Annotated in this window: 46 protein-coding genes and 2 tRNA genes (2 of these 48 only partly in view); 19 read left to right on the top strand and 29 right to left on the bottom strand. The window is 55.9% G+C overall.

Going from position 1 to position 57,671, the window contains the following annotated elements; all coding sequences use genetic code 11:
* Positions 1 to 76, bottom strand: partial view of a hypothetical protein gene (locus UF64_RS16550; protein WP_235285120.1) — the start only. 1,430 nt of this gene lie to the left of the window's left edge; only the first 76 of its 1,506 coding nucleotides appear in the window; it begins with the start codon at positions 74 to 76; the stop codon falls past the left edge of the window.
* Between the two features lie 270 nt (positions 77 to 346).
* Here UF64_RS16550 and UF64_RS16555 point away from each other — a divergent pair, with 270 nt between their 5' ends.
* Positions 347 to 1,066, top strand: coding sequence for a Bax inhibitor-1/YccA family protein (locus UF64_RS16555; protein ID WP_044829724.1), 720 nt, complete (start codon positions 347 to 349; stop codon positions 1,064 to 1,066).
* Between the two features lie 101 nt (positions 1,067 to 1,167).
* Here UF64_RS16555 and UF64_RS16560 read toward each other — a convergent pair whose 3' ends face one another.
* The 5 genes from UF64_RS16560 to UF64_RS16580 form a co-directional block, all read right to left on the bottom strand.
* Positions 1,168 to 2,787 carry a hypothetical protein gene (locus UF64_RS16560; RefSeq protein ID WP_152630722.1) on the bottom strand — a complete coding sequence of 540 codons (1,620 nt, stop codon included), beginning with the start codon at positions 2,785 to 2,787 and terminating at the stop codon, positions 1,168 to 1,170.
* 191 nt (positions 2,788 to 2,978) lie between these two features.
* Entirely contained in the window at positions 2,979 to 3,980 is a 1,002-nt protein-coding gene (gene htpX, locus UF64_RS16565) for a zinc metalloprotease HtpX (RefSeq protein ID WP_044829726.1), read from the bottom strand.
* A 229-nt stretch (positions 3,981 to 4,209) separates the two neighbouring features.
* Positions 4,210 to 7,389 carry an efflux RND transporter permease subunit gene (locus UF64_RS16570; RefSeq protein WP_044829727.1) on the bottom strand — a complete coding sequence of 1,060 codons (3,180 nt, stop codon included), beginning with the start codon at positions 7,387 to 7,389 and terminating at the stop codon, positions 4,210 to 4,212.
* A gap of 38 nt (positions 7,390 to 7,427) precedes the next feature.
* On the bottom strand, positions 7,428 to 8,600 hold the full coding sequence (locus tag UF64_RS16575; protein WP_044829728.1) for an efflux RND transporter periplasmic adaptor subunit: 1,173 nt from the start codon (positions 8,598 to 8,600) through the stop codon (positions 7,428 to 7,430).
* A gap of 138 nt (positions 8,601 to 8,738) precedes the next feature.
* On the bottom strand, positions 8,739 to 9,377 hold the full coding sequence (locus tag UF64_RS16580) for a TetR/AcrR family transcriptional regulator (RefSeq protein ID WP_044829931.1): 639 nt from the start codon (positions 9,375 to 9,377) through the stop codon (positions 8,739 to 8,741).
* 506 nt (positions 9,378 to 9,883) lie between these two features.
* On the opposite strand from UF64_RS16580, the gene UF64_RS16590 reads away from it, so the two are divergent.
* Positions 9,884 to 10,531: a hypothetical protein gene (locus UF64_RS16590; protein ID WP_044829730.1), complete on the top strand. Its 648-nt coding sequence runs from the start codon at positions 9,884 to 9,886 to the stop codon at positions 10,529 to 10,531.
* Between the two features lie 82 nt (positions 10,532 to 10,613).
* On the opposite strand, the gene UF64_RS16595 is transcribed toward UF64_RS16590, so the two are convergent.
* Positions 10,614 to 15,449: an NAD-glutamate dehydrogenase gene (locus UF64_RS16595; protein WP_044829731.1), complete on the bottom strand. Its 4,836-nt coding sequence runs from the start codon at positions 15,447 to 15,449 to the stop codon at positions 10,614 to 10,616.
* Between the two features lie 371 nt (positions 15,450 to 15,820).
* On the opposite strand from UF64_RS16595, the gene fabI reads away from it, so the two are divergent.
* Positions 15,821 to 16,579, top strand: a complete 759-nt coding sequence (gene fabI, locus UF64_RS16600; RefSeq protein WP_044829732.1) for an enoyl-ACP reductase FabI — start codon at positions 15,821 to 15,823, stop codon at positions 16,577 to 16,579.
* A gap of 15 nt (positions 16,580 to 16,594) precedes the next feature.
* Here fabI and UF64_RS16605 read toward each other — a convergent pair whose 3' ends face one another.
* The 3 genes from UF64_RS16605 to UF64_RS16615 form a co-directional block, all read right to left on the bottom strand.
* Positions 16,595 to 17,236 carry a DUF488 family protein gene (locus tag UF64_RS16605; RefSeq protein WP_044829733.1) on the bottom strand — a complete coding sequence of 214 codons (642 nt, stop codon included), beginning with the start codon at positions 17,234 to 17,236 and terminating at the stop codon, positions 16,595 to 16,597.
* 110 nt (positions 17,237 to 17,346) lie between these two features.
* Positions 17,347 to 17,421: transfer RNA gene (locus UF64_RS16610), tRNA-Gly, on the bottom strand.
* Positions 17,422 to 17,458: 37 nt separating this feature from the next.
* Positions 17,459 to 17,533: transfer RNA gene (locus UF64_RS16615), tRNA-Gly, on the bottom strand.
* Between the two features lie 218 nt (positions 17,534 to 17,751).
* On the opposite strand from UF64_RS16615, the gene UF64_RS16620 reads away from it, so the two are divergent.
* From UF64_RS16620 to UF64_RS16640, 5 genes are all read left to right on the top strand, one after another.
* Positions 17,752 to 18,261 (top strand): prolyl-tRNA synthetase associated domain-containing protein, encoded by a 510-nt coding sequence (locus UF64_RS16620; protein WP_044829734.1) that lies wholly within the window; start codon positions 17,752 to 17,754, stop codon positions 18,259 to 18,261.
* Between the two features lie 143 nt (positions 18,262 to 18,404).
* Positions 18,405 to 19,331 (top strand): thioredoxin, encoded by a 927-nt coding sequence (trxA, locus tag UF64_RS16625; RefSeq protein ID WP_082049842.1) that lies wholly within the window; start codon positions 18,405 to 18,407, stop codon positions 19,329 to 19,331.
* Positions 19,328 to 20,017 (top strand): LON peptidase substrate-binding domain-containing protein, encoded by a 690-nt coding sequence (locus UF64_RS16630; RefSeq protein ID WP_044829735.1) that lies wholly within the window; start codon positions 19,328 to 19,330, stop codon positions 20,015 to 20,017. The genes trxA (UF64_RS16625) and UF64_RS16630 overlap by 4 nt, the downstream gene beginning before the upstream one ends.
* 46 nt (positions 20,018 to 20,063) lie before the next feature.
* The gene (locus UF64_RS16635; protein ID WP_044829736.1) at positions 20,064 to 20,252 is read left to right on the top strand and encodes a Trm112 family protein; all 189 of its coding nucleotides are present in this window, start codon (positions 20,064 to 20,066) and stop codon (positions 20,250 to 20,252) included.
* An 18-nt stretch (positions 20,253 to 20,270) separates the two neighbouring features.
* On the top strand, positions 20,271 to 20,648 hold the full coding sequence (locus UF64_RS16640; RefSeq protein WP_044829737.1) for a gamma-butyrobetaine hydroxylase-like domain-containing protein: 378 nt from the start codon (positions 20,271 to 20,273) through the stop codon (positions 20,646 to 20,648).
* A gap of 121 nt (positions 20,649 to 20,769) precedes the next feature.
* On the opposite strand, the gene UF64_RS16645 is transcribed toward UF64_RS16640, so the two are convergent.
* Positions 20,770 to 21,432, bottom strand: a complete 663-nt coding sequence (locus UF64_RS16645; protein ID WP_044829738.1) for an OmpW family protein — start codon at positions 21,430 to 21,432, stop codon at positions 20,770 to 20,772.
* A gap of 199 nt (positions 21,433 to 21,631) precedes the next feature.
* Positions 21,632 to 22,855 carry a 2-octaprenyl-6-methoxyphenyl hydroxylase gene (ubiH, locus tag UF64_RS16650; protein WP_044829739.1) on the bottom strand — a complete coding sequence of 408 codons (1,224 nt, stop codon included), beginning with the start codon at positions 22,853 to 22,855 and terminating at the stop codon, positions 21,632 to 21,634.
* 575 nt (positions 22,856 to 23,430) lie between these two features.
* Between ubiH and UF64_RS16655 the strand changes: the two genes are divergently transcribed.
* The 5 genes from UF64_RS16655 to UF64_RS16675 all read left to right on the top strand — a co-directional run bounded on the left by UF64_RS16655 (position 23,431) and on the right by UF64_RS16675 (position 31,231).
* Complete coding sequence (locus tag UF64_RS16655; protein ID WP_007088725.1) at positions 23,431 to 23,769, top strand: P-II family nitrogen regulator; 339 nt, start codon at positions 23,431 to 23,433, stop codon at positions 23,767 to 23,769.
* Positions 23,770 to 23,792: 23 nt separating this feature from the next.
* Positions 23,793 to 25,121 carry an ammonium transporter gene (amt, locus tag UF64_RS16660; protein ID WP_044829740.1) on the top strand — a complete coding sequence of 443 codons (1,329 nt, stop codon included), beginning with the start codon at positions 23,793 to 23,795 and terminating at the stop codon, positions 25,119 to 25,121.
* 266 nt (positions 25,122 to 25,387) lie between these two features.
* Positions 25,388 to 26,590 (top strand): aminotransferase class I/II-fold pyridoxal phosphate-dependent enzyme, encoded by a 1,203-nt coding sequence (locus tag UF64_RS16665; RefSeq protein WP_235285121.1) that lies wholly within the window; start codon positions 25,388 to 25,390, stop codon positions 26,588 to 26,590.
* Positions 26,591 to 26,644: 54 nt separating this feature from the next.
* Positions 26,645 to 29,095, top strand: coding sequence for a DNA translocase FtsK (locus UF64_RS16670; RefSeq protein ID WP_044829741.1), 2,451 nt, complete (start codon positions 26,645 to 26,647; stop codon positions 29,093 to 29,095).
* A gap of 450 nt (positions 29,096 to 29,545) precedes the next feature.
* Positions 29,546 to 31,231 (top strand): methyl-accepting chemotaxis protein, encoded by a 1,686-nt coding sequence (locus UF64_RS16675; protein ID WP_044829742.1) that lies wholly within the window; start codon positions 29,546 to 29,548, stop codon positions 31,229 to 31,231.
* Between the two features lie 74 nt (positions 31,232 to 31,305).
* On the opposite strand, the gene trxA (UF64_RS16680) is transcribed toward UF64_RS16675, so the two are convergent.
* The 6 genes from trxA (UF64_RS16680) to tsaE form a co-directional block, all read right to left on the bottom strand.
* Positions 31,306 to 31,626 carry a thioredoxin TrxA gene (trxA, locus tag UF64_RS16680; RefSeq protein ID WP_008888557.1) on the bottom strand — a complete coding sequence of 107 codons (321 nt, stop codon included), beginning with the start codon at positions 31,624 to 31,626 and terminating at the stop codon, positions 31,306 to 31,308.
* Between the two features lie 163 nt (positions 31,627 to 31,789).
* Positions 31,790 to 35,254 carry a double-strand break repair helicase AddA gene (gene addA, locus UF64_RS16685; RefSeq protein ID WP_044829743.1) on the bottom strand — a complete coding sequence of 1,155 codons (3,465 nt, stop codon included), beginning with the start codon at positions 35,252 to 35,254 and terminating at the stop codon, positions 31,790 to 31,792.
* Positions 35,251 to 38,403: a double-strand break repair protein AddB gene (addB, locus tag UF64_RS16690; RefSeq protein ID WP_052657680.1), complete on the bottom strand. Its 3,153-nt coding sequence runs from the start codon at positions 38,401 to 38,403 to the stop codon at positions 35,251 to 35,253. Before addB ends, addA begins: the two co-directional genes overlap by 4 nt.
* On the bottom strand, positions 38,403 to 39,164 hold the full coding sequence (locus UF64_RS16695) for a nucleotidyltransferase family protein (RefSeq protein WP_044829744.1): 762 nt from the start codon (positions 39,162 to 39,164) through the stop codon (positions 38,403 to 38,405). The genes addB and UF64_RS16695 overlap by 1 nt, the downstream gene beginning before the upstream one ends.
* Entirely contained in the window at positions 39,161 to 40,285 is a 1,125-nt protein-coding gene (locus UF64_RS16700; protein WP_044829745.1) for an aminoglycoside phosphotransferase family protein, read from the bottom strand. Before UF64_RS16700 ends, UF64_RS16695 begins: the two co-directional genes overlap by 4 nt.
* Positions 40,282 to 40,758 (bottom strand): tRNA (adenosine(37)-N6)-threonylcarbamoyltransferase complex ATPase subunit type 1 TsaE, encoded by a 477-nt coding sequence (gene tsaE, locus UF64_RS16705; RefSeq protein WP_044829746.1) that lies wholly within the window; start codon positions 40,756 to 40,758, stop codon positions 40,282 to 40,284. The genes UF64_RS16700 and tsaE overlap by 4 nt, the downstream gene beginning before the upstream one ends.
* Before the next feature lie 230 nt (positions 40,759 to 40,988).
* Here tsaE and UF64_RS16710 point away from each other — a divergent pair, with 230 nt between their 5' ends.
* Positions 40,989 to 42,011, top strand: coding sequence for an NAD(P)/FAD-dependent oxidoreductase (locus UF64_RS16710; RefSeq protein ID WP_044829747.1), 1,023 nt, complete (start codon positions 40,989 to 40,991; stop codon positions 42,009 to 42,011).
* A gap of 36 nt (positions 42,012 to 42,047) precedes the next feature.
* Positions 42,048 to 42,446, top strand: a complete 399-nt coding sequence (locus UF64_RS16715) for a GFA family protein (protein WP_044829748.1) — start codon at positions 42,048 to 42,050, stop codon at positions 42,444 to 42,446.
* Here UF64_RS16715 and UF64_RS16720 read toward each other — a convergent pair whose 3' ends face one another.
* From UF64_RS16720 to lepA, 3 genes are all read right to left on the bottom strand, one after another.
* Entirely contained in the window at positions 42,447 to 42,920 is a 474-nt protein-coding gene (locus UF64_RS16720; protein WP_044829749.1) for a GNAT family N-acetyltransferase, read from the bottom strand.
* 19 nt (positions 42,921 to 42,939) lie between these two features.
* The gene (locus tag UF64_RS16725) at positions 42,940 to 43,398 is read right to left on the bottom strand and encodes a heme-degrading domain-containing protein (RefSeq protein ID WP_044829750.1); all 459 of its coding nucleotides are present in this window, start codon (positions 43,396 to 43,398) and stop codon (positions 42,940 to 42,942) included.
* Between the two features lie 132 nt (positions 43,399 to 43,530).
* Positions 43,531 to 45,336 carry a translation elongation factor 4 gene (gene lepA / locus UF64_RS16730; RefSeq protein ID WP_044829751.1) on the bottom strand — a complete coding sequence of 602 codons (1,806 nt, stop codon included), beginning with the start codon at positions 45,334 to 45,336 and terminating at the stop codon, positions 43,531 to 43,533.
* Positions 45,337 to 45,881: 545 nt separating this feature from the next.
* Between lepA and UF64_RS19790 the strand changes: the two genes are divergently transcribed.
* Both UF64_RS19790 and UF64_RS16740 read left to right on the top strand, forming a co-directional pair.
* Positions 45,882 to 47,945, top strand: coding sequence for an ATP-binding protein (locus UF64_RS19790; RefSeq protein ID WP_052657681.1), 2,064 nt, complete (start codon positions 45,882 to 45,884; stop codon positions 47,943 to 47,945).
* Positions 47,946 to 48,066: 121 nt separating this feature from the next.
* Positions 48,067 to 48,540, top strand: coding sequence for a hypothetical protein (locus UF64_RS16740; RefSeq protein WP_044829752.1), 474 nt, complete (start codon positions 48,067 to 48,069; stop codon positions 48,538 to 48,540).
* A gap of 78 nt (positions 48,541 to 48,618) precedes the next feature.
* Here the strand turns inward: UF64_RS16740 and pheT are convergent, their stop codons facing one another.
* From pheT to rpmI, 4 genes are all read right to left on the bottom strand, one after another.
* Positions 48,619 to 51,027: a phenylalanine--tRNA ligase subunit beta gene (gene pheT / locus UF64_RS16745; protein WP_044829753.1), complete on the bottom strand. Its 2,409-nt coding sequence runs from the start codon at positions 51,025 to 51,027 to the stop codon at positions 48,619 to 48,621.
* 4 nt (positions 51,028 to 51,031) lie between these two features.
* Entirely contained in the window at positions 51,032 to 52,102 is a 1,071-nt protein-coding gene (pheS, locus tag UF64_RS16750; protein ID WP_044829754.1) for a phenylalanine--tRNA ligase subunit alpha, read from the bottom strand.
* 114 nt (positions 52,103 to 52,216) lie between these two features.
* Positions 52,217 to 52,573 (bottom strand): 50S ribosomal protein L20, encoded by a 357-nt coding sequence (gene rplT / locus UF64_RS16755; protein WP_008888574.1) that lies wholly within the window; start codon positions 52,571 to 52,573, stop codon positions 52,217 to 52,219.
* A 17-nt stretch (positions 52,574 to 52,590) separates the two neighbouring features.
* Positions 52,591 to 52,788: a 50S ribosomal protein L35 gene (rpmI, locus tag UF64_RS16760; protein WP_044829755.1), complete on the bottom strand. Its 198-nt coding sequence runs from the start codon at positions 52,786 to 52,788 to the stop codon at positions 52,591 to 52,593.
* A 253-nt stretch (positions 52,789 to 53,041) separates the two neighbouring features.
* On the opposite strand from rpmI, the gene UF64_RS16765 reads away from it, so the two are divergent.
* Entirely contained in the window at positions 53,042 to 53,899 is an 858-nt protein-coding gene (locus UF64_RS16765; RefSeq protein WP_044829756.1) for an AEC family transporter, read from the top strand.
* 162 nt (positions 53,900 to 54,061) lie between these two features.
* Here the strand turns inward: UF64_RS16765 and UF64_RS16770 are convergent, their stop codons facing one another.
* From UF64_RS16770 to UF64_RS16785, 4 genes are all read right to left on the bottom strand, one after another.
* Complete coding sequence (locus tag UF64_RS16770; RefSeq protein ID WP_044829757.1) at positions 54,062 to 54,466, bottom strand: response regulator; 405 nt, start codon at positions 54,464 to 54,466, stop codon at positions 54,062 to 54,064.
* A gap of 51 nt (positions 54,467 to 54,517) precedes the next feature.
* Entirely contained in the window at positions 54,518 to 55,033 is a 516-nt protein-coding gene (gene infC / locus UF64_RS16775; RefSeq protein ID WP_044829758.1) for a translation initiation factor IF-3, read from the bottom strand.
* A gap of 236 nt (positions 55,034 to 55,269) precedes the next feature.
* On the bottom strand, positions 55,270 to 56,304 hold the full coding sequence (locus tag UF64_RS16780) for a glycosyltransferase family 9 protein (protein ID WP_235285122.1): 1,035 nt from the start codon (positions 56,302 to 56,304) through the stop codon (positions 55,270 to 55,272).
* Positions 56,301 to 57,515: a glycosyltransferase family 4 protein gene (locus UF64_RS16785; protein ID WP_044829759.1), complete on the bottom strand. Its 1,215-nt coding sequence runs from the start codon at positions 57,513 to 57,515 to the stop codon at positions 56,301 to 56,303. Before UF64_RS16785 ends, UF64_RS16780 begins: the two co-directional genes overlap by 4 nt.
* Before the next feature lie 57 nt (positions 57,516 to 57,572).
* On the opposite strand from UF64_RS16785, the gene UF64_RS16790 reads away from it, so the two are divergent.
* Positions 57,573 to 57,671, top strand: the 5' end (the start) of a protein-coding gene (locus UF64_RS16790; RefSeq protein WP_044829760.1) for a carboxylesterase. It continues 711 nt past the right edge of the window; only the first 99 of its 810 coding nucleotides appear in the window; the start codon lies at positions 57,573 to 57,575; the stop codon falls past the right edge of the window.

Below are 57,671 nucleotides of genomic sequence, written 5' to 3' on the forward strand. Positions count from 1 at the left end.
CGCCCGTTGCCATTGCGCGCGCGAAACCCCGGAGCGGGTTTGGCAGCGACATATGGCTTGTGAAGGGGCGTGACATGGGCCGTGACATAGTGCGGGGCCTATATGCGTTGATGGAATGCTTTGCGAGTCCCTAAGACCGTCATTATAGACCGGTTTACAAAACCTGTCCTAACTGGCTGATTTCACGATAGCGTCATATCCGGGGTGAACAAGTTCACATCTGAGGACAGCGTAAGCGTGCGCAATCTGGCAAAACGTTGCTTTTCACAGAAATCCTGCCATATTTTGATCATCGCAGAGGTATATCAGTGCCTTCTGCTCATTATTGGATCAAAGAGGGATTTCAATGGCTTTTGAAACGCGTCAACGCGGCTATGACGTCTCGGTTGGCCGGTCGGCGGCCGAGATCGATGAAGGTCTCCGCGCCTATATGCTGCGTGTCTACAACTACATGGCATCTGCACTTGCCTTGACCGGTATCGTGGCAATGGCTGTGTCGACCAGCCCGACCCTGATGCAGGCTATTTTCGGCACTGGACTGCACTGGATTGTCATGCTGGCCCCGATCGGGCTTGTCTTCTTCCTGAGCGCACGCATCCACAAGATGAGCTTTGGTGCCGCACAGGCGACATTCTGGGTCTATGCAGGTCTGATGGGTCTGTCCCTGGCGTCGATCTTCCTGGTTTACACCGGTGAGTCGATTGCTCGTACGTTCTTCATCACCGCGGGTACCTTTGGTGCGATGAGCCTGTTTGGCTACACCACCAAGAAAGACCTGTCGGGCTGGGGCAGCTTCCTGTTCATGGGCCTGATCGGTATCATCATCGCGATGGTGGTGAACATCTTCCTTGCAAGCACGATGCTGCAGTTCGTCATTTCGGCGGCTGGTGTTCTGATCTTCACGGGCCTTACCGCCTATGACACCCAGAAAATCAAGGAAGAGTATCACGAGCACGACGATGCAACGACCGCAGGCAAAAAAGCCCTGTTTGGCGCGCTGCGTCTGTATCTCGACTTCGTGAACCTGTTCATCATGCTGCTGCACTTCTTCGGTAACCGCGAATAGAAGTAAGCCGGCATACGCAGTCAAAACCCCCGCAGCAGCCGCTGCGGGGGTTTCTTTTTGTCTGAATTCCTGATGGGTAACTGTGGCCGGGATCAGTGGGATCAGGAAGCGCCCGCCGCATCCTTTGCCACCTCGCCCCCGCCCGTTCCGCCGGTGGCATCCATGACCGCCTTGCGATGGCCAAGCTGAGACAGGAAGTTTTCCGAACGAGAATAGCCGCCTGATGCCGCGCGTGCTGCACCCTTCGCCCCGGCTTCGTTAAAGGCCTCGTAGGCTTGTGAATAGCTCATCCGCGCGTGGGTGAGCATTTCGATATCCTTGTGCAGGTTGCCATTGGTCAGATAGACGGTCGCGAGCGCAAACATGATCCGGCCCCAGATATAGGGCTGATCGCGCCTGGCGCAGACCTTGAGTGCGGCCTGAAAGACCGGGACAACCTGTGTATCGGGAATGGTGACATCGCGGATGGTCGCAGAAGACACAATCGCCTCGGCCAGGCCATAGGCAATTGTCGCATATAGCGGACCGTGCACACGGGCATTGATCATGCCAAGTGCGCGGCGGTAGTGACCGGCCCCCTTATCGACAATTTTGGCGTCTTCCTTGTCCTTGCCGGTGAACACCATGGCCTCGCCCAGTTTGCAGATCGATAGCGCCCGATCAACCGGTGAGCCCATGGAAAGTTCGATCCGGCGTTCCAGCATGCGCCAGATCGCAATCGACAATGCGCCGGGTCGGGCTTTGAGATTGGCGACAAGCGACCAGTTCACAAGTGCCCCGTAAAGCGCAAGTGCGGCGGTGGTACGCGGATTGACCTTGGAAAAATCACTGACCCGATCAAGCAGTTCGGTGGTCTGGGCTTCATGGTTGGCCTGATCCGCGGCCGCGCCAGAAAGCGTTTCGCCCTTAAGCCCGGTTGGTGCTTCGGTTTTGCCCGCAGCCGCCACTGGCTTGTCAGCGATATCGCTGATCATCTGGCGGATATAGGGTTCCATGACACGAAGCGCGCTGCCGCAGTAAGACCGATCCCCGGTTTCAGACAGGACAAACGCCCCGAAACCATAGGCCAGTGCCGCACCAGAGCCAGCCTGCGAGAAGACATCGCCGCCAAGGACACGGTCCTGCAAATCTTCCATGATCGCGGACAGTCGGGCGATCTGAAGCGCGCGCTGTTCGCCGCCGCGCGATTTCAGCACCAGCTGGGCATTCAGCAATACACGCAGGGCCTCGGACACGTCGGCATGGGTTGGCTGCCGGAAGCTGTAAACCTGCGGCAACATCAGGTCATAAAGCGAGGATGTCAGCGCATCACTGACCATATAGAGGTCAAGGTGGCCATTGCGGGTATCCTGACGCCCCCAGAAGGCGGTATCGGCATCCTTGCGGTGTGCAAGGTTAAGCACACCCAATTGTGCCTCGCGGATGGCCTGGAACGGGTCGGCGGCATCGGGGTTAGGAGAAAAGAACTGGTCGACACGGATCCCGGCACTTTCGGGAACAGATGACAGGGCTGCCATCACGATGTCGGTGATTTCGTCGCTGGTTTCGCCGCCGATCTGGGCGTTGGTCTTGTCCGGGCTGAAACGTGCAACGCCATATTGGCACAACACGCCACTGGCCGTCAGGCCATGCCCGACACCATCCCCCATGTCATCGACAGTTTCGGCACCCGTGATCAAGGATTTGAACACAAGGCCAACCATTGACCAGAAACCAGCCATTCTTGTCCTTATCCATCCCCTGCATATCGGAGCCTCGATCGCAGGAGTTCAAGACTTTTGTCAGAACATTTTCGTCCTGTATTTCGGGTTGGTCAATGCTGTGCATTGCCATTTTCATCATACCGAAGAATAGGACAAACGACCCCTAGTTGGGGGTCATAACCATCCGACAAAACAGGATTTTGGCTGGTTTACGACTCCCAGGGCCGTTTGCGCTGGCGCGCGCTGCTACGTTCGGGGGAGGCCGGTTTTATGGCTTTGCGCCCCCACGGTCCGCGTGCCGATGCGGGCTTGGACGAACGCGGAGCCGTGGCTGCCTGACGGCCCTGTGCCGGGGTTCGCGAAGCACCCGCCATCGCCTGCAGGCGGGCGATGCGGTTGGCCATATTGGGGTGGGTTGAAAACAGGTTATCAACGCCCTTCCCCGACAGCGGGTTGGCAATATACATGTGCGCCATCGCCGGGTTGCGTTCGGCGTCCATGTTCGGCACGGCATGTACGCCCTTATCAAGCTTATGAAGGGCCGAGGCCAACCACATCGGATGGCCACAGATTTCCGCGCCGATCTTGTCGGCTTCATATTCGCGGGTGCGTGAAATCGCCATCTGAACGATCATCGCCCCCATCGGCGCCAGAATGGCAATCAGGATCATGCCAAGCCCGCCGAGCGGATTATTATTGTCGCGGTTGCCACCAAACATGCCGGCAAACATCGCAAAGTTGGCCAATGCCGAAATGGCACCGGCGATGGTCGCGGTGATGGTCATGGTCAGGGTGTCACGGTTTTTGACATGCGCAAGTTCATGGGCCATCACACCCGCGATTTCATTGCGATCAAGAAGCTTGAGCAGCCCCGTGGTTGCCGCCACCGCCGCATTTTCCGGGTTGCGACCGGTGGCAAAGGCGTTGGGTTGCGCATTTTCGATCACGTAAACCTTGGGCATCGGCAGATCGGCATTGCGCGCAAGATCACGCACCATCGCCACCAGTTCGGGTGCTGTTTTGTCATCCACCTGCCGTGCACTGCGCATGCGCAGCAACATGGCATCGGAATTCCAATAGGCGAACACGTTCATGGCAGCTGCAAACAGCAGCGCAATGATCATGCCCTGTTGCCCGCCAATCATCATGCCAACCGCGCCAAACAGCGCGGTCAACCCGGCAAGCAGCAAACCTGTACGCACATAGTTCATGGTCGAAAACCCTTATCGACAAACATTCCGACCGAAAGATAAGGCGATGTCGCGCCATGGCAAGGGCCATCAGACCAGACTGAGATATGGCTCACATCAAAAAAGGAAAACGGGCAAAAAGGAAAACGGGGCTGGCATGAGCCAGCCCCGTCGAGGGAGATGAAAAAACAGCCGGACCGGCGGGGTCGGGGGAAAAAGACGGTCCGGCTATTTTGTGCAACGAGGTCGATTACTCCGCAGGCTGGTCAACGCCAGCCCCGTCGAGTTCACGAACATCGTTGCGCCGGCCAATCATGCGTACAAGGACATAAAAGACCGGGGTCAGGATCAGGCCAAATACCGTCACGCCCAGCATGCCCGAGAAGACGGCAATACCAATCGCGTGGCGCATCTCGGCACCGGCACCGCTGGACAGGACCAGCGGGACGACACCCATGATGAAGGCCAGGGAAGTCATCAGGATCGGGCGCAGACGCAGGCGGCTGGCCTCGATCGCGGCTTGAAGGGTACTGCGGCCCTGATGTTCAAGTTCGCGGGCGAACTCGACAATCAGGATGGCGTTCTTTGAGGCCAGCCCGGCCAGCACAAACAGGCTGATCTGGGTGAAGATGTTGTTGTCACCCCCGAACAGATAGACACCAAAGACAGCAGACAGGATGCTCATCGGGACGATCAGAATGACCGCCAATGGCATGGTCAGGCTTTCATATTGTGCCGCCAGCACCAGGAACACGAGCAGGATACAGATCGGGAAAACAAAGATCGCTGTATTGCCCGCAAGGATCTGCTGATAGGTCAGCTCCGTCCATTCATAGGACATACCAGGCGGCAATGTTTCATCAAGGATCTTGGTAATCGCTGCCTGTGCTTCGCCACTGGAATAACCCGGTGCCGCATTGCCATTGAGATCAGCCGAACGAAACGCGTTGTAACGCATCGCCGTATCCGGCCCGAATGTTTCGGAAACAGACAGCACAGAGCCAAGCGGCACCATGTCGCCATCTGCATTGCGTGTTTGCAGACGCAGGATGTCTTCCGGGCTTGAACGGTATGGCTTGTCCGCCTGTGCGATCACCTGATAGGTGCGGCCAAAGGCATTGAAGTCATTGACATACATCGAGCCGAGATAGACCTGCATGGTCTGGAAGATTTCATCGACCGGGATACCGAGCTGCTGGACCTTGGTGCGGTCAAGCGTTGCCTGAAGCTGGGGCACGTTGATGTTGTAGCTTGAAAACACACCGGTCAGTTCCGGGGCAGCCCATGCCTTGGCAAGGACCTGTTTCATAGCATCATCAAGCGCGCCGTAACCCTGATCAGAGCGATCCTGCACCTGCAGCTTGAACCCGCCGACCGTGCCAAGACCCTGCACCGGCGGTGCCGGGAAGATGGCAACAAAGGCCTCGTCAATTGCGCCAAATTTCTGCTGAAGCTTGCCAGCAATGGCCAGCCCCGACAGATCGTCGCTGGTACGCTCAGCAAAGTCGGTCAGCGTGACAAAGACGATGCCCGCACTTGAGCTATTCACGAACCCGTTGATCGAAAGCCCCGGGAAGGCCACCGCACTTTCAACACCGGGTTCATTGAGCGCAATGTCAGACATTTCGCGAATGACGTCTTCAGTGCGATCAAGTGTCGCGCCTTGGGGCAATTGCGCGAAGCTGACAAGATATTGCTTGTCCTGAAGCGGCACGAAGCCGGTCGGCAGGATCTGGAACCCCTGATAGGTCAGGGCCAGAAGGCCGACATAAAGCGCCATCATGATCGCCTTCACGCCAAGCAGACGCTTCACACCACCGGCATAAAGATCGGTACTGCGGTTAAAGAAGCGCTTGAAGCCCCGGAAGAACCAGCCAAAGACAAAGTCCATCCCGCGCGTCAGCCAGTCTTTTGGCGCATCGTGGCCACGCAAAAGGACCGCCGACAAAGCCGGGCTAAGCGTCAGTGAGTTGATCGTCGAAATGATCGTGGCAATCGCGATGGTCAGGGCAAATTGCTGATAAAACTGGCCGGTCAGGCCGGAAATAAAGGCAATCGGCACAAACACACCGGTGATCACAAGCGAGGTCGCGATGATCGGTCCGGTCACTTCGCGCATGGCGGCCACGGTGGCATCGCGCGGTGACAGGCCACGTTCGATGTTTCGTTCGACGTTTTCGACCACAACAATCGCGTCGTCAACCACGATGCCAATCGCCAGGATCAAGCCAAACAGCGACAGCACGTTGATCGAAAAGCCCATCAACAACATCAGGGCAAACGTCCCGATGATCGAAACCGGCACGGCAAGCAACGGAATGATCGAGGCACGCCACGTCTGGAGGAACACCGTCACGACAATCACCACAAGGGCGATGGCCTCAAGCAAGGTCTTGATCACCGATTTGATCGAACCGCGGACAAACACGGTCGGGTCATAGACAATCGAGTAATCGAGATCGTCCGGGAAGTTTTGTTTGAGTTCTTCCATGGTCGAACGGACGTTGCTTGAGATATCAAGCGCGTTCGAACCCGGTGATGCAAAGATCGGAATGGCGACAGCCGGTTTGTTATCAAGCAGGGAGCGCAGGGCATATTGCTGTGCTTCCATCTCGACCCGGGCGACATCGCCCAGACGCGTGATCGTGCCATCGGTTTCGCGTTTGATGATGATGTTCTGGAATTCCTCGGGGCTTTCCAGACGACCGCTGATATTGATCGGCAACTGGAACTGCACCCCGCTGTCATAGGGTGCACCACCAATGATGCCGGCTGCGACCTGAACGTTCTGGCTTTGGATGGCTGAGACCACCTCACCCGCTGTCAGGTTGCGCTCGGCGACCTTGTCCGGGTTGAGCCAGACGCGCATGGCATAATCGCCCGAACCAAACAGCCCCACCTGCCCGACACCGTTGATACGTGCCAGACGGTCACGGACATTCAGTGTTGCGTAATTGCGCAGATAAAGCATGTCATAGCGTTCATTGGGCGAACGCAAATGCACGACCATGGTCAGGTCCGGGGACCGCTTTGCCACCGTCACGCCAAGCTGGCGCACGATGTCGGGCAGACGCGGTTCGGCCTGCGACACACGGTTCTGGACTTTTTGCTGGGCCAGATCGGGGTCGGTTCCGATTTCAAAGGTCACGGTCAGTGACAGATTGCCATCGGTGGTGGCCAGCGAGTTGATGTAAAGCATCCCTTCGACCCCGTTGATCTGTTCTTCAAGCGGGGATGCGACGGTTTCGGAAATCTCGGCGGGGTTGGCGCCGGGAAACTTGGCTTCGACCACGATCGACGGCGGCACGACTTCCGGATATTCGGAAATCGGCAAACGCCACATGGCAATCAGGCCCGCCAGCAACATCAGGACGGACAGGACGCCGGCAAAGATCGGGCGATCCACGAAAAATCGGGACAGGTTCTGCATGATTTTCAGCCTTGCGTTAAAGCGCAGTCACGCATCGATTACGATGCGGCGGCCTGCAGAATTTCAGGTGCGACGGGCATGCCCGGCCGGACCTTCATGATGCCGTTGACAATCACCAGATCGCCTTCGTTCAAGCCCGAGGTCACAATGCGCATGCCATTGATTTCCGAGCCCAAAGTCACTTGGCGATAGGCAACCGTGTTGTCGGGTTCGACGACATAGACGAATTTGCGATCCTGATCGGTGCTGACGGCTTCGGGTGAGACCATGATGACGTTGCTTTTGGCCAGCGTACCAACCTGAAGGCTGGCAAACGTGCCGGGCAGAAGATTGCCATCAACATTGTCAAACAGCGCACGGGTGCGGATGGTGCCGGTGCGGGCATCAATCCGGTTATCGAAGCTGTGCACGTGGCCGGAAATCTGGCGCCCGTTCGATAACGTCATATTGACCGGTATGGTCTGTGCGGCGTCATCGATCTTGCCGTTCTCACCCAAGCTTGCGAAGAAGGTCTGCTCATCCAGGTCGAAATCGGCATAGATTTTCCCAGTCGAGACGATCGTGGTCAGGACAGGCGCACTGGCACCGGCATTGACCTGATTGCCCACCGTCAGTTCGACGCGGCTGACCCGGCCATTGATCGGTGCTTTGACATAGGCGTGATCAAGTTCGATCTCGGCCTGTTGCAGCTTGGCACGTGCGCGACTGACGTCACTTTGCGCGACCTGATGGGTGCTTAGGCGTTCGTCATAGACGCGTTTGGAAACCGTGCCGTTGGAAACGAGTTTTTCGGCCCGCTCCTTTTCCTTTTTGGCCAGCGACAGGCTTTGCTGTGCGGCGGCCAGTTCAGCGCGTGCTTCGTCAACTGCGGCCTGATAGCTGCGCGGATCAATCACGGCAAGAACATCACCCTGATTGACCAACTGACCATCTTCAAAGCGGATTTCGACAATCGCGCCGCTGACCTGCGGGCGCAGCTGGACTTCTTCGACTGCACTCAGGCGGCCGGAAAAGTTGCTCCAGAGGCGGACGGACTGACTTTTGATCCCCGATACGGTGACCGGGGTTGCCGGAGGGGCCGCTTGTTCGGTTTGAACCGCGACCTCATCCGCTGCGGAACCGGTGATATGCAGACCATATCCACCGGCGGCTGCGACCAGCGCCAGGGCGGCGACTGGCAGCAGAATTTTGCGTTTTGATTGAGACTGCATCGTACCATCTTCCAAATAGGTTACGCCGCGCACTTGCGGCCCGTTTGGAACAAAGATGGATACCGATCGGTATGTTTGCAAGGAAATTTAGAGAAAAAATTGCTTTACGTTCTCTAAATTCGGAATTTCAAAGGAAATTCAGGCAGCGGTTTCGCCCTCTACATCCCTGTATTTGCACTGTAAATTGAGGATGCGACAGATGCCGAGCCGGATGTCAGACCGAACGGTATCGATATCATTGAAAACCTGGGCATAGGTCAGCAGACCGTGCACATACTGGAAAATCAGGCGCGCCAGAGTCGTCACGTCACCGTCCTCGGCGAGCATGCCTTCGCCTTTCAGACCGCGCACCATGGAGGCAAGGTATTTGATATGCTCTTCGGCCAGCTCACGCGAGCAGTTCTGGATGGCGGCGTCTTCCGGCCCCACCTGGCCACCGGCGGTAAAGATCGGACACACGCAGGCTTCGTTTTCGCCTGGTGCCGCGCGACGTTCCTGCTTACTCGTCAGCAGTTCGATATAGCCGTTCAATTGCTCAAGCGGGGGGACTTCAGGCGAAAAGATCGCGCGGAGCTCGCCCTTGCCCTTTTCCCAATGATGTCGGGCAGCGGCGGCAAACAGCTCTGCCTTGCTGTCAAAGTGATGGTAGAACGCGCCCTTTGTCACCCCGGCATGCTTGCAGACATCACTGACGCCAACGTCGTGGTAGCTGCGCGTTGACAGCAGTTCCATGGCAGTTTCAAGCAGCTTGATCCGGGTTTCTTCTGCGTTCCTCATAACCTTGACCTGTCCTTTTTGTATAAGCCAGATATACATACCGGTTGGTATTTTTCAAGAAATACCCGGCTAATATTGCAAATAAGTCATATGAATGTGGTAGCATAATGACAGGATTCCCGCGGATTTCTGTGACTTAGCACAAGCCGTGCGAAATCCTCATATCAGCCAATAAAGCGGTATGTTGGATCCAATTTTTCCGAAATGCCGCCCAGCCCAAGAGGATCCCGACTCCTGACATCGCGATAACCTGCCCAGCAGGGACGCACTGGGCAATTTTGGACCGATCATTCCACAAAGGTATAAGCACGCTGCCCGAAGGTGTGGGAAGTTTGTGCCGGTTAAATCGCTGATATGGCCGTGTTTTCTGCATCATTACGGCTGAGACACCCCAACCCATCGCCCAATCTCGGCTGGTATCAAGGGCAATCACGCCTGCACGCCAGAATGGCCCTGCAATTGCTTGGATTATTGACCCGAGGGATGGGAGCAGCAGGAGAAACATCATGGTTAATATTGAAGGACAATATTCGCTGGTCGGTGGTCGGATGATTACGCCACCGCGCCCGATTGATGCCCGAACGGGCGAATACAGTGATGCCTATTCCGTCGATGAATGGAAAGCGCTTTGGCAGGAACGCCAGGCCGCGTTCAGCGAAACCCAGAAAACCGCCGAGAATAACCTTAAGAACTGGCTTGATGAACATGCCGATGCCGAGGTCACGCGCGCCTATTATCTGGATGGGCAGCTGACTGCCGTGTTTGGCCGCGATAACGCCAACATTTCAAACAACATGAATTACGCCTTTGAATATCGTTCGGCCAAGAATGACGGTGAAAAGCTGGGCCTGACTGGTGATGAGCTTGATGCGTTTGTCGAAAACCGCGTCGAAAATGACCTGCGCCGCAAATACGGTAACCGCCTGACCGTGACCGAGGGTCAAGCCGGCACCATCGGCACGATTGCCGATTATCGCGAAGAACTGTTTGGCGGCAGTCGCTGGCCATCGGCAGACAACCTGCCGCCCCCGCCCGAAATTGACTGGGATGCGCCATCACCAGCCGAAGCCGGAACCTGGCAGGGACCGATCCTTAATCTGGATAACGACTTGTATCTCGAAATGAGGCGCACGGTAGCTGCGGCCGAGCGTTAGAAATAAAAGAAGGGCGCCGATAAATGGCGCCCTTCCCTTTTTGCGCATCACACCCGGCAAACCCCCGGATGCGAAAGCCTTATCAAGCCCCGGTCAGCGCCCGGATCTGGCGGTTGGCCACCGTGATCATGGCAAGATCGATCTGACCGGCCGAACGCAGTTCGTTGATCAGATCATCACAACGCGCACAGCCGCGCTGACGATCCTGCACCCAGATATCAAGCAGATCAGCACCCGCCGTGCCTTTTTTGCCCGCAGCAAGGACAGACCGGGTCAGTTCGCGCTGATGGCCGAACAGATCATCTATCACCGCCGCACGGGCCAGTTTCTGCCAGTGGGTATCGGCTTCAATTGACTCGGCGGCCGAGCGCATCAGGCCAAGCTGGAAGCGTGCCCCGACCGCAAAGTAGGTGGCCGATACTTCGATGACATCGCGTCCGGTTGCCTCGGCAATGCGGACAACGTCACAGATCGCCACCAGCTGGGTTGCCGATGCCACCCGCCAAGCGATGTCTTCGGGGACACCCTGTGCGACGAGTGATTTGGCCTTGTCTGCCAGTGCCTTGCGGGCAGCGGCATCTTCGGGGACGATTTCCTCGAAGCTTTCGATGACCTTGGACACCGCCGGACGGAATATTTCGATCTTTTCACCGACATTGAGATCCTCGCAATTGCGCAGGAACCATTGGGTGACGTCGTTTACCATGCGGTTGATTTCGCGGCACATGCTGGTCTGGAGTTTCGCGAGAACGATATTATCAAGCGCCTCGATCCCGTCCCACAATTCCCGCAGACCAAAGACGGACCGCGTGATCAGATAGCCGCGCGAGACATCAACCGCCGACATGCCGGTTGCTTCCATCATGTCATGAACAAAGGTGCCACCAACCCGGTTGACCAGGCTGTTGGTCGCAACGGTCGCGATGATTTCGCGTCTCAGTCGGTGGTTCGAGATCGCATTTGCGTATTTCTTGCGAAGCGGGGTCGGGAAATAACGCACCAGTTCTTCGACCAGAACCGGATCATCGGGCAAATCGGACCCAAGAATTTCGTCATAGAGCCACAATTTCGCATAAGGCATCAAAACCGAAACTTCGGGGCGGGTCAGGCCTTCATGCGCGTTGGCGCGACGGGTAAGTTCCTCGTCATCGGGAAGATATTCGATTTCCCGGTTCAGACGCCCTTCGCGTTCCAACATACGGATCAGGCGGACCTGGGCATCAAGGATATCGGCACCTTCTGCATCCGAGTTCGAGATCGCCTGGCTTTGCAGATAGTTATCGCGCAACACCAGTTCACCGACCTCGTCGGTCATGTCGACCAGAAGCTTGTTACGCTGCTTTTCGGTCATGTCGCCGGCTGCGACCACCTCGCCAACGAGGATCTTGATGTTAACCTCGTGGTCCGAGCAGTTGACGCCTGCAGCGTTATCGATCGCATCAGTATTCAGGCGGCCACCCGAGTGGGCATACTCGATACGGCCACGCTGGGTCGCACCAAGGTTGGCGCCCTCACCCACGACCTTGGCACGGACTTCGCGACCATTGATGCGGATGGCATCATTGGCACGGTCGCCGGCATCGGCATTGGATTCGAGGCTGGACTTGATATAGGTCCCGATCCCGCCAAACCACAGAAGTTCGACTTCGGATTTCAGGATGGCCTTCATCATATCGGCCGGAGTGACCTTGCCACTGCCAAGCCCGAGAAGTTTGCGGACCTCGGCAGACGGATCGAGGGTCTTGGCCTTGCGATCAAAGATGTCGCCGCCCTTGGACAAGGTTTTCTTGTCATAGTCGGTCCAGCTGGATCGCGGCATGTCAAACAGGCGTTTGCGTTCGGCAAAGCTTTTGGCCGGATCCGGGTCCGGATCGACAAAGATATGCATGTGGTTGAAGGCAGCGACCAGCTTGATCTGTTCGGACAGCAACATGCCATTGCCAAACACATCGCCCGACATATCGCCAACACCGGCCACGGTAAATGGCGTGGTCTGGATGTTCTTGCCCATTTCGCGGAAGTGGCGTTTGACCGACTCCCACGCACCACGGGCGGTGATGCCCATTTTCTTGTGGTCGTAACCCTGCGAGCCGCCAGAGGCAAAAGCATCATCTAGCCAGAAGCCGTAATCACGCGCCACACCGTTGGCGATGTCCGAGAAGGTCGCCGTGCCCTTATCGGCCGCAACGACAAGATAGGGATCATCATCATCCAGACGGCGCACGCGTTCGGGGGCAACGATTTCACCAGCAACGATATTGTCGGTGATATCCAACATCCCGCTCATGAGCGTTTTGTAGCAGGCAATGCCTTCCTCAAGGAATGCTTCGCGTGAGCCATCGGCAGGCGGGCGTTTGACGACAAATCCGCCCTTGGAGCCGACCGGAACGATAACCGCGTTCTTGACCATCTGGGCTTTGACCAGACCAAGGATTTCGGTACGGAAATCTTCCTGACGGTCAGACCAGCGAATGCCGCCACGGGCAACCGGACCACCGCGCAGATGGACGGCCTCAACCCGTGGGGAATAGACAAAGATTTCACGCCACGGACGGGGCAGCGGCAAATCTTCGATGATGGACGAGTTGAATTTGACCGACAGATAGGATTTCGGATTTCCGTCTGCATCATACTGGAAGAAGTTGGTGCGCAAGGTTGCCTGAACCAGATTGAGGAAGGCGCGCAAAATGCGGTCTTCATCCGGGTTCATCACATCTTCAAGGCGGGTGATGATATCGGCTTCAATCACCTCGACCTCGGCTGCCAGCCCCGGATCGCGGTCCGGGTCAAAGCGGGCAACAAACAGCGAGACAAGGGCGGACGCCAGTGCCGGGTTGTTGGCGAGGGTCTTTGCCATATAGGCCTGCGAGAAGGCAGAGCCGGTCTGGCGGGTATAGCGCGCATAGGCACGCAGAATAACGACTTCGCGCCAATGCAGGTTGCCCAGCAGAACAAGACGGTTGAAGGCATCATTTTCAACTTCACCATGCCACATGCGCACGAACAGTTCCTGGAACTTGTTGCGCACGTCATGCAGACTGAATTCGCCGTCGACCTCGACCCCGAAATCATGAATGCGGACATCGGTATCAACATCACGCGGACTGACCGTGAACGGATTTTCGGTGATGACCTTAAGCCCCATGTTTTCAAGCATGGGCAGGACATCGGACAGCGGCACCGGGGCGCCCGGGTTATAGATCTTGAAGCGCAGCTCGTTTTCGGCGGCCTCGATCGGGCGATAAAGGTTCACCCGCAGGTCATTGGCCTTGATGACCTCTTCGATGCGTTCGATATCAAGTTCCGCACTTTCGACCGTGAAGCGTTCACGATAATCGGTCGAGAAGCTTTCACCATAGCGACGATGCAGGGCAAGGCCACGTTCCTCGCCCAACTCACGCACAAGCACCTGACGCAGGGTATCGGACCAGTCACGGGCTGCTTCGACCAGCTGGCGTTCGATATCGGCAACACTGTATTCGGGCAGTTCACCGGGATTGGTTTTAACCAGCAAATGCAGACGTGCCAGCGGGCTATCCCCGATCAGGGTGTAGTGGGCAGTGACCTTGCCATCAAAGGCGTTTTCAATCACCGTCTGGAACTTGAGCCGCAGTTTGGTGGTGAAACGGTCACGCGGGCAGAACAGCTGACAGGAAACAAACCGTTCAAAGGCATCACGGCGCACGAAAAGCGCAATGCGCTGGCGTTCCTGAAGATGCAGGATGCCCATGCAGGTATGATAGAGATCATCCAGATCAACCTGGAACAGCTCATCCCGCGGGTAGGTTTCAAGGATATTGACCAGTGCCTTGCCATCGTGGCTTGCCGGCGGGAAGCCCGCACGCTTGACGGTTTCGGCAAGCTTCATGCGCAGAAGCGGGATCAGACGCGGGCTCAGGTTATAGGCGACCGAGGTAAACAGGCCGACAAACAGATGCTGGCCCACGACCTTGCCCTTGGCATCGAACTGCTTGACGACGATGGTGTCGAGATGCACCGGGCGATGCACGGTGGATTGCTTGTTGGCCTTGGTAACCATCAACAGGTTCGGCTTGGTGACAAAGTCCTGCACCTCTGCCGACAGGTTGCCAATCTGGCGCAGCTCATCAAAAACGTGCGTGCCTTCGCGTGACAGAATGCCAAGCTGATTTTTGACTTCGACATCAACGGCAGACTTCTTGCCGCCCGGCTTGAAGCTGTATTCGCGGTAACCGAGGAAGGTGAAGTGATCGTTATGCAGCCAGCCAAGGAAGTCCTGGACTTCACGGCGGTCTTCGTCGGTCTCGGCCGCCTTGAACTCGCCGATTTCATCAAGAACCTCGGAGACCTTTTTAAGCATCGGCTGCCAGTCACGCACGGCAAGGGCGACGTCGGTCAGGCTGTTTTCAAGACGGTCATGGACCTTGGAAAGGACCTCCTTGTCGGTCTGCTCGTCAATTTCGACATGCATGACCGATTCACGCGGATCGTCGGTTTCCTCGACACCAGCGACATGTTGCAATTCACCCTTGTCGTTACGCGCAATCCGCATGATCGGGTGGATGACAAGATGAACCGTCAGATCAAGTTCATGCAGGGCGGCCGTGACCGAGTCCACCAGGAACGGCATATCGGTATTGTTGATTTCGATCACCGTGTGATCGGACGTCCAGCCATGTTCTTCGAGATCGGGGTTATAGACCCGGATTTTCGCCGTATCGGCCGAGGGGCGCTTTTGCGCGAATTTGTAAAGTGTAAGTGCCGCGCCATAAAGCGAGTCGACTGATCGACCCGCCATGTCGTCAGGCGGAACATCCTTATAAAAAAGGCGAACGAATGCTTCTGCATCCTTCGCCATTTCGCCAGACATTCGCTGATGGATTTTTTCGACAACCTTGTCGATGACTTCCCGTTTTGGGTCGCCGTTTCGGGCTTTCATGACCTAATTCCCTTTTTCCCGGTTCTGTTTGCCAGAACCGAAACACCGATCTTTGCGACCGGTGCAACACACCACTGATTTTGTCTCTTTATTTGGGAAGGAAACGGGGGCTTTCCACCATAAACCCACGTGGAACTCCCGAGCATCCCTTCACGCCTACACATAACGGATCATCTGCCTAAAAACTATGCTTCTGCACAAAAAAAATTCATTTAACCAACAGATTAGCATGCGGCCGCAAGATCATCGGCAGGGAGCGATTGTCACAGAATTTTGCACTTTTTTGCGATGCAAAACCGGTTACACTTTGAAATGCGCCCCGATTTGAGAATTGCTTCGCACCCGCACATGATCCGAGAAGGAACCACGGCATGCTTGAAGGCAAAAAAGGGCTGATCGTCGGAATTGCCAATGAATTGTCCATCGCATGGGGCTGCGCGCGCGTTTTCAAGCGCGAAGGCGCAGACATCGCGGTGACGTACCTGAACGACAAGGCCAAGCGGTTTGTCAAACCGCTGGCCGAGGAAATCGACGCTGCGATTTTCGCCCCACTTGATGTACGTGACGCATCGCAGGAAGACGCGCTATTTGGCGAAATCGAACGCAAATGGGGAAAGCTTGATTTCGTTTTGCATTCCATCGCCTTTGCCCCGGCAGATGACCTGCATGGGCGGGTGGTTGATTGTTCGCGCGACGGGTTCATGGCAGCGATGGATATTTCGTGCCATTCCTTTGCACGGCTTGCCAAACGCGCAGAGCCATTGATGCGCGATGGCGGCACGCTTTTGACCGTGACCTATATGGGATCGGAACGGGTCATTGATCATTATGGCGTTATGGGTCCGGTCAAGGCAGCGCTTGAAAGTACGACTCGCTATATGGCGGCCGAACTTGGCCCCAAGGGTATTCGCTGCCATGCGATTTCACCCGGACCGCTTTTGACTCGTGCGGCATCGGGCATTGCCGAATTTCAAAATCTGATGGATGAAGCGACCGAACGCGCACCATCACATCGTCTGGTGACCATCGACGAAATTGGTGAGTTGGCGGCGTTTCTGGCCAGTGACCGGGCCAAATCGCTAACCGGGGACGTGGTGCATATTGATGGTGGCTATAACATCATGGGCTAACCGGGCTATTCGTGGCTAGCGGCGCTTGATCGCGTCTTCTGCCTTGGGGGCGACACGTTTGATCTGACGTGCAAGTGCCAGTTTGGCTTCGGCATCCGGATCAGGTTCTGCGGCGGCAAACAGATCGGGCGCATCCCCGCCATTGATCGCAATCATACGGGCATCGGTTTCCGACTGGCTTTCAACCCGCCCTTCGACCAGATGGCACAGATCAAAACCAGCTTCTTTCAGGGCGGGCGCGATCAGAAGCGTTCGATGGCAATCCAGCGGATCCTTTTCGGCACACATCAGACAGATACGGTATTTCTTCGCCCCGGAAACCAATCGTTCGACCCCGGATTTGAAATCGGGCCGTGCGGCCATAAGGTCGTAATCCAGTTGCCCATCGGGATAAAGCTCGGGAAATTGCGGCTTGCCGCCCATCACATCGCCCATGAAGACATAGGCAATGCCGTTTTCGCGGAGGAACGGCCCGAAACTGTCAGAGTCGAACGCCGTCCAAAAGCTTGATCGCTTGAAGGTGCGGATATCGGCCACCGCCGTGATGCCATGCGCCCGAAACAACGCAAGCAAACTTTCCCGATCATGGCCAGCATAGCCAACGGTGTAGATGATGCGCCCGTATGGCACGGATTTATCAGGGATCAATTCAGACATTCCCAAAGCACACGATAAATCGCGTTTGCGTGCAAGCAGGAACGGCCAAGCGCCTTGGCCCAAAAGCAAAAAGACCGCCCCGAAGGACGGCCTTTTTAGAACTTTCATCATGGAGCGGGCGAAGAGATTCGAACTCTCGACCCTAACCTTGGCAAGGTTATGCTCTACCCCTGAGCTACGCCCGCATCATCATGAAAGCGATGATCTGTGAAACTGGTCTGATGGAGCGGGCGAAGAGATTCGAACTCTCGACCCTAACCTTGGCAAGGTTATGCTCTACCCCTGAGCTACGCCCGCGTTCATCAGATTGTTTCTGCCCCTGTGGAGCGGCGCGGATAATAGCCCAACAAAGAGCGATTGCAACCCTTTTTTCCATGAAAACGTAACATCGGGAATTTTGGCGGTTTTCCTTGACTTTAAGGGCTTCAATTGTCGAAATCCGACCCGGTTTACGCAAATTTGCGTCCGGTTTTGAACTTGGTTATCTTTTGGCGCACAGCCGCAAGGGAAAGAGCATGAGCGATCCATCAACCCAGCTTTTCGATCACCTCGCCAAATTGGGCATCGAAACGACAACACATGAGCACGAACCGCTGTTTACGGTCGAGGATTCGCAAAAGCTGCGCGGGGACCTTCCGGGGCTGCATTCCAAGAACCTGTTTGTAAAAGACAAGAAGGGTGAGTTGTGGCTCGTCGTTGCCGAGGAAGAGACCGAAATCCGCATGAACCACCTGCATAAGCGGTTGGGATGTGCGCGCCTGTCCTTTGGCAAGCCGGAGCTTCTGATCGAAACGCTGGGCATCAAGCCGGGTTCAGTGACGCCGTTTGCCCTGATCAATGATCAGGATCGCAAGGTCAAACTGGTTCTCGATGCCAAGCTGGCCAATGGGGACATGCTCAACTTTCACCCCTTGCGAAATGATCGAACCACGACAATTTCCTCGGCAGATCTGTTAACCTTCATCGGTTCGCTTGGCTATGAGGCGATGATTATTGATTTTGATGCCGAACCCGCCGTCGAATAACGATAAATGAACCCTGGACACCTGAGTAAGTCCTTAAATTCGCTTATATTTAAGTATAGGTGACACGCAATATCATATGGATGCCTCTTGTCGTCCGGGCATGGCGGTATCATCTAGAATTCAGAATTAGTGAGTGAACAATAATGTCGATCATTCTTGACGCAAATGCGCCAGATAGCGCCACCAGCCGAAATCGGGATTCCGACCTGATCAAGGACAGCACTGTTGAAACTTTCGTCCAGGACGTCATCGAACCGTCCATGGAAGTACCGGTTGTTGTCGATTTCTGGGCACCGTGGTGCGGTCCGTGCAAAAACCTGACCCCGGTGATCGAAAAGGTCACACGTGAGGCTGGTGGACTCGTGAAGCTGGTCAAGGTCAATATCGACGAAAACCAGGAACTGGCGATGCAACTGCGCATTCAGTCGGTTCCGACGGTTTATGCCTTCAAGGGCGGTCGCCCGGTCGATGGCTTTCAGGGTGCACAGCCGGAAAGCGAAGTGCGCGCCTTTTATGAGAAGCTTGCCGGTGGGCCGATTGAAAGCCCTATCGAGATGCTGCTTGAACAGGCAAGTGCCGCACTTGCAGAAGACGACTTTGAGACGGCACACGGATTTTATGTCAGCGTACTTGAACGCGAACAGGAAAATGAAATTGCCATTGGCGGGATGATACGCTGCATGGTCGGCATGGGCGAAGTTGAAGAAACCCGCCACTTTGTTGACAACATGTCCGATCTTGATCGCATGAAAGCGCCCATTGCGGCTGCCATCAGCGCGCTTGAACTGGCCGAGTCCGGTGCATCAAGTGATGACCTTGACGCCGCCCGTGCAGCCGTTGTGTCCAACCCGAACGACCCGCAGGCGCAATATGATTACGGCATGGCGTGCTTTGCCGCGAACAAGCGTGATGAGGCAGTGAATGCCATGATCGCCATCATTCGCTCCAACCGCGAATGGAATGAAGATGCAGGACGTACCCAGCTCCTGAAGTTTTTTGAAGCCTGGGGCCCGATGGATCCCGCCAGCGTCGCCGGACGCCGTGCCTTATCAACGGTACTATTTTCATGAGCATATGCGGCCCCTTTGATCCTGAACTGTCGGACCTTCCGGAAACCATGCCGGTATTCCCGTTAAGCGGTGCACTTTTGCTGCCGCGCGGGCATTTGCCGCTCAATATTTTTGAGCCGCGATACATGAATATGGTCAGCGATGCACTTGGTCAGGACCGGATGATCGGCATGATCCAGCCCCGCCCTAATCAGCGCGATGCCTATTTCATGAACCCGGACAATCCGGAGATCTTTTCAACAGGATGTGCGGGCCGCATTACCGCCTTCAGCGAAACCGACGATGGGCGGTTTCTGATCACGCTGACCGGCGTGTGTCGTTTTACCGTGCTTGAGGAATTGCCCGAAAACGGTCGCGGCTATCGCACTGTGCGTGGCGATTTTTCGCCGTGGCAGGATGACCTGGCCCTCCCGGGTGAAGATATGTCGATCAATCGTGACCGGCTGCGCACCGCACTTGAAGCCTATTTCGCGCAACATTCGCTGCGGTCTTGCTGGGATACGCTGGCCGATAGCGACGATGAAATGCTGATCACGACCATTTCGATGGGTTGTCGGCTTAGTCCGCTTGAAAAACAGGCTTTGCTCGAATGCACAACCCTGTATGATCGCGGCGATATGCTGACGACCTTGCTTGAGATGGCGGTGCACGCCGACCCCAAGCAATCGTACAGCAACACCAACTGAACATGCATGCCATTGCTACGGCATACCCAATTCGAAGGCTGAATTCATGACCGTGACCCATAGCCCGGTAGACCCGAAACTTCTTGAAATCCTTGTCTGCCCGGTCACCAAGCAGGCGCTGGAATATGATCGTGAAAATAACGAGCTGATCAGCCCGAAGGCCGGCCTTGCATACCCGATCCGTGACGGCATTCCGATCATGCTCCCCGACGAAGCCCGCGCCATCGAAGATTAAGGCAAGGACATCCGCTACATGTCCAATGACGGCTTTACCCCGGCATTCAGCCCGGTCGAAATCAATTATCTGCGCGATGACCGCATTCTGGAAATCATCTGGGATGATGGCGCGAAGACGTATCTGAGAGCCGAACTGCTGCGGGTCGAAAGCCCGTCGGCCGAAGTGCAGGGGCATCACCCCTCGGAAAAGAAGATCATCGCCGGACGCCGGCATGTCGGGATCATTGATATCGCACCGGTTGGAAATTATGCAGTGCGGATCAGCTTTGATGACCTGCATGATAGCGGCCTGTTTAGCTGGCAGTACCTGCGCGAGATGCACGACAATCAGGACAAGCTGTGGAAAGACTATCTCGCAGCCCTTGAGGCCAAAGGCCTGTCACGCGATCCGTAGCGCTAAGTACCGAACACTCCCCAGCCTTCATACTACCCATCTAAACGCAAAAACGGCCCTGCCAAAGACAGGACCGTTTTTTAACTGTCTGAGCGAGGCAAGCACCTCGCAGACGCGCTTCTTAGAAGCGGTAACCAACACCTAGACCGAAGACCCACGGATCGAGGTGAGCTTTGGAGGTGTTTCCGCCGTTATTGATGCTTACGTCGGTATCAAGATAGATCTTTTTGACGTCAAAGTTGACCGACCACGGACCCGAGATCGCATAATCAAAGCCAGCCTGGAAAGCGTAACCAAAGCCATCATCATAGTCGACTGAGGTGAACTGGCCCGGCTTGGAATCATAGAAGAAGGTGTAGTTGATACCTGCACCGACATACGGGCTCCAGCGGCTTTCCGGCATGAAGTGGTACTGGAGGGTAAGTGTCGGCGGCAACAGACGTACAGAACCAGCATCAAGGCTAGGGTTCTGCCAAGTCAGATCATGCTGTGTGGTAGCTGCAATCAGCTCAAGTGCAATGTTGTCTGTAACAAAGTAAGAAAAATCTACTTCCGGAACAACATCGTTAGTCAACTCGCCATGACCAGTGCCACCATTGATGTTGTGGTCATAGGTATCTTCATCCGGAACCATCGCAATGCCGCGCGCACGGATGACAATGTCACCGGCCTGTTTGGTTTTGAATTCGGCGGTCTGTGCGGAAGCCGGATTGGCTGCGACGAGCGATGCCGCCATCATGCCACCCAACAACGCGGTGCCAAGAAGTTTGGATTTGAATGACATTATCTGTCCCCTGTTAGTTTGATTAACTGGGAGGGACATTGCGCCTTTCTGTTTACTGACTTGTTGACACAAATCAAGAAATCGAAACAAAAAACGACAGATTTTTGAACGATTATAAGTGACCATCGATCACTTATTGCAATTTTTCTAACGAAAAAGTCGTGAAATTCCGGGCGTCTTTACCCGGAAAATCAAAAGGTTAGAGTGACTTTCCCTGCATGAGCTTTGGCAACGTGCCCGCATAGCCCATGGCATGAGACATGAAAGTCTTTTTAAGCGGTGGGATTTTTTCGACAATGGCGAGCCCAAGATCACGCGCCCAGCGGATCGGAGCAATGTCGTTCGAGAACAAACGAGTCGTAATATCGGTGACCGCCAGCATCACTGTATTATCAAAGCGGCGCCACTGTTCATACTCGGCCAGAACATCTGCACTACCAATATCCCGGCCAAGGCGACGGGCATTCACCAGAATTTCAGCGAGAACCGCGACGTCGCGGATCCCCATATTAAGGCCTTGGCCGGCAATCGGGTGCATACCATGTGCTGCGTCACCAATCAGCGCCAGGCGATCCTGCGTGTAGTGATAGGCATGCTGCAGACCAAGCGGATAGCAGAAACGCGGGCCAATCACTTCAAGGTCACCCAAATAGCCGTCAAAGCGGCGATGCAATTCATCAAGGAAGGTTTGGTCGTCCAGATTGACCAGATAGTTGGCTTGCTCAGTCCCCTCGGTCCAGACGATAGAGCATCGGTTATCGGTCATCGGCAGGATGGCAAACGGACCGGCCGGCAGGAAGTGTTCGACCGCCAGACCATTGTGCGGAACCTTGTGCTTGACGGTACAAACAACCGCACTTTGCTTGTAGCTCCAGTTATAGGTTTTGATCCCGGCCCATTCACGCAGCATGGACTTGCGTCCTTCTGCACCGATGGCAAGGGGACCTCGGATGGACTGACCGTCGGCGAGCGTTATGGTCATGCCACCCTGATCACGCGCAATGGTTTCAACCTTTGCCGGTGCAATCATTTTGACCAGATCGCTTTTTTCGATGGCACGATAGAGCGCACTGCGCGTCACAAGGTTTTCGACGATATAACCCAGCGGCTCATTACCAACGTCATGATGATCATAATGCAGGAAAAGCGGGCTTTGGCCGTCGGCAATCCGGATATCCAGAATCGGTTCTGCGCCATCCGCCATGTTGTCCCAGGCCCCAATGACCTCAAGCACCGACTTGGAAGCCGCCGCAATCGCGCAGGTGCGACCATCATAATTGGCGGTCAAGATGGTTTTAGGATCTGCATAATCAATCACCACCGACTTGATACCACCATGGGCCAAAGCCAAGGCCATTGAGGCGCCATTCAGTCCGCCCCCAAGAATGATGACATCGGTATGAAGTGCCTGCTGATCATGCATGTCGCAATTTCCTGTGTCGTTTGGCCTCGACCTGTGATGCCGGTTTACCGTGCAGATCGACATCCCGCGTTGACCTGACGCAATAGGGTGTCGTGAAAGCGTTGTTTGCACATCTTTACCCTGCCCGATACGCAGCCACAACCCGCACCGATCATCCGAAGGCCGTTATCAGGCCCGCCACAACCAAAACACTATTGAAAACGGGCTGAGCTAATCTGATCCGAAGTACGATCACACCCAGAGAAGACATCACCCCTTGGTTGCGATACCGCGATATCGACCAAGATACGACCTACCACAGAGCCTTGAGCTGCAAGCGCTTTTCGATTCCGCAGCAGGTTGATTAAAAAATATGCATATTTTTTGAACAGCCACAGATTTTGTGCAGATTTTAATCCGGAGATGACAAAGAAAAGTTACAATCCTAGCAAGGAGATTCATAATTTTATCTAGAAAAAACAGATATTTATGAAATTAATTTTGAGTCTGGCACGATTCTTGGTTTGGAACGGGGGACTGCGAAATCGTGATTACCACGTTGGTACTCAACGGATATGCCGGGAGGTCGCAATATTATGAAACTTGTTACTGCTGTCATTAAGCCGTTCAAACTGGACGAAGTCCGCGAAGCGCTCAGCGCTTTGGGCGTTCAGGGTTTGACGGTCACTGAAGTTAAAGGTTTTGGCCGTCAGAAAGGTCAGACCGAAATTTATCGTGGTGCTGAATACATGGTCAGCTTCCTGCCGAAGGTGAAGCTGGAAGTCGCCATCACGGATAATCTGGTTGATCAGGTTGTCGAAGCTATCACCAAAACTGCTCAAACCGGGAAAATCGGGGACGGTAAGATTTTCGTTCTTGATGTAAGCCAGGCGGTCCGTATCCGTACTGGTGAAACCGGCGACGACGCCCTGTAAGTCCAGAGACAAGGGGAGACATTATGACTATTTCCATGAAGAAAACCGGCCTTGCTGCTGCGGCAGCTACCGCCCTTCTGGCAATCGCTTCTCCGGCTTTTGCACAGGACGCAGGCGTTCCGGCTGAAACACAGTTTATTCTCAACAGCTTCAGCTTCCTGTTCAGTGGCGCAATCGTCATGTTCATGGCTGCTGGCTTTGCGATGCTTGAAAGCGGCCTGGTTCGTACCAAAAACGTAACCACCATCCTGCTGAAAAACATCTCGCTCTTCGCAATTGCGGGCATCATGTACTACCTCATCGGTTACAACCTGATGTACATGGATGTATCTGGCTGGATTGGCTCGCTGAGCCTGTGGAGCGCAGATGACTCCGCTGCACTTGCTGGCGATTTCTCTGGCGGTTATTCCGCAACGTCCGACTGGTTCTTCCAGATGGTCTTCGTTGCGACCGCAGCTTCGATCGTTTCCGGTACTGTTGCCGAGCGCATCAAACTGTGGCCGTTCCTGATCTTCGTCGTTGTTCTGACTGGCGTTCTGTATCCGATCACCGGTGCATGGACCTGGGGCGGCGGCTGGCTCGCAGAAATGGGCTTCTCTGACTTTGCCGGTTCCACCATTGTTCACTCCGTCGGCGGCTGGGCTGCTCTGACCGGTGCGATCATCCTTGGCGCACGTAAAGGCAAATTCGGCGCAGACGGTTCCGTTCACCCGATGCCGGGTTCCAACCTTCCGCTTGCAACGCTTGGTACCTTCATCCTGTGGCTCGGCTGGTTCGGCTTCAACGGTGGTTCCCAGCTTGCTATGGGCACCGGCGCTGACGTAATCGCGATTGCCAACATCTATGGCAACACCACGATGGCTGCTGCTGGTGGCGTAGTTGCCGCAATGCTCCTGACCCAGATCCTTTACAAAAAGGTCGACCTTACCATGGCACTTAACGGTGCATTGGCTGGTCTGGTCTCGATCACGGCTGCTCCGGACACCCCGACCATTGGTTCGGCGATCATCATCGGTGCAATCGGTGGTCTTCTGGTTGTCATCGCGGTTCCGCTGCTCGACAAACTGAAAATCGACGATGTTGTCGGTGCTGTTTCGGTTCACCTTGTTGCTGGTATCTGGGGCACGCTTGCTGTTCCGTTCACCAATGACGGTGCTTCCTTCGGTACGCAGATCACCGGTATCGTTGCAATGGGTGCCTTCACCATCGTTGCTTCGTCGATCGTTTGGCTGGCTCTGAAGTTCACTGTTGGTATTCGCCTCTCCGAGGAAGAAGAAGCCAACGGCGCAGATGCTACCGAGCTTGGCATGGAAGCCTATCCGGAATTCGGTAAGGGTTCCCAGCGCTTCTAAGCGAGACTTTCTGACGGATCCCATGTTCGCATGGTACCCGATCCATCAGATCAAAGGCCCGTCCGGGGAAACCCGGGCGGGCTTTTCTTATGGCTGATTTCAAAGCTTGCACAGATAACAGGCAAGCTTCTCATCCGCAGTATGAAGCCGATTTAACGCCGCTCTTAAATGTTTCTTTGCACTTTTGGCATAGGGGTAAAGTCAGGGGATTTTACCCATCTTCTGAATAATTGGCCCGCTAAACGCGGACCACAGACCATGCTGGAATGACGACAAACATGTTTAACGCGCGCCTGGATCAATTGCCTGCCTATCCGTTTCCGCGATTGGCAACCCTGCTGGACGGTATCGAACCCGGCCAGCAGCCGCTCGTCATGTCGATCGGCGAACCCCAGCATGAACCGCCCGCCATAATCACCGAGGCGATGGTCAAATATGCCAGCCTCTGGCACAAATACCCGCCCGGTGCCGGCACACCCGAACTGCGCGAGGCCATCAAGAACTGGCTCGATCGCCGCTATAACCTGCCCAAAGACATGATTGATCGCGATGATCACGTCCTGCCGGTCGCAGGCACGCGCGAAGCGCTTTATCTGATCGCAACCACCGTCATTCCACAGGATCAGCCAGGACCGAAACCAAAGGTCTTGCTGCCCAACCCGTTTTATCAGGTCTATTGCGGGGCGGCGGTTCTCAATGATGCCGAAATGGTGCCGCTTGCTGCGGGTCCGGAAAATGGCTTCCTGCCCGATCTTGATCAGATTGCCCCCAAGGATCTTGATGCCTGCGCACTGTTCTTCCTGTGCTCGCCGGCCAATCCGCAAGGGGCGATTGCATCGCGGGACTATCTTGAACAGATCATTGCCCTGGCGCGCAAACATGACTTCGTGCTGGCGATGGATGAATGCTACGCCAATATCTATGATCGCACTGCACCGACCGGGGCGCTTGAGATCTGTGCGGCCCAAGGCGGCAAGATGGACAACATCCTTGTGTTCCACAGCCTGTCGAAACGTTCCAGCGCGCCGGGCCTGAGATCGGGCTTCGTTGCCGGTGATGAAAAAATCATCAAACGCTTCACGGCACTTCGCAGCTATTGCTCCGCCACCATTCCGATGCCGGTTATGGCGGCCTCCACAGCGCTTTGGAACGATGATGCCCATGCCGAAGCCAATCGCGACATCTATCGCGCCAAAATCGATATTGCCGAGGAAGTCTTTGGCAACCGGTTCGGCTTTTATCGCCCGCCGGGTGGATTTTTCCTGTGGCTTGATGTCGGCGATGACGAAGCCGCCACGCAGAAGATCTGGAAGGAAACCGGGGTCAAGGTCATCCCGGGCAGCTATCTGTCGATGACCGATGCCAAGGGCAACAATCCGGGCAAACAATTCATCCGCATTGCCCTTGTCCATGATCTTGAAACCACGCGGGAAGGACTGACCCGCATCGCGAAAGCGCTGGAAAGCTAAAACCGGCACCTCGCCCCAGCAGTACAGCAGGACTTAACCAGAACGGATACCCAGATGAGCAGCCAGTCAAACACTCTTGGAACCGCTTTCATGCCCGGCAGTCTCGTGACACTGCTCAAGCGCAGTGGTTTGCGGTTTTGCGGCCTTGGGCTGGTATTGCTGGCCATGGCGCTGTTCGTCATGTTGATCGGCTTCCATCCGGGCGACCCGTCCTTTAACCATGCCACCGACCGCACGACGGTGTTTAATCCGCTGGGCATTGTTGGTGCATATGGCGCGGATGTAATGCTGCGTACCCTCGGTTTGGCGTCCGCCCTGATCACGGTTTTGCTGGTTGGTTGGGGCTTGCGCCTGATTGCGGTGAAACCGTTCCGCTGGATGTGGGTGCGCTTTCTTGTTCTGCCGCTGGCATTGCTGCTGGTGGCGACCTCGGCCGCGGCCATTCAGCCGGGCATGCATTGGCCGCTCACCGTCGGGTTGGGCGGTTTTGCCGGTGATTTGCTGCTTGGTAAGCTTCAGGCCGGTTTTGCCATGATTGGCGTTCCCGGTGCACGGGCCCTGATTGCGCTGGCATCCATGGTGCTTGGTCTGGCACTGACGATCTTTTGCATGGCCTATTCCCTGTCGGAATGGGAACGCTTGGGAACAGCACTTTCCTTTGCTGGCGGTAAGGTGATCTCGGGCATTCGCGCCATTATCCCGACCGGCAGCAATGACGAACCGATTGCCAAACGCGCCCCCGGCTCGCGCCAGGAACCGTCGATGGACAAGGGCAAATCGAAACTTGGCACGGCAATTTCGACCCGCAAATCCGAACCGACGACCACCGCCGATGACGATGACGGATTTGACGATGATGACGGCGATCACGAACCGCCGGTACATATCGTTGCCGCCCCGGCAGCCAAGCTGCAACCAAGCCAGAAGGCTGCAGCCCAGCGTCAAGCATCGTTTGATCTGGGATCTGAAGAATACCGCTTCCCGCCGCTTGATCTGTTGCAGGAAGCCGATCCGGCCGATGCCAACCCGATTGATCAGGAAGCACTGGCGCAAAATGCCCGCCTGCTTGAAACCGTGCTTCAGGACTTTGGTGTTAAGGGCGAGATCGTCCAGGTCCGTCCGGGTCCGGTTGTGACGCTTTATGAGCTGGAACCGGCTGCGGGTGTGAAATCATCGCGCGTCATTGGCCTTGCCGATGATATAGCGCGCTCCATGAGTGCGATTGCCGCCCGTGTTGCCGTGGTGCCGGGGCGCAACGTTATCGGGATCGAGCTTCCCAATGTGCGGCGTGAAACCGTGCATCTGCATGAAATTCTGGCATCCAGCGATTTTGAAAAGAATAGCGGCAAGCTCAATATGAGCCTGGGCAAGGATATCGGCGGCACCCCGGTGATTGCCGACCTTGCGAAAATGCCGCACTTGCTGATTGCCGGTACCACCGGTTCGGGTAAGTCGGTCGGTGTGAATGCGATGATCCTGTCATTGCTGTATCGAATGAAGCCCGAAGAATGCCGCTTCATCATGATCGACCCCAAGATGCTTGAACTGTCGATCTATGATGGTATCCCGCACCTGCTGACCCCGGTTGTCACCGACCCGCACAAGGCTGTTGTCGCCCTGAAATGGGCCGTGCGCGAGATGGAAGACCGGTATCGCGCCATGAGCCAGGTCGGCGTACGTAACATTGCGGGCTATAACAAACGCATCAAGGAAGCCGCCGCCAAGGGCGAACAATTGACCCGACGCGTTCAGACCGGATTTGATCCGGAAACCGGCAAACCGATCTTTGAAGATCAGGAACTGCCGATGGAGCCGCTGCCGTTTATCGTCATCATCGTTGACGAAATGGCCGACCTGATGCTGGTTGCAGGTAAGGATGTGGAGGCCTCGATCCAGCGTCTGGCACAGATGGCGCGTGCAGCCGGCCTACACCTGATCATGGCGACCCAGCGTCCGTCGGTCGACGTTATTACCGGTACGATCAAGGCCAACTTCCCGACACGTATTTCCTATTCCGTGACCTCGAAAATCGATTCTCGCACCATTCTGGGTGAAATGGGTGCTGAGCAGCTTCTCGGTCAGGGGGACATGCTTTACATGGGTCAGGGTGGCCGTTTGCAACGTGTCCACGGCCCGTTTGTTTCGGACGAGGAAGTCGAAAGCATCGTCAAGCATCTGCGTGATCAGGGCGACCCGGCCTATCTTGAAACCGTTACCGAAGAACCCGAAGAAGATCCGGTTGCGGCCTATATGGGCGGCGGCAATGCCGGTGCTGGCGGCGGTGCAGGATCCGATGATGATCTTTACAATCAGGCGGTCGGTATTGTTCTACGTGAGAAAAAGGCATCGACCAGCTTCATCCAGCGCAAACTATCAATCGGTTACAACCGCGCAGCCCGCATCATCGAACAGATGGAAGAAAACGGCGTCGTTTCAGCCGCCAACCATGTCGGCAAGCGTGAAGTCCTGATGGAAAACATGGATGGTACGCCCTACGAGTACTGATCGTTCGCCGACCTGATCGGCAGAGCATCATTCCACGGATATATAAAGGCGGGTCACGATGGTGGCCCGCCTTTTGTCATCAAAGGTAGAAAATGAAATTGTTTGGCTGTCGACTCGAACCGCTAGGTGAAAATTGGTTTGCTTGTCGCGCGGACAGGATCATTTACCCGGGGTTGAAATTCGGCTAGCCCGTCCGGGCTAGGTCTGAATTCCCCAGCGAGATACGCACCTTGCGTTCTTTTTAACATTTACAACTAAATCAAAAGAACATAATTTACCCGATTACAATATATAGATGGCTTATTTTCATACACTTAGCGTGTTTTTCTTCAGTGATTTAATTCACATCAATGTATGATTCTCAGAGTTCACTATAGCCACACTTGATCTGCTTTTTCTTCGATCAATCGGTCCACATACACTCATCATACATTCGGGTTAGGTCCTACAATGAGGCTCTCTGATTTTTCATTCGCGTGGAAGTTGCGCGGCGTAATGGTTCTGGTGGCAATCGCGCTGGCGGCGTCTTCCATTCTGAACTTGTACTCCCTTTACGAAACCATGGTCGAAGATCGCAAGATCACCCTGCGCTATGTCGTGGATCAGTCAACGAGCATCGTTCAGGATTATGCCAAGCGCGCCAAGGCCGGCGACATGAGCGAGGCCGAGGCAAAGGAAACCGCCCTTGCCACACTTGCGAACCAGCGATTTGACAACAACAACTATGTCTTTGTCATGGAACGCGACGGCACGATGGCAATGCATCCGCTGGCCCCCAATCTGGTGGGTAAAAGTGCCGGGTCCATCAAGGATCCGACCGGCGCAACCCCGATTGCGGATCTGAGCGCCGTAGCCGTTAAGTCTGGCGAAGGTTTTGTTTCCTATGTCTGGCCGCACCCAAGCACGAACAATGATGAGCCGAAACTGGCCTATGCCAAACTGGTAAAGGGTTGGGATCTGGTCGTTGCCGCAGGCATTTATACCGATGATGTTGATGCTGCTTTCTGGAATGTCGCAACCCTCGATATTATCGCCCTTGTGGTCATCATGGCGGTGATTGGCGGGCTCGCCTTTGCGATCGAACGCAGCACAACCGCCCCGATGCGCGGCATTACCGAGGCGCTGTCGCGGCTTGCCGAAGGGGATACTTCAGTCAGCAGTGACGCTGCAGATCGCAAAGACGAAATCGGTGATCTGGCCCGCGCGCTTGAAGTCTTCCGGGAGAACCGCGAAAAGGCCGATCGCCTGCAAAAGGAACAGGAAGCCGCAAACGAAGCCCAGCTCGCGCGCGCCAAACAGGTTGCTGCCCGCATTGCCCAGTTCGAACAGGATGTCGAAAGCGATCTGACCGTGGTCAATGCCGCGGTTGATCAACTGCGTGGCACGGCGACCGGCATGGCAGCCCAGTCTGATCAAACATCAAGTCAGGCCGCAAATGTTGCGGCTGCCACCGAACAGGCCGCAACCAACGTTGAAACAGTGGCGTCCGCTGCCGAACAGCTGGCCGCCGCAATTGACGAAATCACCGCACAGGTCAGCCGTTCATCGGATATTGCACAATCGGGTGCCGATGAGGCGGATGACGCCAGCTCGATCTTTGCCGAACTGGCAAATGCATCAGACAAGATTGGCGAAGTGGTTGAGCTCATCCAATCAATTGCCGAACAGACCAACCTTCTGGCCCTGAATGCGACGATCGAGGCCGCGCGTGCGGGTGAAGCCGGCAAAGGCTTTGCCGTTGTCGCAGCCGAGGTCAAAAACCTTGCCAATCAGACCACGCGCGCGACCGAAGACATCGCCGGACAGATCGAAGGCATTCAGAACAGCACCCAGGGTGCCCTTGGCGCGATCGAGCATCTGTCTTCGCGCATGAAGGAACTGAATGAGGTTGCCGGTGGCATCGCCGCAGCCGTGAGCGAACAGGACGCCGCAACCGGTGAAATCGCGCGTAACGTCGCCGAGGCCGCTGCAGGTACCAAGGAAGTTGCGCATAACGTGGTTGGCCTTCGGGAATCTGCCGAGGAAGAACGTCAGGCATCCGGTGAGGTGCTTAGCGCATCAAACAGCCTGTCGGACAAATCACAGGCCCTTCTGTGGCAGATCAAGCGTTTCCTTGAAGACATCCGGGCCGCCTGATTTCAAAGGCAGCGCACAGAAAAAAGGCGGCCTGAAATTCAGCCCGCCTTTTTAAATTCATGATCCGATAAAGATCAGATCGACTGGTTGATCCAGTCGACAAGGGCACTTTTCGGCAGTGCGCCGACTTTCATCGCCGCGACTTCACCGCCCTTGAAGATCATCAGGGTCGGAATGCCACGAACACCGTATTTCGCCGGGGTGTTCGGGTTTTCGTCGATATTCACCTTGGCGATCTTGAGCTTGCCGCCCAGTTCACCAGCGATTTCATCGAGATATGGGGCAATCTGTTTGCACGGACCGCACCACTCAGCCCAGAAATCGACCAGAACCGGGTCGTTGGAACCCAGAACGTCGGTATCGAACGAACCGTCGGAAACTTTAATCGTGGTCATACTTTCAGATCCTAGTTGTTACGAGGCAAGGCGGGCGAACCCGCGAACCTCGATCCGCTTTATGAGGCCAAGGTAGGCAGCACGGATGCAAACGTCAAGCGCATTGGGACCCCACGCATGATCACAGCCGCGCGAAGTCAGGCATCACGCAGAGTCGATAACGTCAGCCAAATGTCAAAATATGGTCGGGCAACTCCACCATCCACGGCCCGTTGGTCCAGAGGATGAAACACCTGACCTTCTTGCCCGGATACATCTGCGCCAAGGCTGCGCGATAGATCGACATCTGGCGGCGGTAGGCACGTGGCGTGTCCTCAACATCGCGGGGGGGCGGACGATTGGTTTTGTAATCGACAATCATCACTTCATCATCACGCACCACAAGCCGGTCAATCTGGGCGGAAACCACATCCCCGCCAACAATCCCGACCAAAGGCACCTCAGCCCGCGACCCGGGCGCAAAGACCGGTGCGAAATCCGGATTATCGAAAATGCCCAGCGTTTCATTGGCGATTTCCACCTGCAGATCAGCATCAAGCGCATGGATTGGCTGGGCGAGGAAACGCTCCGCCGCCTTCTGGCGGGCCTGTTCCGGCAGATCGGGCAAGAGTTCCAGCAGCTTGTGGATCAGAAGGCCACGCTTGAAGCTTTGTCCCTGATCACCGCCAAGCGGGGATTGAACCGCCGGTTCGTCCTCAAGCGGGCGACTGGGGGCAAGTGGCTTGGGCGGGAAAGATTCCTCGGGGGCAACCGCGCGGATCAACTGACGTTTGGTGGATTGTTTTGAATCCGAAACATCATCCGTGCGATCGGGTTTTGGCGCCTGGCTTTGATCGGTTTCCCAGACCCAGCCTTCGCCGTTCCAGCCCGAACCGGAATAGGTGGAAAGATCGATCTGTGCTGGTTTGGCGTAGCCTTCCATCGCCTGGCTACACAGATTGTACCAGCAATGCTCGGGCGCCTTACGCCGCCCCTGCCAGCCGCAGATGTAAAGCCGGTCTTCAGCACGGGTGAGTGCGACATAAAGCAGGCGGTTATATTCCTGATCGCGTTTGAGCGCGATGTCATCACGCAGGCGGGCAACAATATCGGTTTCAAGCGCCACGCGCGGCAACCAGAACATCAGGTTGCGATCTTCCTGCCAAAACAGGTTGGGGGCCTGTGTTGGAACCTGCATGGTGTCGGGCAGGAAGACGATGGGGGCCTGCAGACCCTTGGCACCATGGACGGTCATGATGCGGACTTCGTCACGCCCGCTTTGTTCAAGGTCACGCTTGATTTCAGCATCGCCGGCCATCAGCCAGTGCAAGAAGCCCTGCAATGTCGGGGCATGATCGGCCTCATAACCCATCGCGAGGTTGAGGAATTCGTCAATCGGGTCATTGGCCTCGATCCCCAAACGGCCGACAAGACGGGCGCGCACCCCACGGGCTTCTTCACCCCGACCGCCCAGAAGTTCGGCATAAAGTTCGAACGGGCGTTCGTAATCGACCCGGCCGAGCCACTTGAACAAAAAGGCGTAGGCACGCGCAAACGGTGATCCGTCTTCAACCGCGGCGGCCTTTTCACGCAACGCATGCCAAAGAGTTCTGGGGCGGTTATGGGCGATTTCAAACAGTTGATCATCATCAAGCCCGATCAGCGGGCTTTTGAGCACCTCGGCCAGGGTCAGGTCATCTTCGGGCATCAGCAGGAAGCGACCAAACGCCACCAGATCCATCACGGCGAGCTGATCGGTGATCTGCATACGGTCGACCCCGGCGACCGGAACGTTACGTTCCTTGAGCGCCTTGACGACCTCATCAACAAAGGCGGTACGACGGCGCACAAGGATCATGAAGTCGCCCGCGCGTACTGGACGACTACGTGATGTCAGGGTTTCCTTTTCATCAATCGCATGGCGGATACGCCCGGCAATGACACGTGCCAGGCGGATTTCCGGATCTTCAAGGCGAACAATCCGGGTCGGCGGCGTCCAGGGGTCTTCGGCTTCGCGTTCTTCGGGTTCGACCGCCGGCCAAAGTTCAATCCGGCCAGCCTGCCCGACGCGGAACGGGCTGTGGAGAACATCCGCCCCGTCATCACCGACCCCCTGCTTGGCGACCGGGCCAGCAAAGACACGGTCCACCGTGCCCAGCACCGCGTCGGTGGAGCGGAACGAGATGTTCATGGGGACTTCACGCCAGTCAGCGGCAATTTCACGTGCCCGTTCGCGGAAATATCGGCGCATTTCGGCGAACTTTTCCGGATCGGCGCGCTGGAAGCTATAGATCGATTGCTTGGCGTCACCGACGGCAAAGATGGTGCGCGGCTTATCGGCATGGCGCCCGGCATCGATAAAGAATTCTTCCGCCAGAATACGCACCACTTCCCACTGTTCGGGGTTGGTATCCTGCGCCTCGTCAATCAGGACGTGATCAAGGCCCTCGTCCAGCTTGAACAATACCCAGCCGGCAATCCCGGCCTGACGTTGCAGAAGCTGCAGGCTGGTGAGGATCAGGTCATCATAATCAAGGCGCGCATGCAGGGCCTTTTTGGTGGCATAGCGATCCAGCATCGCATTGCCGATGGTAATCAGGGCCGAAGTCGCACCGGCCATGGCGGCGGCCTTACGTTGTCGGTCGACCTCAACCAACCGGGCGCATTCCTGCTCAAGCGCGTCGGCGCCCATCGGATGGTTTTCAGCCGCCCCCTTGGTGATCAGCTTGGCACGCGGTTCACCGGCCGTGGTGAAAAAGACGCTGCGATATTCGTTAAACACCGCAAGGCGGTCTTCGACTGTTGTCTTTTCAAGGAATTGCGCCAATGCCGGGACGCGGGCGATATCGGTTTTGGTTCCGGCCTCAAGGGCAGCCAGCCCGCGCATCAAGCCATCACGATCAAAGGCATCATCGGAAAGGGCCTTGGTCAGGATGGTTTCATCATCAAGTCCGACCGGCACGCCAAGTGCCTTATAGACCGCATCGCGCATGCGGTTGGCCCCACCAAGATTGGTGAGCATGCGTTTAAGCCGACCACGTTCACGCGCCAGTTCGCTCATGACCTCGCCAAAGGCGCCTTCGCGGACCTGACCAGTGACGACCGACAGGGCATGGGCCAGATCATCGTCGCGGCCGGTGCGGGCGAATGCCAGGACCTCTTCCTGTACATCGGCCATGGTTTCAGCCGCTGTACGGTCATCCATGATTTCAAAATGCGGTGCCAGTCCGGCTTCCAGCGGGAAACGACGCAACAGCGACTGACAAAAGGCGTGAATGGTCTGGATTTTCATGCCGCCCGGCGCATCGAGCACCCGGGCAAACAGCTGGCGGGCGCGGATGGTTTCATCGGCACTGGGTGCTGTCCCCGCCAGATTGGCAAGATCGGCCTGAAGATCGCGATCCTCCATCGTCGCCCAACGGCCCAGCCGTTCATTGACACGGTTGGCCATCTCGGCAGCAGCGGCCTTGGTAAAGGTCAGACAGAGGATCCGATGCGGCTCTGTGCCCGAAAGCATCAGGCGCAATACCCGATCAGACAGCACCTTGGTCTTGCCCGCGCCGGCAGAGGCCGACACCCAGACCGATGCATTCGGATCAGATGCATTGCGTTGCAGGACGTTGGGATCGGTTCCGCGCATTTCACTCATGACGCATCGCCCTCCCCGCCACTATCAACGTCATCAAGCTCTTCGACATCCTCGCTGCCCATCCATTCACGCAAACGGGCGAGATGGACATAGTCGGAGTATTTCGGCGCGTGATCGGGATGCGGAACACTCAGGTATGGTGTCTCAGGATCGGCAAAGGCCGCAGCCAAGCCATTCACGCCATCTACCGCTGCGTGGGCAAGTTCGGCCGGTGTGGTTTTCATCCGGCCTGTATTGATCTCAACGATCTCACCCGCCGGATCGCCGCCCGAGAGTTTCCAGAACGCCATGCTGGCCGGGGGACCGGCGGGCACATCGCCAAAGCCACCCTTTTCGGCAATCGCGGCCTCAAGCGGTAGTTGCGGAGCAAAACCGTTGGCAACATCACCCTGACTGGGCGGGGCGCCGGTTTTATAGTCAATGATCGCAATGCCGCCATCGCGCAGAGCATCAATGCGGTCAGCCCTTGCATAGACCTGAAAACCGCTGCTGGTATCAAGGGTTCCGGCCTGCTCGGTATAGGATTTCCGCACGGCATCGCGACGCGCGGCTTCGGTCTGGATGAACCATTTGGCGATGCGCTCGAACCGTGGCCACCAGAAGGCCCAAAGACCAGGGCGTGCGGCCAGCGGTTTGAACACTTCACGGCCAATAATCAGCAATTCCTGTTCGCCATCGGGTGGCAAATGTTCGGGATGACGGGCGATGAATTGATCAAGGGCCTCGTGGATCAGGTTGCCGTAATCGGCTGCACCGGGATCCTCATCAACACCATCAAGCTTGCGCAGACCCAGGATATGACGGGCATAAATCGCATAAGGGTCACGCATCCATGTTTCGATCTGGGTCACCGACAGGCGATCCGGGCGGGCCGATACCGGTGGTTTGGGTGCCGGGCGACCGATTTTAACCCGCATGTCAGGTGCCGGTTCGTCAATCAGATCGGCCAGTGCACGCCATTCGACCGCATCGGGTTTTTCCATCGAAACGCCGGATTTGCGCAGAATGTTTTCAATCCGTAACAACCAGCGCGACGGCACGGTCGGCGTGCCTTCGATACGCAAGGCACGGGTCATCACCACATTGGGCGAACAAAACAGCTGCTGGAAATCATGGGCCGATTGCCCGACCCGGTGTTCGGGGGCAGGCAGGCCGAAATTACGGCGCATCGGGCGGCTCATCCACGGATCAGCGCCGGCTTCCGGCGGCCAGACGCCTTCATTAAGACCACCCAGAATGGTCAGATCGGCTTGCTGCATCTGGGCTTCGACCGTTCCCCAGATAAACAGACGCGGATGTTTGCCATAGCGCGGACGCACCGCCCGATCTGCCATAAGCGCATCCAGAAACGCGCCATACCGGTTGCCCGGCATCGAGGCAAAATCAGCAAGTGCGTTCAGCAATTCATGGACAAAATCCGCCAATGCCTCACCCGCTTCGCCGCGCCACAGGCGATCAGCCCCGGTTTGGGTGTCGCTGGCTGCCAATGCCTCCGCCGCAGTTATGTGACAGCGCAGCAGATGCACCGGCGCATGGGTTTTATCACCGGTCAGGTCATCAAGCGCATCAAGACAGGTTTTAAAACGGGCGACCAGATCGCTCAGCCGCGCATGATCATCGCGAATGCGCTCGATCCGGCCAATGGTGCTGTCTGATCCGGATGCGCCAAGTCGCGCCACGGTATCCTCGCACCAGCCATCGAGGGCGGTTTGCAACCCATCCAATCCCGGCCCCGGTCGGGCACCGCGCAGAACTTCCTTTTCGAGCAGGCGGGTCAGAACGCGGAAGGTCTCGGGTGACAGACCCGCTGCCGACAATGGGTGTTTCAGCAGTTCCAAAAGCGGAACCGGGGCGAATTCTTCCTGAACGGCGCGCACGACCAAACGAAGATAGATCGCCGGTGCCGTGTCATGCAGCGGGATACCCGCCGAGTCATCAATTTCGACCTCCCACCGGCGGAGTTCCGTCGCCACACGACGGGCAAGGCCACGATCAGGTGTCACCAGTGCGCAGGTCTTTTCAGGATGTTCGAGCGCCTCGCGCATCATAAGCGCAATCGTGGTTGCCTCTTCACGTGCGCCGGAGCAATCAACACGCAAAACGCCATCCATCACATCCGGCGCAAAACCTGTGATATGGCGCCAGTGATGGGTGGTTTTGGCGGGCCTGAGCGCCTCACGGGCAAGACGGCGACGTTCGATGGTGGCATCGCTTTCGGGGTCAAGGGCCGGCCAGGGCAGAACACTATCGGCGTGACGGCCAATATGGCCAAGCGTCTTGCCCAGTAGATGTTGCGGATGGGCGGCATCATCGGCAATCGCCGCCCAGTCTTCGTGGCTCAGCCCCGCCATCAGACCGGGCAGAACCACCCGGCCCTGTGGCATGGCGAGAACTGCCTTCATCAAATCGCGCAAGGCCGGAAACGGCCCGGTGGAGCCAACAATCAGAACCGGCGTTTCGGGCGGCTTTTCAGCCCAAAGCGCGATCTGTGCCGCAATCAGCGCATTGCGCCGCATGGCCCGGTCACTGACATCCTGCGAAGCCAGAATCCCCGGCCAGTGGATGGTGAGAATTTGCAGAAATTCGAGGGTGAGCTGCCAGTGTTCGGCGAATTCTTCGGGCACCAGTCCCTTAAGATCGTCAAAGGCGCAGTTTTCGGTTTGCACCTGATCAAGAAAGCGTGCGAGTTCCCCGGCAAGTCGGGCGGCCTGATCGGCGGTCGGCTTTTCACCACGATGATCGGGACGGCCCATGATGAGCTGGGTCAGAAGCAACTTGCGCTGCAGATCGGGGATGGCGGGGGGCAGGTCGAGGGCCGCCTGTTCGCCGCCCGCACCATAAATCGCCAGTTCATCTTCATCCGCCTCACCGAGTGGACGAATGGTCGGAAGCAGGGTCACGGCACCTTGCGATTGCCGCAGGAAAGCATCGCGCATCACCTTGGCGGAACGACGATTGGGCACCATCAGGACATAGTCAGGCAGCGCATCTGACTGATCAGCGGTTTCAGCCATCAGTTGTTTGGCAATCAAATCGGCAAAGGCAACGCCGGGCGGAATGAAAAACAGGTTTGAGGGTGGCGAAGCCTGCCCGGCGAAGGAGGCTTCGTCATATTCGGGCGCGTCCATGTAATCAAACAGGTCGGCCATCAAACCCCCCCGGATGCGGCTTTCTTGGCGCGCTCAACCTCAAGCGCCTTGGCGATGACAGGCTCGGAATCCTTGAGCGCCTCGGGCGTGCCGATATGGAAATATCCGCCATCATGCACCAGACCATAACACCGACCCGCCGCCAGTGCCTTGTCATAAACGACATTGAGCGACCAGGCACCATCAGGCGTGTGTTCAAACAGATGCGGTGCCAAGACCTGCACACCTGTAAAGAAATAAGGGGCTGACGGCGCTTCACCGCGCCGTTTGAGCCGCCCGTCGACCTGCCAGAAGAAATCGCCAGCCCCGTCATAACCATAACCGTCTGCCACCGGATAAAGAGCCAGAAGCGCGTCCATATGGTCAGGGTCAAAGGCATTGATCAGGCGATCAAACAGTGGCTCAGCACCCTCCGTCCAGAAGACATCGGCATTGGCAATCAGAACCGCATCGTCATTAAGCTTCGAGAGCGCATTTTTCACCCCGCCGCCGGTTTCAAGCAGATCAATTTCGGGCGAGGTGACAATGGCGGGCGCGGTTCTGTCGCCAACATGATCAATGATCTGCTGACCAAGATAGTGCGCATTGACCACCGCCTGCGTGACACCGGCGTTTGCCAGTTTATCAAGCACGTGATCGAGCATCGGCTTGCCTGCGACCGATATCAGCGGCTTTGGCACCGTATCGGTGATCGGGCGCATGCGCTTGCCAAGGCCCGCCGCCAGAACCATGGCCTGTGCCTTTGTTTCTGGTGCGCTCATGGGTTTGCCTCTTTGCCGGATGGGGTTTGGTTTTTCACAAGTGCCGGGGCGGTGCGGGCATCAGTCGGGATATGGGCATCCACCCAATCCTGAAGGGCTGGCAAGTGATCAGAAGCCCCGCGCAGGATCATGTCCCAGCAGCGCGGGATAAAATCGAAATAGCGGGTCTTTCCGGCCTTGATCGCAAGCCAGCCAAACCGGCCAAGGATGCGGAAATTACGCACCATCGAGGTCGCAATATAGGCCGTTTCGAAATCAGAACGATCAATATCGGGGAACGCCGCGAGATAGAATTCCTTCATTCGGGTTTCAAGATCCGGGCCGATATCATGGCGCACATCGCGCAGGAGCGATCCCAGATCATAGGGCCTTGGTGCAATGGCCGCGTCCTGAAAATCAATGATGCCGCAATCGTCACCACCCTCGCCATTTTCGACCAGCATCAGGTTATCAACATGATAATCGCGGTGAATGATCACTTCCCCCACCTGCCAGCAGAGTGGTAAGACAGTTTCAAGAAGCTGATCAAAAGCGGTACTTGCCGCCTCGCGCTTGGCCGCATACGGGATGATCAATGGCAGATAATCGGTCTTGAAGCTTGCGAGCATGCGACGCAGGTTTTCCGGACCATAGCGCACGAGCCCGCAATCCTTCATTCCGCCGCCGTCGCAGAAGCGATGCAGGGTGATCAGCTGTTCAACCGCACGCAGGTAAAGCGCATCCTCCGTTGTGCCATCAAGCATTGCGCTCCCTTGAAACGCCTCGGTAAAGGTGATGTCACCGAAATCCTCGATCAGGACCAACCCACGCTTTTCATCCGCCGCGTAGATTTCCGGCACCCGCCAACCGGCCTTTTGAAACAGGCTTGTTGTTTGCAAAACCGGAGAAACCGAGGCCGGGCGTTCGGGACTGTCATGAATGCCATGCGGATCGACATAAATGGCCGAGGGCGGAAAATCCATCAGAAGGGCGGTGTCATGACGCCGTTCAAGACGGAAATATTTCCGGGCCGAGGCATCATCAACCAGCGGCATGACCTGCGCGTTTTGCCAGCTGCAGGTGACCAAGAAATCCTGGCGTTCGGCATTGCGGCGTTCCTGATCGGGGCTTGCGCGGTTCATGACGGGCTTACCACCAGAGCATTGATCCGCGCGGTCCATTCTTCGCCATGCGGTTCAAGCTTGAACACACGACCATCCGGGGTCGATCCGGGTTCGATATGAATATCAAGACGGTTTTCCGGGGTAAGATATTCCAAGCGATCCGGCCATTCGATCAGGCTGATGGCATCCGAAAAGGCATCCTCGATATCCAATTCATGGACTTCTTCGGGATCAGACAAACGATAAAGGTCAAAATGCCAGACCGGCACGCGATCAAGCTCATAGATCTGTACCAGTGTGAAAGTCGGACTGGGGACTTCTTCATGCGGGTTATTGGCCACCGCCCGGATGAAGGCCCGGCAAAAGGCGCTTTTGCCCATGCCCAGTGTTCCGTGCATCAAGATCACATCGCCTGCCCTGGCAACAGCGGCAAGCTTGGCGGCAAGGGCTTCGGTCCCGTTCTGATCGCTGACAGTGACTGTCCTGGTCATGATGTCCGTCTTTTGAATGGCTCTTGCACTCTGTTTTAGGGGGTTGATGCGGCCTTTCGCAATGAGTTTTGGCCCATGTGCTGCAATTCACGGCGCAAAGCCGGAAAAAGGCCGGTTTACATTGCGATATCGTGCCCCAGATGCTATCTGGCTGCATAAGAAATCCCGCACACCGCCGGGCTTGGGGTCAGCACCCTACCCAAATTCGATTTTATTTGGATGGAAGAAGTATGTCAGACGCATCGCATAGCACAGATATTGCCATTATTGGCGCAGGCCCGGTCGGGCTTTTTGCGGTTTTCGAAGCCGGTATGCTGGGGCTTAAATCCCATGTGATCGACGCGCTTGATATGGTTGGCGGCCAGTGCAGCGCGCTTTATCCGGAAAAGCCGATTTTTGACATTCCGGCCCACCCGCAGATTGCCGGTCAGGACCTTATTCATCAGCTTGCCAAACAGGCCGATCCGTTCGAGCCGACCTATCATCTGGGTCAGCAGGTTACCAAGCTTGAGAAACGCGATGACGGCCGTTTCACGCTGGAAACCACCAAGGGCACGGTGATTGATGCCGGTGCGGTCGTGATTGCAGCCGGTTGCGGTGCCTTCGGCCCGAACAAGCCGCCGATGGATGGCCTTGAAGATTACGAAGGATCGGGTGGCGTTCAGTATTACGTCAAACGCCGTGCGGACTTTGCTGGCAAAAACGTCGTAATTGCAGGTGGCGGTGACTCGGCTGTCGACTGGGCGCTTTCGCTGCATGACATTGCAGCCAAGGTCATGGTTGTCCATCGTCGCCCGAAATTCCGTGCCGCCCCGGACAGCAGTGCAAAACTGCAGGCACTGGCAGAAGCCGGCAAGATCGAGATGGTCATCCCCTATCAGCTTAAAGGCCTTATGGGTGAAAACGGCATCCTGTCACATGTGGTTGTCGCGACCCTGAAGGGCGAAGAGCGCGAGCTTGAAGCCGACCATCTCCTGCCGTTCTTTGGTCTTGCCATGGAACTCGGTCCGATTGCCGACTGGGGCCTTAATCTTGAGAAAAACCATATCGGCGTCAAACAGGCGACCATGGAAACATCGGTGCCGGGCATCTTTGCCATCGGCGATATCGCGACCTATGAGCACAAGCTCAAGCTGATCCTGTCAGGCTTTGCCGAAGGTGCAAGTGCGATCCATGCGGCCCGCGCCTACATGTTCCCGGACAAGGAATTCCACTTCGAATATTCGACGACGACGGGCGTTCCGAACGAATAGCCCGACATTTGGTCACACCTTTCAAGGAAGCGCACCATGACCACAACACATTCCGAACACTCAGGGGGTTGTCTTTGTGGCGCGGTGCGCTTTGTTGCATCAGGGGAGCCGCTTGGCGGCAATCACTGCCATTGCGGCATGTGCCGCAAGGATAGTGGTTCAGGTGTCTCGACCTTTGTCAGCTTCCCGGCCAGTGCCGTTTCGTGGAATGGCAAACCGAGTGATTATGAAAGCTCACCTGGCAAATTTCGCGGTTTTTGCCCGAAATGCGGGTCAAGCATCACTTGGCGCAAGGGAGATGATGACAGCTTCATCGATTTCCGCCTTGGCACCTTTGATGATCCAAGCCCGTTCAAAGCCCAAAAGCATCTTTGGATGAGCACAGCCCTGCCAAGCTTTGCCGATATTGATCCCAAGATCGACCATTTCGACTGATTAGGTCGAAAGCAAACGCACCATATCGACAAGAAACTCACCATCGTGACTAGGATGGGGCCGAGTTCCTGTTTCCTCAAAGCCACAACGAGCATAAAGCCTGCGATTGGCCTGCATCTTTGTGTTGGTATAAAGCGAAATGCTGGCATATCCGCCCAATCTAGATTGCTCACAGGCCAGCTCAATCAAACCAGCTGCCACTCCCCTACCCTGAAATTCTGGTAGCACCGCAACACTGTAAATCTCAGCATGATGCTTCGGGAACGCCAACACAAGAACACCAACCGGCTGGTGGGTTATCTCGGCAAGCCAAACCAGATCGGCCTCAATCCGTTCAGCATAATCTTCAAAAGCAGGCTTTGGCACCGCACCGATAACCGCCTGATATGCCGGTATGTAGGCCGCAGCACTAATTTCCCGAACAATTTCTTGGTCTGCATGCTCGGCCAAACGGCAGTTCGGACTATCGGCCATGCGTTCGCACTCCAAGAGGTTAGATCGCCACGCCAAGATGTTCAGCAAGAACCCCGACAATCATGCCGTGATCTTCATGCGATGCGAGGCCGGATACCGTAATCGCGCCAATCACGCCCACCCCGGCAACCCGGATCGGGAAACTGCCGCCGTGATCGGCATAGTCGGCGAAATCAATGCCGTGATCGGCCAGTGTCTTGCCCTTGGCTTTGAGCTCCGCGCCAAAACGCATCGAGCTTTGATGTTCACGCAGCACCAGATTGCTTTTGCGGCGTGCCCACGCATCATTGGCCGGTTTGGCCCCGGCAAGGGATGCATGAAACAGGTTACGGTCCGGGGTGCGGATATTAACCGCGACCGGGGCATTTTTCGCCTGTGCGACACCCACCAGTTTGGGGCCGATTGACCAGGCGGTGTCTTCGTCAAAACGGTCAAACACCAGAACGTCTTCCTGTCTGGCAAGCTGGTCCAAATCCATCGGGGGCTCCTTGGTCAAATAGCGGGTTGGTCTGGCCATCCATAACGCAGCATGGGGTTATGGGAAACCACAAAGAAAAAAGGCTGCATCCGCAAGGGAATACAGCCTTTGTTTCGATATCGTAATTTCGGCTTACTTGTCGTCGCCCATCTTGAGCGCGTTAATAAAGGCCGATTGCGGAATTTCGACCTTGCCGAACTGACGCATCTTTTTCTTACCGGCCTTCTGTTTTTCAAGAAGCTTGCGTTTACGTGAAACGTCACCGCCGTAACATTTCGCCGTCACGTCCTTACGCAGTGCTGATACGGTTTCACGGGCAATCACCTTGCCACCGATGGCGGCCTGAATGGCGATCCGGAACATCTGGCGCGGGATCAGGTCCTTAAGACGCTTACAGATCTCGCGACCACGATATTCAGCCGCCGAACGGTGAACCATGAGCGCCAGCGCATCGACCGGTTCTTCGTTAACAAGGATGGATACCTTGACCAGATCGCTTTCATCGTAACCGGCGATCTCGTAATCGAAGCTGGCATAACCGCGCGAGATCGATTTCAGACGGTCATAGAAGTCAAAGACGACTTCGTTGAGCGGCAGCTTGTAAACCGCCATTGCCCGGTTACCGACATAGGTCAGGTCAAGCTGAACACCACGGCGTTCGGTGCAAAGTGTCAGGATGCCGCCAAGATATTCGTCCGGCACCATGATCGAAGCCTTGATCCACGGCTCTTCAATCGCCTTGATCTTGGTAACGTCGGGGAAATCTGCCGGGTTATGCAGCATGATTTCTTCGCCCTTGCTGAGCGTGATCTTGTAGGACACCGACGGTGCGGTCGTGATCAGATCAAGCTCGAACTCGCGTTCCAGACGTTCCTGAATGATTTCAAGGTGAAGCAGACCAAGGAAGCCACAACGGAAACCAAGACCAAGAGCGGTCGAGTTTTCCGGTTCGAACTGGAAGGATGCGTCATTGAGATGCAGCTTTTCCAGCGCATCCCGCAGCACTTCATATTCGCTGGTATCAACCGGGAAGATGCCACAGAACACAACCGGGATGGACGGCTTGAAACCGGCCAACGGTTTGGCACAGGGGCGTTTTTCCTCGGTAATCGTGTCACCGACTTCACATTCGGCAACGGTTTTCATACCGCAATTGATAAAGCCGACTTCACCCGGGCCGAGTTCATCAAGCGCAAGCGGTTTTGGTGTAAAGACGCCAACACGTTCGATCTGATGGGTGACCTTGGCGTTCATGAAGCGGACTTTCTGACCCTTTTTCAGGGTACCTTCCTTCACGCGCACCAGAATCATCACACCGAGATAGGTGTCATACCAGCTATCGACCAGAAGCACTTCAAGCGGCGCATCCGCATCCCCGGTCGGGGCCGGAAGACGATGAACAAGGGCCTCAAGCACATCAGGCACGCCCAGCCCGGTTTTGGCCGAAATCATCACCGCGTCAGAGGCATCAATGCCAATCACTTCCTCGATCTGTTCCTTGACCTGATCGGGCTCGGCGGCCGGAAGGTCGACCTTGTTCAGGACAGGTACGATTTCGTGGTTGTTTTCGATCGCCTGATAGACGTTGGCAAGGGTCTGTGCTTCCACACCCTGGGCGGCATCGACAACCAGAAGCGATCCTTCGCATGCGGCAAGCGAGCGCGACACTTCATAGGCAAAGTCAACGTGGCCCGGCGTATCCATCAGGTTAAGGGTATATTCCTGCCCGTCCTTGGCGGTGTATTTCAACCGAACGGCCTGGGACTTAATGGTGATGCCACGTTCGCGTTCGATATCCATCGAATCGAGAACCTGATCGGCCATTTCACGTTCGGTCAGGCCACCGGTCAACTGGATCAGGCGGTCGGCCAGGGTAGATTTACCGTGGTCGATATGGGCGATGATCGAAAAGTTACGAATGTTCTTAAGGTCAGTCATTTTTGGCTGCTTCTGGCACTAAAATTGGCTGGCATTTCGCCGCGTGGCACATTGTTTCGAAACGGTGTGATCACCCGATACCCGGTTGAGCAACAACGCGTAAATCGCCAGTCTTTGCAATATCCCCTGCCCCGTCAGCCAGCCGTTTTTTGGCAGCGACGTCAGGCCGCATCACATGTTGGATGCAAAAGGGCATGATCTAAAAAACCAGCATTACGCGATCATTGCATCGTTCGGGAAATCGGTTTTGTCATTTCCCGGATCAATCACCAGCGGGTTTATAGGGGTTTTTGCACGGAATTAGAAGCGTTGTGTTATGTTCCAGTCATGCACAAATTGCCTGCGGGTGGCTTATGCCGACATGACCGCTGCACGGACGTCGTGATTGTTCGGGTTTTTGCCTGATCCCAAGCGGCGCAATCGCGGGCTGAGATGCCGTCAAACGCATGAATTCATTTGTTTGCATCCTTTTCAACCGGGTGAAAAGGTCTTAGATTTCAACCTGAAGGAAACGTTTTTTCTGTCGGCAGGACCTTGCCAAAAACATGTTCATAACATCCATCGAGCCATCCCTGTCCCGACGCAGCCTTGTGAAGCTGCGCAAACGGCTTGCAGCCCTGACTATGACGGGTGTTTTTGTGCTGCTGTTTTCCTTCTTCTTTATCCAGAAAACGCTTTATGACAGCGCGGTCGAACATGCCAGTGCCCAGCTTGAAGCCACTGCGTTCCGTCTTGGGTCGATGCTGTTGCTCCATGATGACGTCGATCTGCAAAAGATCGTCTCGGACAATTCCGATATCATTGTCGGCCTGCTTGATAATGACCTGAACCAGATCAAGGGTTTTATCCCGCCGCATTTGCTGGGCGATCTTGGCGAATATATCAGCACCCAGGACACAGACCGTGATTCGCTTCTGTGCGTGCATGGCAGCGAGGTCATGGTCCTGGCCTATAGCAAACTTCCCGACATCAACCGGATTGTTGTCACCTACACACCACGCAGCACGCTGTTACATAACTGGCGCGATGCCTTCATCTTGCATGCGCTGATGTTTGTCATGGCGATGACCATCCTGTGCGGGCTTGCGATCTGGTTGTGGCAGCGCCTTAAACGCCAGCACATGCGTGCCGCCCACCTTGCCGAACATTTCAGCGATACGGAAAACACCCTGTCGGAATGTGGTTGTGCGGTGATCAGCTGGCCGGTTGATACAACCGACGGCAAACTGACAACGCAATTGAATTGGCCGGAAATTCTCGGATCAAGTTCCGAAAACCTGGCGCCGACCATGACCGATTTCCTTGATCGTCTGGCCCCGGCATCGCGCACCAAATTGCGCGGTCCGTTGATCGAGAATGTGTGGCCGGATGCGCGGGTCGGAACAATGGTTGATGTCCGAACGGCCAAAAACCTGATGCAGCGTTTTTATCTGATGGCGCATCGCTATACCGAACAGGATGAGCAATTCATTTCAGTACTGCTGCTTGAAACCGCATCCCAACAGGAACTGTGTCATCCGTTCGAGACCTATCTGCGTCATACGCCGGAACCGGCAATCGCGATTGATAGCGAGGGCGTTCTGCGTGGCTTCAGCCCGGCGCTGGAAGAACTGATGGGGCTGCCGGTGCATGACATCGTCAACAAGCAGTTCTTCAAACTGTTCGTGCCAGAAGACCAGCAAACAGCAATGACCGCCATGCGCCAGAAAAGCGGGACGACGATGCTTGGCGATGGCAAATCCATCCTGCGTGTTCTCGACCGCAAGGGAAATACCCACTGGCTGGCCTGGCATTGTGTTGGCCCATTTGACGACATGATCTTCTGCAGTGCGCGCGACGTGACCGAGTTCGTTGAAAACGCCAACAAGCTGCGCGACACGCTTGATCAACTCAAACGCAGCAACGAAGACCTTGAACAGTTCGCCTATGTGGCGTCGCACGATTTGCAGCAGCCCTTGCGCATGGTGGCAAGCTATACGCAGCTTCTCAAGCAACGCTACAGCGGCACCCTTGATCAGGAAGCCGACGAATATATCGACTTTGCCGTCGACGGCGCCAAGCGCATGCACAAGCTGATCAGTCACCTGCTTGAATATGCCAAAACCGGCACCAGCGAGGAATTCAGCGTCATTGACTGCAATCAGGTTCTGAACGAGGCGCAGGCCGACCTCAAAGACGTGATTGGGCGCGAACATGCCACCATCACCCATGATGACCTTCCAACCATCAAGGGCGACCGCATCGCGCTTTCGCGGCTGTTCCAGAACCTGTTGTCCAACGCGATAAAGTATCGTCGCCCGGGCGTGCCGCCGCATATTTCCATCACGGTCGAACCCGATCCGGTAATGCGCGATTACTGGCGGTTTTCGGTCCGCGATAATGGCATTGGCATCCATCCCGAACATGCGCAGCGGATTTTCCGCCTGTTCCAGCGCCTGCATAAGGACGAGTTTTCCGGAACGGGACTTGGACTTTCGCTTTGTCGCAAGATCGTTGAACAGCATGGGGGGCGCATCTGGCTTGATACCAGCCGTCCTGTCAGTGATCCGGGCACAACCATCATCTTTACCCTGCGGGTCCATCACCCTGATCAACGCGAAAGCCGGTAAGCTTATCCGCTGACGTTCTTGCACGGGCCTCACGCGCCCGGATGGCAAGTATCTTGCTTCGTCTTTTGCATGAGACGGGCAGACAGGTAAAAGCTGCCCTGTGCCTGTTATGGAGCGTTAAATGTTCAAGACCGTGATCCTGCCCCGCCCGATCCTTAAACCCATTCTGGCGATGCTCGGCCTTTTGGCGCTGAGTGCATGTGGGTCGGACATGCGCACCATGAATGACAGCCACATGCAGACACTGGCCTATTACTTTGCCGAACATGAACCGGGCGAACCATTGCCGCGCGGCTGGCGGCGGCTGGATGGCGCAGAAATCAATTACCGTTTTGCAAACGAAACGTATGCGGTCTATTCGATTGACGAGGACGAGCAGCTTCTTGTCATGCATCTCTATGACAATGGCACCGGCCGCCTGGAGGCCGATGATGATCGCGAACGGTGTGAGTGGAACAGCATGGTCGATCAGCTGACCATTGAGTGCGATGACACCGATATGGAATGGCATATTTTCACCAATGGCCCGGATCTGATCGCGCTTGATCTTGATGAAGACGAATATGCCATCTTGCGCAAACGGCCCGGTCGGTAATTTTGACCGGTTTGCCGCAAACAAAACGGGCTGCCCCATAAGGAGCAGCCCGTTTTCATTGAGATAGTCAGTGCAACCTTAAGCGCGCAGCGAGCCGCCGGTAGCCTTTTCGACCGCTTCGACAACCTTTTTGCAGACCGCTTCGATTTCTTCTTCGGTCAGGGTTGCCTTGGTCGGCTGCAATGTGATCGAGAAGGCCAGTGATTTCTTGCCATCCTCAATCCCCTTGCCGGCATAAAGGTCAAAGATCGTCACATCCGTAATCAGATTGCGATCAGCGCCCTTGGCCGCCTTGATGATTGCCTCGGCCTTCACACTTTCATCAAGAAGGAAGGCAAAGTCACGTTCGACCGACTGGAAGCTTGATGCATTCAGCGCCGGACGGGCCGTACCCTTTTTCTTGGGCATTGGCACATTTTCAACAAACAGCTCAAACGCCACAACGCGGCCTTTGACACCAAGCGCCTTAAGCACCTTAGGATGCAGTTCCCCGAAATAGCCCAGAACGTTTTTCGGACCCAGCTGCAGGGCAGCGGAACGGCCCGGGTGATACCATTCCGGCGCACCGTCGGTATTGACCTGGACATTGGCGGCATTGGTGCCCAATGCTTCGATCAGGGCTTCGGCATCGGCCTTGACGTCAAAGACATCAACATCACGGCGCGAACCGGTCCAGCTGCGTGGTGTGGTCGCACCGGCGCGCAGGCCAGCCGCCACCAGACGCTGATCACCCGGCTGATCGCCAAAGAATTCCGGACCGACTTCAAACAGGGCAAGGTCAGAAAAACCACGTGCCTGGTTACGACCGGCAGCCGCGATCATGTTGATCAGGGCGTTCGGACGCATGATATCAAGATCGGAGCTGATCGGGTTGGCCAGATACAGACCTTCTTTAAGCTCGCCAAACAGCTTGGCCCAACGCGAGTCCGTAAAGGACCAGGTGACGGTTTCATAAAGGCCACGCGACGCTAGGACACGACGGGTCAGACCGACCCGCTTTTGCATCGGGGACAGAGCCGGCACCGGCAGGCTGCTTTCACGTTCCAGCGGCACGGTCGGGATTTTGTCATAGCCGACAATGCGCAGGACTTCCTCGACCAGATCGGCTTCACCGATGATGTCCGGGCGCCAGGTCGGTGCGACAGCGGTAATGACCGGTGCGGAACCACTGACCTCGAAACCAAGCGATTTCAGAATGTCGATGGCACGATCGGCCTCAACAGCAACACCGCCGAGTTCGAGGATTCGGTCAATGCGCAGATCAAAGGAATTGCGCGGGTTCGGTACTTCGCCTGCCTTGACGACATGCGAGACTTCGCCACCACAAAGCTCCGTAATCAGATGGGTGGCAACTTCCATGCCCCATGCGATCGATTGCGGATCAACGCCGCGCTCGAACCGATAACGGGCATCGGAATTGACCTGAAGCTTGCGGCCGGTCTTGGCGATGCTGATCGGATCGAACAGCGCACATTCGACAAAAACATTGGTCGTTTCTTCAAGGCAGCCGGTTTCTTCACCGCCGATGATCCCGCCAATACCAAGTGCCTTGGCCTGATCGGCAATGACAACCATGGAATCGGAAAGTTCGTATTCCTTGTTATCAAGGGCTGCGATCTTTTCACCATTGGTCGCGTAGCGCACATTGATATCACCCGACAGCTTGTCGGCGTCAAACACGTGCAGCGGACGGCCCAGATCGTGGGTCAGAAGGTTGGTAATATCCACCAGTGCCGAAATCGGACGCAGACCGATGGCTTCCAGACGGGCTTTCAGCCATTCCGGGCTTTCGGCGTTTTTCACACCGCGGATGTAACGGCCATAAAATGCCGGAACCGCATTGTTGCTGGCGATATCGCCGCTGATCGCAACGCCAATCGGGCTGTCAAACGAACCAGCAACCGCTTCTTGACGCGGATCGGCCTTAAGCGTGCCAATACCAGCTGCGGCCAGATCGCGAGCAATGCCGCGCACACCGGTGCAATCGGGGCGGTTCGGGGTCAGGCCGATTTCGATGATTGGATCATCCGCACCAAGAACACTGGCGACCGGTGCACCGATTTCAGCGTCTTCTGGCAGTTCGATGATGCCGTCATGGTCTTCACCAAGGCACAGCTCACGGGTGGAGCACATCATGCCCTGACTTTCGACACCGCGGATCTTGCCCGGCTTCAGCTTGGAGCCATCAATCGGAATGATCGCCCCCGGCTGTGCCAGTGCGACCTTCAGGCCCGTACGTGCATTGGGTGCACCACAGACGACCTGAATGATTTTGTCGCCGGTATTGACCCGGCAAAGCTTCAGGCGGTCGGCATCGGGATGCTGGCCTGCTTCTTCGATGTGCGCGACGCGGATGTCGGCAAGGGCTGCCGCGCGGTCGGTCACGCCTTCAATTTCAAGACCGATATCGGTCAGTTTTTCGGCGACCACCTCGATCGATGCATCGGTATCGAGGTGCTGTTTCAGCCAATTCAGTGTGAATTTCATAATCTCAGCCCCTTACCATGTTCGGTACATCCAGCGGCACGAAACCATAATGTTTCAGCCAGCGCAGATCGGTATCGAAGAAGGTGCGAAGATCGGGAATGCCGTATTTCAGCATCGCGATGCGTTCGATCCCCATGCCAAAGGCAAAGCCCTGATATTCTTCGGGATCAAGACCACAGGCAGACAGAACACGCGGATGAACCATGCCGCAGCCAAGAATTTCCAGCCAGTCGTCGCCTTCACCGATCTTGAGTTCCCCACCCTTGCGCGAGCAACCGATATCCATTTCAGCACTCGGTTCGGTGAAGGGGAAGAAGCTCGGACGATAGCGCACAGGCACATCATCAAGTTCGAAATAGGTTTTGACGAACTCAAGCAGGCAACCCTTGAGATGGCCCATGTGGGTCTTCTTGTCGATCACCAGGCCTTCGACCTGATGGAACATCGGCGTGTGGGTCATATCGCTGTCAGAGCGATAGGTACGACCCGGCGCAATGATGCGGATCGGCGGGGTTTTGGACTGCATGGTCCGGATCTGCACCGGCGAGGTGTGGGTGCGCAGCACAAGGCGCGAGCCATCTTCCTGTTCGGGCAGATAGAAGGTGTCCTGCATTTCACGCGCGGGATGTTCCGGCGGAATATTCAGCGCAGTGAAGTTATGGAAGTCGTCTTCAACATCCGGACCTTCGGCCAAGGCAAAGCCCATCTCGCCAAAAATCGAGACGATTTCATCAATCGTCTGGCTGATCGGGTGAACACGGCCAGCAGCTTCATCCGGACGCGAGGACAGGGTGACGTCGATCCGCTCGCCCGACAGACGCGCTTCAAGGGCAGCATCTTCAAGGGCGGTTTTGCGGGTTTCGATTGCGCCAGCGACCTGGTCCTTGACGGCATTGAGCGTCTGACCAAATTCACGACGCTGGTCCGGGTCCATCTTGCCAAGGTTTTTCATCAGGCCGGTAATGCGGCCTTTCTTGCCAAGGGCGCTGATGCGGACGTCTTCAAGCGCGGTCAGATCCGCTGCCTTTTCGACTTCCGCCAGAACCTCTTCGCGCAATGCTTCGATGTTTTCCATAACTTCCGACGCTTTGGCTTGGGTTTAAAAATCACAAAAAGAAAAGGGACGGCCAATATGGCCGCCCCTGATCAAATCAGGCAAGTGCCGATGAAACCTTTTTACAAAGGTTTATCAGTCCAGTGCAGCCTGCGCCTGGGTGACCAGAGCTTTGAAAGCTTCCGGCTCACGCACTGCGATGTCGGCAAGAACTTTACGGTCCAGCTCAACACCAGCCTTTTTGAGGCCGTTCATGAACTGGGAGTAGCTCAGACCGTTCTCACGTGCGCCAGCGTTGATACGCTGGATCCAGAGCGAGCGGAACTGGCGTTTCTTAACGCGACGATCGCGGTATGCATACTGCAGACCTTTTTCCACAGCCTGGACGGCGGTGCGGAAAGTGTTGTTGCGGCGACCGCGGTAACCCTTGGCAGCCTTAATAACCTTGCGGTGACGAGCGTGCGAAGACACGCCCCCTTTTACACGAGCCATTTAACTCTCCTTCAACCTTAACCGTACGGCAGGAATTTTTTGACGATGCGGGCATCTGCGTCACAGAGGATCTCCGTGCCACGAGCCTGGCGCTTCATCTTGGTCGGTTTCGCAGTCAGAAGGTGGCGCTTGTTTGCCACGTTGTGACGGACTTTCCCGCTTGCAGTCAGGCGAAAGCGTTTTTTCGCACTCGATTTGGTCTTCATCTTGGGCATTTTTCTATCCTTGCATAAGCAATGAAAACGAAATCCCCTACGGCGGCTGGGCATGCCCTGAAGGATCAATACAGACCTTCCAGCCTCACCACCTGTTTTGGGGACGGGTGGTTATAGACTCCGACTTTACCTTTTTCAAGGGCCAATTCAGCCCTTTCCCCTTGCTTTTTGCGGCATTGAGCCGCCATTGTGGCCAAGCACTGCTTTTCACGGCCAGATCCGCCATCCTCTTATTCGCCATCTGACTGATCACATGTCGCAAATCACATCAATCATTTTGCCGTTCTTTGCGCTGATCGGCCTTGGCTGGATTGGCGGCAAGTTCAAGATCGTGTCGCCGGATGGCATGCGCGGCATCAATGGCTTTGTGTTCTATTTTGCCCTGCCCGCCCTTCTGTTCAAGACACTGGCGACCCGAAGCCCTTCAGAAATCTGGCAGCCCGATATCATGCTGGCTTATGGCGGTGGCACCCTTGTCGTCTATGGCATTTCGCGTCTGATCGCCGCCCGGGTGTTCGATCTTGATCCCACCAGCCGGACACTGTTTTCCTTTGCTGGCACCATGGGCAATGTCGGGTTCATGGAACTGCCACTGATCATCGGCTTGCTGGGTCCGGCCGCAACTGTTCCGTTGATTGTGGCACTTGCGATTGATCTGGTTGTGATGCTGCCGCTCTCGCTTTTACTGCTTGAAGGTGCCAAGCACGCCCAAGGCAGCAACCCGATCGGCAAGATTGTGCGCGGCACATTCACCAACCCGGTGGTCCTTGCGATTATCGCCGGGGTTCTGGTGAGCGTCCTTGATCTCGATTGGCCCGATGGCGTTGATTACCTGCTTGATCTTCTTGGGCAAAGTGCCGGTCCGGCCGCCCTGTTTGCGATTGGTGTTGCACTTGTTGGTCGACCGATTGCTGAAAAGCGGGCTGAGCTTGCCACCATGTCTGTCGCCAAACTGATCGCCCATCCCGTCGCAGTGTTTGTCGGGTTCTGGATTGTCGGTTCTGTCAGCGGGCTTGAGGCAAAAGCAGTTCTGTTGCTCGCCGCCTTGCCAACTGCCGGGAATGTCTTTGTGATCGCGACGACCTATGATCGCTATATCGTGCGCAGTTAATCAATCGTGCTGATGACCACGGCACTTGGTGTGATCAGCTTTTCAGCATTCTCGGTCTATATTGACATGATTGTCGGATGGCTCGACTGAGCCAGCAAAAAGCCAGGACTAAAACGGATCCTGTCAACGGGGCTCGATCAAGAGCAGCCCGCAGAAAAGCGATCAGATGGCCGTTTTGATGGTATGCGCCCGACCGACCCATTTCTCGATTCGGCTCATCAGCTTTTCACGGTTGATCGGCTTGAGCACGAAATCATTCCCGCCAGCAGCAACACCACCGCGCAGGTCCTCTTCACCCTGACGTGCGGTGACATAAATGATCGCACAGGACAGGTCGGGGAACTGTGTCCGGACATTGATCGCCGTTTCGAACCCGTTCATGTCGGGCATCATGATATCCATCAGGATGATGCGCGGACGTTTGGTCTTGAGGAGTTTGAGAAGGTCCTTGCCAGAGGAAACACCCTGAAACGAGAACCCGCCACTTTCGACGATTCGTTTCAGGAGAACCAGACTCTTGGGATCGTCATCGACGCCCACGATCAGAAGATCATTTCCGACTGGCATGGCATTCCCTCTTTGGCTTGAACCTTGGGGTAAAAGGCAAAACGCCGCGTCTTAACGCGGCGCCAGCACCATAATCATAACACGGCCTTCCATCTTTGGCATCATTTCCGGTTTTGCGAGGTCTTCAAGATCCCCCGAAAAACGCTGGAGCATGCCAAGACCAAGGTCCTGGTGAGCCATTTCACGTCCGCGGAAACGCAACGTGACTTTCACCTTGTCTCCACCGCCAAGAAACTTCTGCGCGGCGCGCAGTTTGACGTTGTAGTCATGGACATCGATGTTCGGACGGAGTTTGATCTCCTTGACCTCGATAACCTTCTGTTTCTTTTTGGCCTCGTTCTGCTTCTTGCTTTGTTCGTATTTGAACTTACCGTAATCAATCAGCTTGCAAACTGGCGGCTCGGCATTCGGAGCGACTTCGACAAGGTCGAGTCCAACTTCCGCTGCCATTTCAATGCCTTCACGCACCGTAATCGGGTCGGACATGTTGCCTTCGGCGTCAACGACACAGATGGAACGGGCTTTGATATCCTCATTGACGCGCGGACCTTCCTTGGTCGGCTGCATCGGTTTGCGTGGTCGTGCTATGGATAATCTCCTATGGTCATCAAACAAATCGGTCAGAAACAGAAGCAGGAAAGCGCACATGGAAGTACAGAAGCACCATGGTGTTTTCCATGAGACCTCACCTAGCATATCCACGCGCGTTCAGAAAGCAATGATTTTAGGCAACTAAATCGGCCTCAAAGCGCCATTTTCCGCGCCTTTGTTCCCGAAAGCCAAATCAGTTAAATCCCGCAATCCTAGTCGGTGAGATCAAGACGCTCGCGAATGACATCCATCACGCGGTTTACCGTCAACTCGCGCAGATCGCTTTCACGTACGATGCTGACAGCATTTGGTGCATGACCGCGCGGTGCGCAACGCTTTGGATCAGATTCGCGTGAAAACAGGACGATCGACGGCGCGCCAGCTGCGGCAGCGATATGCATCGGCCCGGTATCATTACCAATCGCCAGAACGGACCGTTCGGCAAGGGAGGCGATATCGAGGAACCCGGTCCGCCCCATCAGATTGCGCGCCTTGGGACACATCTGATCAATCCGGTTTAAAACATCGGCTTCGCTGTCAGTTCCGATTAAGACGGGCGTCAAGCGATAATCCGCTAGCTTTTTTGCAAGCAACCCAAAGCGCTCCGCGGGCCAACGTTTCGCCGGACGATGCGGCGCCCCGCCAGGACAGATCAGGACAAACGGACTTCGAATTCCAAACCGGTCCAGGTCTATATCGGACCCTGAAATGTAAGGTGCTGGAACATCCTTAATACCGACATCAGCGAGCTGATCCGCATGTCGATCAATCGTATGCATGTTTGAGCGTTCAGGATTGGCATGCGGATGCGAGCAGCCACGCGCAATCCCGGACCATTCGGGCTTTGGACCCGGCCAGAACAGTTTGTAATAGAATCCGGACCGATCCGAGGTCTGCAGATCATAGACCCTATCAAAATTGCCATTGCGCAAAAACCGGCGCAGCGCCAAGACTTCGCGCACGTTGCTCAGTTTCGGCCGGCGGTCGATGGCAATTGAGTCAAAAAAGCCACTGGCCTTCATCAAATCAACATACGGCCGCGTGGTCAAAACCGTGATATGCGCATCAGGGTGAGCCGCACGGATGGCCGCAAACGGCCCCATGGCCAGAACTACATCACCAAGTGCGGATAGTTTGATAACCAGAATACGCTCACGCTTCGGTTCCGGCTTTGCTGCAACCGTCTGACCATCAGTCTCTGAATTTTGCGCGTCAGCAGGCGAAGTTTCAGTTTGCTTGTCGATCATGCAGCGTTCCTGATCACCCGCTTCAGTGCCTTGGCATAAACATTCAGAGTCCGCTCTGCCATTTGCTCTAGCGAGTATTCGGCAATCACATGATCACGCCCCTTGGCAGCCAGTTTGGCACGTTTTTCCGGTGTCAGGTTCAACACCTGCACAAGCGCACGCGACAGCTGATCAACCTCACCCGGGCTCACCAGCCAACCGGTCTCCCCCGGCAAAACCGTTTCCATCGCCCCGCCATGAGCAGTCGACACGACCGGGCGGCCCATGGCCTGTGCTTCAGACGGAATACGACCGAAAGCCTCCGGTTCAGTCGATGGGCACGCAACGACATCTGCGAGCATATAGGCGGCGGGCATATCATTACAGTGATCAACGATATGAACGATGTCTTCAAGACCCAGCTTCCGCGTGATTTGCAGGACTTCCTCGCGATATCCGGTGCGTCCCTGATCAGAACCGACGATCAGACAGCGAACCTTTCGATGTCCAAGCGCTTCAAGGACTGCCGGTAAGGATCGAATCAGAAACCCATGGCCTTTCCAACGGGTGATCCGTCCGGGCAGCATGATGACATACTCTTCGCCATCCAAACGCCACAGGTTTGACAGGGCGATCAGGCGTTCCTGGCTGACATTTTCCGGATTGAACAGATCAACATTCGTGCCGCGCGGCACGATGTTCAGTCGGTCGGGTTCGACCTTGTAATATTTGTTGATGTGATTGGCGATATGCTTGGAGATCGCGATCACCTGATCACCCATGGTCATGATCGCGTTGTAGCGGCGCTTGAACGGGTTGTTGTAACCGGAATAGGTGCCATGGAAGGTCGTAACAAACGGGATACCGGTCTTGCGCGCGGCAAAATACGCACTCCAGGCTGGCGCGCGCGAGCGGGCGTGAATGATATCGACACCTTCTTCCCGGATGACCTTGACGAGCGCATCTATGTTCTTGCGCATGGTCAGGATGTTTTTTGATTTGAGCGGAAGGGTGATGTGCTTGGCACCAAAGCGGTCAAGTTCGCGCTCCAGGCGACCGCCTTGGGATGCAACAAGCGCCTTGCCACCCCCATCAACGATAGCGCGCGCGATATCAACCGTACCGCGCTCGACACCGCCGGCATCAAGTTCTGGCAACACCTGTAAAATAACGGCAGGTCGATAGTCCCCGCCTTGCGCTTGGGGCTCTGATCGATAGACTGTCTCTGTCATTACTTCTGACGCGCTCATGCAACTCCAACCATCAACACCCAAGGACAGACGCCCCGGATGACACATGACCTGCCGACGCAACAGCCCCTAAAGCCCGAATATCTCAACCGGCCAGATGGTTTAAAAATCGCATACCATCACGTACCGGGCAAGCCA

The sequence above is a fragment of the Thalassospira sp. HJ genome (assembly GCF_000948415.1).
Taxonomy (GTDB): Bacteria; Pseudomonadota; Alphaproteobacteria; order Rhodospirillales; family Thalassospiraceae; genus Thalassospira.

What these genes read in the sequence shown, in the direction of transcription:
- UF64_RS16555 (WP_044829724.1), top strand. Translation starts at nt 347, where the DNA reads ATGGCTTTTGAAACGCGTCAACGCGGCTATGACGTCTCGGTTGGCCGG.
- UF64_RS16560 (WP_152630722.1), bottom strand. Translation starts at nt 2,787, where the DNA reads ATGGCTGGTTTCTGGTCAATGGTTGGCCTTGTGTTCAAATCCTTGATC.
- htpX (WP_044829726.1), bottom strand. Translation starts at nt 3,980, where the DNA reads ATGAACTATGTGCGTACAGGTTTGCTGCTTGCCGGGTTGACCGCGCTG.
- UF64_RS16570 (WP_044829727.1), bottom strand. Translation starts at nt 7,389, where the DNA reads ATGCAGAACCTGTCCCGATTTTTCGTGGATCGCCCGATCTTTGCCGGC.
- UF64_RS16575 (WP_044829728.1), bottom strand. Translation starts at nt 8,600, where the DNA reads ATGCAGTCTCAATCAAAACGCAAAATTCTGCTGCCAGTCGCCGCCCTG.
- UF64_RS16580 (WP_044829931.1), bottom strand. Translation starts at nt 9,377, where the DNA reads ATGAGGAACGCAGAAGAAACCCGGATCAAGCTGCTTGAAACTGCCATG.
- UF64_RS16590 (WP_044829730.1), top strand. Translation starts at nt 9,884, where the DNA reads ATGGTTAATATTGAAGGACAATATTCGCTGGTCGGTGGTCGGATGATT.
- UF64_RS16595 (WP_044829731.1), bottom strand. Translation starts at nt 15,449, where the DNA reads ATGAAAGCCCGAAACGGCGACCCAAAACGGGAAGTCATCGACAAGGTT.
- fabI (WP_044829732.1), top strand. Translation starts at nt 15,821, where the DNA reads ATGCTTGAAGGCAAAAAAGGGCTGATCGTCGGAATTGCCAATGAATTG.
- UF64_RS16605 (WP_044829733.1), bottom strand. Translation starts at nt 17,236, where the DNA reads ATGTCTGAATTGATCCCTGATAAATCCGTGCCATACGGGCGCATCATC.
- UF64_RS16620 (WP_044829734.1), top strand. Translation starts at nt 17,752, where the DNA reads ATGAGCGATCCATCAACCCAGCTTTTCGATCACCTCGCCAAATTGGGC.
- trxA (WP_082049842.1), top strand. Translation starts at nt 18,405, where the DNA reads ATGTCGATCATTCTTGACGCAAATGCGCCAGATAGCGCCACCAGCCGA.
- UF64_RS16630 (WP_044829735.1), top strand. Translation starts at nt 19,328, where the DNA reads ATGAGCATATGCGGCCCCTTTGATCCTGAACTGTCGGACCTTCCGGAA.
- UF64_RS16635 (WP_044829736.1), top strand. Translation starts at nt 20,064, where the DNA reads ATGACCGTGACCCATAGCCCGGTAGACCCGAAACTTCTTGAAATCCTT.
- UF64_RS16640 (WP_044829737.1), top strand. Translation starts at nt 20,271, where the DNA reads ATGTCCAATGACGGCTTTACCCCGGCATTCAGCCCGGTCGAAATCAAT.
- UF64_RS16645 (WP_044829738.1), bottom strand. Translation starts at nt 21,432, where the DNA reads ATGTCATTCAAATCCAAACTTCTTGGCACCGCGTTGTTGGGTGGCATG.
- ubiH (WP_044829739.1), bottom strand. Translation starts at nt 22,855, where the DNA reads ATGCATGATCAGCAGGCACTTCATACCGATGTCATCATTCTTGGGGGC.
- UF64_RS16655 (WP_007088725.1), top strand. Translation starts at nt 23,431, where the DNA reads ATGAAACTTGTTACTGCTGTCATTAAGCCGTTCAAACTGGACGAAGTC.
- amt (WP_044829740.1), top strand. Translation starts at nt 23,793, where the DNA reads ATGACTATTTCCATGAAGAAAACCGGCCTTGCTGCTGCGGCAGCTACC.
- UF64_RS16665 (WP_235285121.1), top strand. Translation starts at nt 25,388, where the DNA reads ATGACGACAAACATGTTTAACGCGCGCCTGGATCAATTGCCTGCCTAT.
- UF64_RS16670 (WP_044829741.1), top strand. Translation starts at nt 26,645, where the DNA reads ATGAGCAGCCAGTCAAACACTCTTGGAACCGCTTTCATGCCCGGCAGT.
- UF64_RS16675 (WP_044829742.1), top strand. Translation starts at nt 29,546, where the DNA reads ATGAGGCTCTCTGATTTTTCATTCGCGTGGAAGTTGCGCGGCGTAATG.
- trxA (WP_008888557.1), bottom strand. Translation starts at nt 31,626, where the DNA reads ATGACCACGATTAAAGTTTCCGACGGTTCGTTCGATACCGACGTTCTG.
- addA (WP_044829743.1), bottom strand. Translation starts at nt 35,254, where the DNA reads ATGAGTGAAATGCGCGGAACCGATCCCAACGTCCTGCAACGCAATGCA.
- addB (WP_052657680.1), bottom strand. Translation starts at nt 38,403, where the DNA reads ATGGCCGACCTGTTTGATTACATGGACGCGCCCGAATATGACGAAGCC.
- UF64_RS16695 (WP_044829744.1), bottom strand. Translation starts at nt 39,164, where the DNA reads ATGAGCGCACCAGAAACAAAGGCACAGGCCATGGTTCTGGCGGCGGGC.
- UF64_RS16700 (WP_044829745.1), bottom strand. Translation starts at nt 40,285, where the DNA reads ATGAACCGCGCAAGCCCCGATCAGGAACGCCGCAATGCCGAACGCCAG.
- tsaE (WP_044829746.1), bottom strand. Translation starts at nt 40,758, where the DNA reads ATGACCAGGACAGTCACTGTCAGCGATCAGAACGGGACCGAAGCCCTT.
- UF64_RS16710 (WP_044829747.1), top strand. Translation starts at nt 40,989, where the DNA reads ATGTCAGACGCATCGCATAGCACAGATATTGCCATTATTGGCGCAGGC.
- UF64_RS16715 (WP_044829748.1), top strand. Translation starts at nt 42,048, where the DNA reads ATGACCACAACACATTCCGAACACTCAGGGGGTTGTCTTTGTGGCGCG.
- UF64_RS16720 (WP_044829749.1), bottom strand. Translation starts at nt 42,920, where the DNA reads ATGGCCGATAGTCCGAACTGCCGTTTGGCCGAGCATGCAGACCAAGAA.
- UF64_RS16725 (WP_044829750.1), bottom strand. Translation starts at nt 43,398, where the DNA reads ATGGATTTGGACCAGCTTGCCAGACAGGAAGACGTTCTGGTGTTTGAC.
- lepA (WP_044829751.1), bottom strand. Translation starts at nt 45,336, where the DNA reads ATGACTGACCTTAAGAACATTCGTAACTTTTCGATCATCGCCCATATC.
- UF64_RS19790 (WP_052657681.1), top strand. Translation starts at nt 45,882, where the DNA reads ATGTTCATAACATCCATCGAGCCATCCCTGTCCCGACGCAGCCTTGTG.
- UF64_RS16740 (WP_044829752.1), top strand. Translation starts at nt 48,067, where the DNA reads ATGTTCAAGACCGTGATCCTGCCCCGCCCGATCCTTAAACCCATTCTG.
- pheT (WP_044829753.1), bottom strand. Translation starts at nt 51,027, where the DNA reads ATGAAATTCACACTGAATTGGCTGAAACAGCACCTCGATACCGATGCA.
- pheS (WP_044829754.1), bottom strand. Translation starts at nt 52,102, where the DNA reads ATGGAAAACATCGAAGCATTGCGCGAAGAGGTTCTGGCGGAAGTCGAA.
- rplT (WP_008888574.1), bottom strand. Translation starts at nt 52,573, where the DNA reads ATGGCTCGTGTAAAAGGGGGCGTGTCTTCGCACGCTCGTCACCGCAAG.
- rpmI (WP_044829755.1), bottom strand. Translation starts at nt 52,788, where the DNA reads ATGCCCAAGATGAAGACCAAATCGAGTGCGAAAAAACGCTTTCGCCTG.
- UF64_RS16765 (WP_044829756.1), top strand. Translation starts at nt 53,042, where the DNA reads ATGTCGCAAATCACATCAATCATTTTGCCGTTCTTTGCGCTGATCGGC.
- UF64_RS16770 (WP_044829757.1), bottom strand. Translation starts at nt 54,466, where the DNA reads ATGCCAGTCGGAAATGATCTTCTGATCGTGGGCGTCGATGACGATCCC.
- infC (WP_044829758.1), bottom strand. Translation starts at nt 55,033, where the DNA reads ATGCAGCCGACCAAGGAAGGTCCGCGCGTCAATGAGGATATCAAAGCC.
- UF64_RS16780 (WP_235285122.1), bottom strand. Translation starts at nt 56,304, where the DNA reads ATGATCGACAAGCAAACTGAAACTTCGCCTGCTGACGCGCAAAATTCA.
- UF64_RS16785 (WP_044829759.1), bottom strand. Translation starts at nt 57,515, where the DNA reads ATGACAGAGACAGTCTATCGATCAGAGCCCCAAGCGCAAGGCGGGGAC.